We start from the raw sequence: 57,671 nt of genomic DNA on the forward strand, positions 1-57,671 counted from the left end.
TGAGATAATAATATCTTTGGCTTTTCTAATTTTAATCACATTGGTTTCGTCCACCAAAAACGGACATTGTTCTATATTTGCATCTTCACTTCTATTAAAATACAAACTCAGTAATTCGTATCCTTTTCCTTTAAAATAAAGCTTTTTAATAGAGTCGTTTAAATTGTAGTGCATAATTTGCGTAAGTACAATTGCCATTGAAGGTGATATTTTTCCATCTTTATAATATTTCTTATCCTTATTATCGTCGCTTAAAAATGTAATGTAATCGGCTTCTTGAGAAAACAAACCGTGAAATTCCTTTATCGATATTAAAATAGTAACTAACCACGAGTTTGGACTAACCTCTAAATGAATAGGCAAATCTTGTTGCGGATTGTAAAGCAGTAATGAGTTTTCTTCGTTTATATTTAAAGTATAACTGCCTTTATTAAATTTAAATGCTGAAGATCCTTTCAGGCAAAAGTGAAATTGTATAAAACTACTATCAATAGCTTTCTCCACAGTTTCAACTTCAAGACCTTCATTTTGATAGGTTAACACGGAAAACCCTTGCTCTATAATGGTTTCTTTAAATGTCCCTACAGCGATATTTTTACCTTTCATATCTTTAAATAATATTTCCATTTTATTTAGATTCACTCTAAACTAATCACAACAATAACGTTGTAACCCCTACAAAAGTATAACATTTATTAGATTAGATTAAAAAATAGAACTAAAAAACGCGAAACGATACTAAAAGTTCTTTGAGCGTTACTTTTTTACAATTAGGCGCTATACATTTGTTTTGAATTTCCAACCAATAAAATTAATGAATCAAATTCACGGATCTAGAGGCACCTATTTTTATGCTATTGGATTAAGTTATAAAAAGGCAGACGCAGAGATTAGAGGACATTTTAGTCTTGATGAAGCCTCGAAATTAAATTTACTAGACCAAGCTAAGGCAAATGGAATAGAAAGTTTAATTGTAACTTCTACCTGTAACAGAACTGAAATTTATGGTTTTGCAGAACATCCATTTCAACTCATTAAGTTATTATGCGACAACACCAAAGGAACCGTAGAAGAGTTTCAAGAAGTGGCATATGTATATAAAAGTAAAGAAGCCATTTCGCATATGTTTCGCGTAGGCTCAGGTTTGGATAGTCAGATTCTTGGTGATTTCGAAATTATTAGTCAGTTAAAGACAAGTGCTAGATTGTCTAAAAAATTAGGTTTGTTAAACACATTTTTAGAGCGTTTAATAAATATGGTTACTCAAGCAAGTAAACGTATTAAAAACGAAACCGAAATTTCTTCAGGTGCAACTTCTGTATCTTTCGCTTCTGTACATTATATTTTAAACAATGTTCAAGATGTTTCTAACAAAAATATTTTACTTTTTGGAACTGGAAAAATTGGAAGAAATACTTGTGAAAATTTAGTAAAACATACTAAAAATGAGCATATCACTTTAATAAACAGAACGAAAGACAAAGCCGAACGTGTTGCAGGAAAATTTAATCTTGTAGTTAAAGATTATGCTAATTTACAAGAAGAAATTAACGTATCGGATGTATTAGTGGTTGCTACTGGAGCACAAAATCCAACGATAGACAAGCATTTAATACAAACTAAAAAACCGCTTTTAATCTTAGACTTATCAATTCCAAAAAACGTACATGAAAATGTAACAGAATTGGAAGGCGTAACTTTAATTCATTTAGATTATTTATCTCAGATTACAGACGAAACTTTAGAAAAAAGAAAGACTCATATTCCTGTTGCAGAAACCATTATTGAAGATGTTAAAAAAGAATTTAACAGTTGGTTAGAAACTCGAAAATTTGCTCCAACAATAAAGGCCTTAAAGAATAAATTATTAGATTTTAAGTCGGCTGAATTAGATGTGCAACGTAAAAAAATAATAGATTTTAACGAAGCTCAAGCCGAGTTAATTAGCAATAATATTATTCAGAAAATAACAAATCATTTTGCACATCATTTAAAAGATGAAGATTTTTCAACAAACGAAAGTCTTGAACTTATTAAAAAAGTGTTTCACCTAGAAACATCAACAAATGCATAAAACAATACGCATTGGCACAAGAGACAGTAAGCTGGCTCTTTGGCAAGCAAAAACTGTTCAAAAACATCTCGAGGATTTAGGATATTCTACAGAAATTGTTGCCGTAAAATCTACAGGCGATCTAATTCTAGACAAACCTCTTTACGAATTAGGTATAACTGGAATTTTCACTAAGACATTAGATGTCGCTATGCTAAATGGTACGGTAGATATTGCTGTGCATTCCATGAAAGATGTCCCTACTTTATTACCACAAGGTATTGTGCAAACTGCAGTTTTAGAGCGCGCCAATGTACACGATATTTTAGTTTATAAAGGTTTAGAATTCTTAGAAAACAAAGGTACTATTGCGACAGGAAGTTTAAGGCGTAAAGCCCAATGGTTAAATAGATACCCAAGTCATAATGTTGAAGATTTAAGAGGAAATGTAATTACAAGACTTCAAAAATTAGAAGACAATTCTTGGAATGCAGCCATTTTTGCTAAAGCTGGTTTAGAGCGTATTAATGTACTCCCTGAACAGTATATAGAATTAGATTGGATGGTTCCCGCTCCTGCACAAGGCGCTATGGTTGTGGTGACTTTAGAGAAAGACAGGGATATCACAGAAGTTGTTTCGAAATTAAATCACACACCTACAGACATTTGTACTCATGTAGAACGTGAATTTTTACGTATATTAGAAGCAGGATGTACAGCACCAATTGGAGGGATTGCAACTATTACTAATGACACTATTGCTTTTACGGGGGTTTTACTAGCCTTAAACGGAAGTAAGAAACTAAATATAACCAAAACCGAGAAGCTTTCAAATTATAAAGGATTTGGAAAACGTTGTGCTTTAGAAATCATTGAAAATGATGGAAAAGAACTAATGGATTCAATTAAAAAAGAAATGAATTCATAAAAAAACTCAAAAAATAATGAAGCTTAAAACGTTGCAGAACCTATATCGTTTTACTGATATTCTCATTTTATTTTTTTTAATATTCGATTTTGGATTCACTTTAAATGAAGATTACAAACCTTTTAGAATCCCTATTTACTCTACTATTACGCTGCTTTTAATTACGTTTAATGTTATTAAATTTTTTCTGTATTCTAAAAACTCACACATTAGAAAAACAATTAAATTTAATATTGGTATTTTACTCACCACACTTATTGCTGCCTTTACCGTTTACTATCTAAATCGCCATTTACCACCTATAGAGCAGCTTATGCGGCCTAAAGTAATTTACGAATTGGGACTCTTCTTTTATCTTCTAATTCGCCTTACTTTTTTTATAAAACACATTTATAGAATCTATTTTAATCCTGCTATTTTATTTGTTGGTAGTTTTTTTATTTTAACTTTAGTTGGTGCACTTTTACTTATGCTACCTAATGTTACCGTTAATGGTATTTCGTTTATAGATGCTTTATTTACGTCTACAAGTGCTATTTGTGTTACCGGTCTTGCTGTACTAGATACTGGAACAGATTTTACGCAATTAGGGCAAACCGTTATTATATTTTTAATTCAAATTGGTGGATTAGGTATCTTAACTTTTACGTCCTTTTTCGCATACTTTTTTAAGGAAAACTCATCGTTTAGGGAAAGTATGTATATGAAGGATTATACGGCTACCGAAAATTTACAAGATGTGTTCAGAATTGCAGCTCAAATTGTTGGTTTTACTTTAGGCTTAGAATTATTAGGTGCTGTTTTAATATATTCATCTATCGATTCTATTACGTCTATAGATAATAAAATTTTCTTTTCAATATTTCATTCTATATCAGCCTTTTGTAATGCAGGCTTCTCGACCTCATCGACCAGTTTTTACGAACCGTCATTACGTTACGACTACTCGTTGCAATGGGTACTTATGCTTCTTATAATTATTGGAGGAATTGGGTATAGTTTTATATTTAATTCGTTTACATACCTAAAACGTAGTTTTTTAAATCTTTTCAGAAAGAAAGCCAAAGTAACTACAACGGTAAGAGTTTTTACCTTAAACTCTAAGATTACCATTGTTACTACTAGTATTTTATTAATCGTTGGATTTGTATTTTTCTATTTTGCTGAAGCTAATTTCAGTATGCAAGATCACGAAACGACTTTCGGAAAAATCACAACCGCTATGTTCTCTTCTGTTACACCAAGAACAGCAGGATTCAATACGGTAGATTACACACATGTGGCAACTCCTTCTTTATTATTTGTAATTTTGTTAATGTGGATTGGAGCATCACCAGGATCGACAGGAGGTGGTATAAAAACCAGTACCTTTGCTATTGCAACATTAAATATTTTAGCAACAGCTAGAGGAAAAAAAAGAATAGAAATTAATACAAGAGAAATCTCTAGCAGTACAGTAAACCGTGCATTTTCTATTATTTGTATTTCCTTAATAACCATAGGTACTGCCATATTATTGTTATTATTTTTTGAACCCGAAAAAGATTTATTAGCGATTGCTTTTGAGTGTTTTTCTGCTTATAGTACTGTGGGATTAAGTTTAAACCTCACTCCTACTTTAAGCAATCCTAGTAAGTACGTAATTATTGCCGTTATGTTTGTAGGACGAATAGGATTGTTAAACTTGCTTTTTGGAATGTTAGGGCAAGTAGAGCAAAAATTTTATCAATATCCACAAGAAAATATTTTAATAAACTAAGATATATTTAAGATGAAAATCATCATTTTTGGTCTCGGAAATTTCGGAATGTCTCTCGCTTTAAGCCTTACAGAAACAGGTAATGAGGTTGTTGGAATTGACAAGCAAATGGAAAAAGTAAATCTTGTTAAAGACAAAATAGCACACAGTATTTGTTTGGACTCTACTAACGAATTAGCTTATCAGGCACTTCCTATAAAACAAACCGACATTGCCGTTGTTGCCATTGGCGAAAACGAAGGTGCCGCAATTATCACTACGGCAATCCTTAAAAAACTAACAACTGCTAAAGTTATTAGTCGTTCCCTATCGCCTATTCACGATACCGTTTTACAAGCCATGGGAATTACATCTATCGTACACCCAGAGCAAGAAGCTGCGCTTAAATTAACTAATAAAATCAACCTTAAAAATATAATTGACAGTTTTAAAATTGATGAAAAATATTCGATTTCAGAAATAAAAACACCTCTTATATTTATTGGAAAAACAATTTCTAATTTAGATATTAGATCTAAACATAAATTAAATGTTATTACTATCCTTCGGAAAAAAGAAAAAGTGAACATTTTAGGAAACAAAACGTATATAAAAGAAGTTATAGGTATACCTAGTGCCGATACAATAATTCAAGAAAACGATATTTTAGTTGTCTTCGGATTAAATGATGATATTTCTAAAATTTGCCACAAAAATCAATAATGCCTCTAAAATCTATCCTATCTACCCGAACGCTTTATAAAGAACATAAGGCGTTACTTAATAAAGCAAATATTCAGGTTACGGAATACAACGCCATAACCATAGAGTCTGTTGTTTTCGATTCTGAAATAATAATTGAAAATGCTATTATTACAAGTCAGAATGCTGCGAAAGCGGTTATCGATAATAAAGTCGTAATAAGAAACTGCTTTTGTGTTGGTGAAAAAACTGTGGCTTTTTTAGAAGACAATGGGCAAAATGTCTCTAAGATGAAATTTTATGCTTCAGATTTAGCAAATTATATTGTTAAATATCATAAAAATGAAGCGTTCACTTTTTTCTGCGGAAATTTAAGACAAGATGCTTTGCCAGATGCTTTACGAAAGAACAATATCGGATTAAAAGAAATTATAGTTTATAACACACAACCGGCTCCTAAAAAAATTAATGGCGAATTTGATGCCCTTTTATTTTACAGTCCAAGTGGTGTTTCAAGCTATCTTGCCGAAAACAGTATTAATAACGAAATTATTTTCTGCATAGGCAAAACAACAGCTACTGCAGTACAAGAATACACTAAAAACATAGTTATACCATCAAGTCCTACTATAGAAAACTTACTACAATCTGTAGTTAAACACTCAAAAAAATCATGATTAAAAACGATTTATACTTAAGAGCTTTAAAAGGAGAAACTGTAGAACGTCCTCCTGTTTGGATGATGCGCCAAGCTGGACGTTATCTTCCAGAATTTATCGCAATCCGAGAAAAATACGATTTCTTTACACGTTGTCGCACTCCAGAATTAGCGAGTGAAATTACAGTACAACCTATCCGTCGTTTCGGTATGGATGCAGCTATTTTATTTAGCGATATTTTAGTTATTCCTCAAGCCATGAATATTGAGGTAGAAATGAAGCCTAATTTTGGCCCATATTTACCAAATCCAGTGCGCGACCAAAAAGGTGTAGACAATGTAATTGTTCCCGATGTTAATGTGGAATTAGATTACGTTATGCAAGCGATTAAAGCCACCAAAGAATTACTTAATAACGATATTCCTTTAATTGGTTTCGCGGGTTCTCCATGGACCATCTTATGTTACGTAGTACAAGGACAAGGCAGTAAGAATTTTGATAAAGCCAAAGAATTTTGTTTTACAAATCCTATTGCAGCACACCAATTACTTCAAAAAATCACAGATACTACAATAGCCTATTTAAAAGCTAAAGTAATTGCTGGTGTAGATGCCGTTCAAATTTTCGATTCTTGGGGAGGCATGTTAGCACCAACAGATTACAAAGAATTCTCTTGGCAATATATCGATCAAATTATTGAAGCCTTAAAAGATGATGCGCCTGTTATTGCTTTCGGAAAAGGGTGTTGGTTCGCTCTTGGAGATATGGCTAAAAGTAACGCAGCTGCATTAGGAATAGATTGGACATGTTCTCCACAGAACGCACGTTATTTATCTGGAGGAAAGATTACGCTTCAAGGAAATTTCGACCCTTCAAGATTGCTTTCACCTCCTTCAGAAATTAAAAAAATGGTACACCAAATGATTAACGAATTTGGTAAAGACAGATACATCGTAAATCTAGGTCATGGTATTTTACCTAACATCCCGTTAGATAATGCCAAAGCTTTTATAGATGCGGTTAAAGAATACAAGTAATGGATAACAAATCGTTTTACATTTCCAATCTAGAAGTATCTGACGCTACCCAGCTTCATAAGTTTATGATGGCGAATGTAAAACGATTTATCCCATATTTACCTTATACACTTGCGAAAAATTTAAAAGTTGAAGGCTCTGAAGAATACATACTGGCGCAGCAACAAAAACAAGAACATAAGCACGAATATACGTTTACTCTAAAGGACGTGACAACAAATGTTATCTTTGCACTTATTATACTAAAAGATATAGATTGGCAGAAAAGTACAGGTGAATTTGCGTATTGCATTGATGAACAAAAAGAAAACAAAGGTATCATGTCTTCGGCAATTACTAAATTTTCTCAATATGCATTTACGTCTTTACATTTAAAAACGCTTCATATTATATCTCATAAAACGAATATTGCAAGTATTAAAGTTGCTACAAATGCAGGATTTATTTGGACAAAAACGTTGAAAAACGAATACGCACCGCCAAATGCGCCAACCCAAGACATGGAACTCTATGAATTACAACATGAAGGATAAATTTTACAAGTACATTTTACAATTACAAGACACCATCACATCGGCTTTAGAAACGGTAGATGGGACTGCTAAATTTCAAGAAGATATTTGGGAACGTCCCGAAGGCGGTGGTGGTCGTACACGTGTTATTGAAAATGGAGACGTTTTCGAAAAAGGTGGGGTAAATATTTCTGGAGTACATGGAGAACTTCCTGAAAGTATGCAACAGTATTTTGGAGTTAAAGATGCTAATTTCTTTGCCTGCGGATTAAGCCTGGTATTACATCCTAAAAACCCGATGGTACCAACTGTTCATGCCAATTGGCGCTATTTTGAAATGTATAATCAAAAGGGCGAGATTGTAGATCAATGGTTTGGTGGCGGACAAGATTTAACGCCTTACTATTTATTTGAAGACGATGCCATTCATTTTCATACGATTTGCAAAACAGCTTGCGATAAACATAATGATGACTTTTATAAGACCTATAAAGAAAAATGTGATACCTACTTCTGGAATACACACAGAAATGAAGCCCGTGGTATAGGCGGTTTATTTTTTGATTACTGTAAAGCTAAAGAAGGCATGACCATGGAAAACTGGTACGATTTCACTACCGAAGTCGGCAATAGTTTCCTAGAAAGTTATGTTCCTATTGTTGAAAGAAGAAAAAACTTAAACTTTACCGAAGCACAAAAAAATTGGCAAGAAATCCGTCGTGGTCGTTATGTCGAATTTAACCTGGTTCACGATAAAGGCACGCTATTCGGATTGAAAACAAACGGACGAATAGAAAGCATTTTAATGAGTTTACCGCCACACGTGCAATGGGTTTACAACCATATTCCTGAAGCAGGGAGCGCTGAAGAAAAATTAATACACGTTTTAGAAAACCCCGTAGATTGGATTTAAAGCAAAGATTTTATAGATATTAAAATCATTTATCTATTACTTCCAAACAACAACGTCCTTTGTCATTTTTTTAAAGGCATTATACACATGGAACAATCGTGCTTTTAGGAGCAATTTTCGCCCCTCTACACTTCTTGTAAATATCAATTTTGATTTTCCTAAAGACGACTTCCAATGTTTTTGAAATATTAAGGCATGCTTCTTTTTATCTCCAAACAATTCAGGGACGGGATAAAAATTTTCTACATCAAAACGGCTTCTAAATAGGCTTGTTTTTATAATTAAATACCTTGGAGATTCAATAGGTTCTAAAAGGTCACTCAAGGCTTTAGCAAACATTGCGTTCTCATGTGCATTGCCACCAACCAAATAACAAACAACATCGCCTTTACCATGTAAAAACGAGTTTACACGTATGTCATTTCTATGTGATGTGATATACCCCAGCTCATCTAAGGTATCTAAAATGGCGATTCCCATTTTACCAATTTTTTTATATAAATAACCGTAGCGTATATACACTTTTAAAGCTTTGTAAAACTGATAAGCAAACCTAAAAACAAAGGCCCCTAAAAAAGCATAAACAAAAGCGTAAACGCCGCGTTGTAAAATAATATTGAAACTTTTTATTATAAATTCAACATAAAAAAGCAGGATGGCAAAAAACAGATCGGTTACAAAAAACCGTAACACATCCAAATAATAAATTTGTTTTTGTCTTTTAAAAGGGCGTTCTCCTGAATGTAGGACTTTAACTTCTTTAGTTAATTTAGTTCCTTTTCCAATAGCAGCATTCCATTTTTCGGTAATTAAAACACGATTTTTCGCATGTTTTAAAGTCGCTTCATTTAACGTATCAATAGCAACTGCAGAAATTTCATCGCGAATATTCAAGCGATCAAAACCATTAGAAATAAAAGGAATACTACTATTATTCACGCCCACAAAAGCTTCAAACCGTCGTTTTAAAGTATCGACTTCTTTTCCGCCATCTAATACCGTTGGATCTACACAAGCCAAATGCCAGATGTTTCCTGTTTTATTAGACGTATTCGCATCTTTACGAATTGCTCTTCCTCGCATTTGATTAGAAGACACAAACGAACCAATAAAAGATGCCAAAATTAAACTGTTAATGGAAGGCGCATCCCAACCTTCACCCAACAAGGATTTTGTACCCACCAAAACTTTAATATGTCCCGTTTCAAAAAGCTGTGTCATAATCCGGACAATAGACTGTTCTGATTTTCCTTTTGGGTTAATTAACAAAAATGATGCATCTATATCTAATGGCGAAAACGTAAAATGATCCAGAGATTCAATCGTTTCAAAAGCATTTAAAATAGATCTATGAATAATAACAATACTACCTGAAAGTACTGCTAATGCTTCTGGATATTCACAATAATATCTTACGTATTGAAAAATAGGTATAACACCAATTTTATTAATATCTGCAATAGTCTCGTTAGTACTATTTAAAAATTCTTTTCTAATATAATCCGTAAGAATTACACATCTTAAATCTGTATCTAAACTTTCGCGTTCTGCCCTAATAATACTGACAATACTTTTAAGTTTACTCGGACTATTCGTTAACGATTTATACAACAATTCTTCCCCTACAAAATCAACAGAATTACGTTCAAAAACATGAAGTCGTCTTAATTGTTTTTCTAGTTTTAACACGTAATCTTCATGAGCAACAAGGTGTTTTCTATCCGACACTAATAGATGCTGAAATAAAATACCCAACCACTTTAAATCGAGAGCAGGAAACTGAATTGTTTCACGCGTATGGAAGCCTAAAATTTCTAATTTCTTATGATCAATTTTAAATCCACAGGCATTTAAAAAAATTAGAATGGCCGAAAAATATGCTGTACTTGCATAAAGTTCATCCAAATGCGCTTTCGGACTTATGTAAAAACGATGTGCTTTTAAGAATGCAATAAATTGCTCATCCTGTACTATTTCATCTTTAAAATCGGCAATAGCTCTACGGTATTCAACTATAAAATTAATTTCTAAATCTTCTGGTTTAGAGAAATACACAAAATCTTGATGCGGACATAAATCTCTTTCACGCACCAAATCAGGCACAGCAATCTCGTCATCGATTTCGCCACAAAGCGCAAAATATTTAGAAACTTCTGTTCTACTGCTATCGTAAGGCGGTGTCGCTGTAAGCGCAACAATATAAAATTCTGAATTCTTTTTTAAATCCATTAAGCACGTCCACCATGCATTTTTTAAATGATGTGCCTCGTCTAAAACAACCGTTTCAATCTGGTGTTTTTTAAAGAATTTATAATAGTCTGCTTTATCTTCAAAAGTCTTATAAAATGCATGAAGCGATTGGTAAGTAGAAAATGTAATATCGCTAGGATTTTTCAAATCTAAAGAACACGCATTAAACGTTTGTTTTTCAGAAAAGAAAGTTTGTAACCTGTCTTCCCATTGATTTCTAATAGTAAGTGTTGGAGCAAGAACCAATGTTTTTTTCCCAAGTTTACGAACTATTTCTAAACCCAAAATAGTTTTTCCAGATCCTGGGGGTGCAATAACATGAAAATGACGGTCTGAAATATGACTATTAAAATGTTTTAAAAGTTCGGCCTGATAGCTCCGCCATGGGTAAATAAATTCTAAAAGTCTTAGGCTTTCTAGCAATATAAAATGGGTTATAATTGGTAACTTTGTACGCATTAAAAGTAATCAATATTAATCTTATTTTAGTCCATTATTATGTATCCTATAAAAAGAAACAGACGTTTAAGAACCAATGAGTCCATTCGTTCTTTAGTTCGCGAAACCATAATCTCACCTAACGATTTTTTAGTACCGCTTTTTGTGGTTGAAGGCAAAGGTGTTAAGGATGAAATTCCGTCTATGCCGAACTACTTTAGATTTAGTTTAGATTTACTTGAAAAAGAAGTTAAGGAACTTTGGGCATTAGGTTTGAAATCTGTTTTACTTTTTGTTAAAGTTGATGACAAGCTAAAAGACAATCAAGGTAAAGAAGCTACAAACCCAAAAGGACTTATGCAACGTGCCATTAAAACGGTTAAAAATGCATGCCCAGATATGTTGGTCATGACAGATGTTGCCCTAGACCCTTATTCGATTTATGGACATGATGGTGTAGTTGAAAACGGATTGATTTTAAATGATGAATCTTCTGAAATTTTAGCTGAAATGGCTTTAAGTCATGCACGAGCTGGCGCCGATTTTGTTGCTCCAAGCGATATGATGGACGGACGTATTATTGAAATGCGAGAATTATTAGAAGACGAAGGTTTTATTAATACTGGAATTATGGCTTACAGTGCCAAATATGCCTCTGCATTTTATGGCCCGTTTAGAGATGCTTTAGATTCTGCTCCTGTAGATCTAGTGGATATTCCAAAAGACAAAAAAACATATCAAATGGATTATGCTAATCGTTTTGAAGCCCTTCGTGAAACCGAAATGGATATTGAAGAAGGTGCAGATATTGTTATGGTAAAACCAGGTTTATGTTATTTAGATATTGTTCGCGACCTTAAAAACAAAGTCAATGTACCTATCGCTGTTTACCAAGTTTCAGGAGAATATGCGATGCTAAAAGCAGCATCAGAACGCGGCTGGTTAGACCATGATGCAGTGATGATGGAACAAGTTACAGCTATAAAAAGAGCAGGTGCAGATATTATTGCTAGCTATTTTGCTAAAGATGTTGTAAAATTGATTTCGTAACTTAGCTAAAAATCAAATAAATCTATATGGGCGCACTTTTATTATGGGCAACAGTTTCAATATTTTTTTCATTTTTATGTTCCATACTCGAAGCTGTGTTTTTGAGTGTAACACCCACGTTTATCAACGTTAAGAAAAATGAAGGTAAAGAGTATGCTACAACTCTAGAAACACTAAAAAAAGATGTTGATAAACCTTTAATTGCCATCTTAACATTAAACACCATTGCACATACTTTAGGTGCGATGATGGTTGGTATTCAAGCTGAAAGCTTACCTTATAAATTCGAAGTTTTCGGTGTTAATACTGTAGGAATAGTGTCTGCAATCATGACGCTTTTAATATTAGTGGTTTCAGAAATTATTCCTAAAACTATTGGTGCAAAATACTGGCAAGGACTTGCTAATTTCACATCTAAAGCGCTTCTCGTTTTAATATTTCCATTGAAATGGACCGGGATTTTATGGCTACTTCAGCTTACTACAAAGCTTATTGGCGGTAAAGGTCATGGTAGTGTTTTAAGTCGTGAAGATTTTCACGCCATGGCAGATATGGCAACCCAAGATGGAGTTTTTCTAGAATCGGAAAGTAAAATCCTTAAAAATTTACTAATCTTTAAAGACATTCTTGCTAAAGATATTATGACGCCTAGAACGGTGATAAACACGGCTAACGAAGCAGCTACAGTTCAAGATTTTTTTAAAGAAAATTCTAATATTCGTTTTTCTAGGATTCCTGTGTATACAGATAGCGCAGATAATATTACAGGCTTAGTTTTAAAAGATGAAATCTTTAAAGAAATGGCGCTTGGTAATGGCACAAAAACGCTAAAAGATTTAAAGCGTAATATTATAATTATTGAAAGAAACATTGCTATTCCTACCCTTTTTGAACAACTTGTAGAAAGCAAAAACCATATGGCTTTAGTGGTTGACGAATACGGTTCTGTAAGTGGAATTGTAACTATGGAAGATGTTATTGAAACCCTTTTAGGCCTTGAAATTATGGACGAAAGCGACCACGTGGCCAATCTACAAGCATTAGCAAGAAAAAGTTGGGAAGTTCGTGCTAAACGGTTGGGTTTAATTAACGAAAGCCCAGAAGAAAACTAATGGATTCCTGCATAATAAAATCACCTTTAGGCTTTACCCAAATTGAAGGTGACACCCATGGAATTTCTTCAATAAAAGTTTTAAATTCTGAAGAAACGCCTTCGGAAGATATTCCTGAATCACTTCAAAATTGTGTGATTCAATTACAAGAATATTTTGAAGGCACTCGCGAATCATTCAGCATTAATCAAAACCCAAAAGGCACTGAATTTCAAAAGAAAGTATGGCAGGCTTTAACAGAAATCCCTTCCGGAAAAACGGTTTCATATTTAGAGCTTTCCAAACAATTAGGCGATGTAAAAGCGATTCGAGCAGTGGCCAATGCCAATGGTAAAAATCCACTTTGGATTGTTGTACCGTGCCACCGAGTTATTGGAACCGATGGCAGTCTTACAGGATACGCTGGCGGTTTACACCGCAAACAATGGTTATTAAACCACGAAAGCCCTGTTACACAGCAAACCTTATTTTAAATTATTATATTTAGTCCATCTAAATTTTCATCATGAAATTCTTATCTAAACTTCTAAAGTTTATCGTTATGCTATGCGGTTTACTTATACTTCTACTATACATTTTCGATTACGATTATATATTAAAAGCTGTTCGTGTTACTTACGGCACCGGACATAAAACAGCATTTCTAGAAGATTATACAGAATTCGATAATCGTGTTATAGAAAAAAGCTCACCTCAGCCTTGGAACATTCACAAAGACTATAATAAAGCAACCATTACAGATAGTTTAGAACACACTAATATTGAGAACGGTACGATTGCGTATCTAATTATTAAAAACGATAGCATTTGGTTCGAGAAATATTACGACGGTTTCGGACAAACATCTAAAACCAATTCGTTTTCTATGTCCAAAAGCATAATTTCTGCCATGCTAGGAAAAGCGGTTATGGAAGGAAAGATTAGAAGTTTAGATCAAAAAGTAAGTGATTTTTATCCGGAGTTTAAAAAAGGATTATCAGCAAATTTAACGGTTGGAGATTTATCGTCTATGGCTTCAGGGTTAGATTGGGACGAATCGTATTATTCTCCATTTTCAGTAACAACTCGTGCCTATTTCGATGAAGATTTAGCGCCTGTTATTTTAAATATGAAAGGTATTGAAGCTCCTGGTAAAACTTATAAATACCTAAGCGGAAACACACAGCTACTGGGCATGGTAATTAAAAAAGCAACAGGACAAAATATGTCTGGCTATTTAAGTGAGGAATTTTGGAAACCTATGGGATTCGAAAGTGATGCGCTTTGGCAAATAGATAGCGAGCAGCATGGTTTAGAAAAAGCTTATTGCTGCATCGCCAGTAATGCACGTGATTTTGCACGCTTTGGAAAGCTATACAAAGACTATGGAAAATGGAATGGCGAACAACTTTTAGACTCTGCTTTTATACAAAAATCTATTACACCTCGTTTTGAAGACAGCCCTGAATATGGATACGGCTGGTGGTTAAAAACTATTGGAGATAAACACTTTTTTATGATGCGTGGACATTTGGGTCAATACGTTATTGTAGAACCAGAAGACAATGTTATTATCGTGCGTTTAGGTCATACAAAAGGACCTAAAGGAGAGGGAGAACTCTTTTCGAAAGACATTTTTTCGTATATTGAAGAAGGATATAATATGTTAGACCAAGACAAGTCAGAACAATAAAATGTAAACCATTTAATTTTAAATTCCTAAAATTTAAACCAGATGATAAGCAAACTCAATCTTGAAGATATTTTGTTTTTGGATATTGAAACGGTTCCAGAAACTCAGCATTTTTCAGAATTAACGGATATCAAAAAAGAGCTTTGGAGTTTGAAATCTAAATACCAAAGAAACGAACTCTCTGCAGAAGAGTTTTACGATCGCGCTGGTATTTGGGCTGAATTCGGTAAAATTGTTTGCATCTCGGTTGGGTATTTCAAGTTAACCGGTGAAAATCGTCAGTTTAGAACAACTTCCTTTTACGGCGATGAGATTACTATTTTAAAAGACTTTAAAAACCTTTTAGAATCACATTACAGCCATCCTAGACAATTACTATGTGCCCATAATGGTAAGGAATTTGACTTTCCATACATTGCACGCCGTATGATTATTCATAACATAGTATTACCTTCAAAACTTAATTTATTCGGTAAAAAACCCTGGGAAGTACCACATTTAGACACTTTAGAATTATGGAAATTCGGTGATTATAAAACCTATACGTCTTTAAAATTACTGACTAATGTTTTAGGCATTCCATCACCAAAAGACGATATTGATGGCAGTGAAGTCTATCGTGTATATTACGAAGAAAACGAAGTAGATCGCATTATTGTATATTGTGAAAAAGACACGATTGCAGTTGCTCAGATTTTCTTACGTCTTCGAGGTGAAACTATTTTAACCGACGACGAAATTATTCATATTTAAAATAGAATAGGTCTCGACTCCGCTCGACCTTACAATGAAAATAAATAGAAGATAATTAATTCATCCGTTTTAAACCATCTTAAGGAAAAGTCAGTTCGACCCGAATCGAGAATACATATCATTCACCATGAAATACGCACCTATTTTAACCTTAAATAACCTCGCGATTTCCTTTAACGGGAACGAAGTTATACACAATATTTCTTATCATTTAAATCCGAATGAAATATTAGGAATTGTAGGGGAATCTGGTTCCGGAAAATCAGTCTCTTCATTAGCCATTTTAGGATTATTACCCAAAGGTATTTCAAAAACGACAGGAAGCATTCTTTTTGAAAATTCCGATTTAACTCAAATCAATCAAAAAGCATTTCAAAATATTCGAGGCAACAAAATTGCGATGATTTTCCAAGAACCCATGAGTTCTTTAAATCCGTCTATGCGCTGTGGCACACAAGTGGAAGAAATATTAATTCAGCATACAAATCTATCAAAATCTGAAGTTAAACAACGTGTTCTAGAACTGTTAGAGCAAGTGAAATTACCAGAACCTGAACGTGTATTTAAATCCTATCCGCATGAAATTTCTGGCGGACAAAAACAGCGGGTAATGATTGCTATGGCGATTGCATGCGAACCCGATATATTAATTGCAGACGAACCCACAACAGCTTTAGATGTTACGGTTCAGAAAGAAATTATTGTGTTATTAAAAGAATTGCAAGCCAAAACACAGATGAGTATTATTTTTATTACTCACGATTTGGCTTTGATTTCTGAAATCGCACATCGTGTTTTAGTGATGTACAAAGGTGATATTGTAGAACAAGGGTCTGCTGAATCTATTTTTAACAATCCACAACATATTTACACGAAAGCTTTAATCAATTCTAGACCATCTTTAGAAGTACGATTAAAAACATTACCTACAATTCAAGATTATTTAGACAGTACATTTAGCGAAACTATAATTACTAGTGAAGACCGAAAAAAATCACATGAAAAATTATATGATCAAATGCCGTTATTAGAAGTTATAAATCTTGAAAAAGAGTATGTTTCTAGGTCAGGTTGGTTTGGAAAACCACAAAAATTTAAAGCGGTAAATCGTGTGAGTTTTAAAATTTACGAAGGTGAAACTTTAGGTTTGGTAGGTGAGTCGGGTTGTGGAAAATCGACTTTAGGAAATGCCATACTTCAACTAGATAAAGCGACAGCAGGAACAATTTTATATAAGGGGACAGATATTACAAACCTCTCTACAAAAGCGATGAGAGTGCTTAGAAAAGATATTCAAATTATCTTTCAAGATCCATATGCCTCTTTAAATCCGAGGTTAACCATTGGACAATCTATTTTAGAACCAATGACGGTGCATAAATTATACAAAACCAAGGCAGAACGTAAAGCTAAAGTTTTAGATATTTTAAATCGTGTTGGACTTTCTGAAGATTATTTTAATCGCTATCCACATGAATTTTCTGGCGGACAGCGTCAGCGTATCGGAATTGCCAGAACCATTGCTTTACAACCTAAACTAATTGTGTGTGATGAATCTGTTTCGGCTTTAGATATTTCTGTTCAGGCTCAAGTTTTAAACCTTTTAAACGAATTGAAAGAAAAATTTGGATTTACCTACATTTTTATATCTCACGATTTAGCGGTAGTAAAATATATGTCGGATCAATTAATTGTGATGAATAAAGGGGAGATTGTAGAAAAAAACGATGCAGACATTGTCTATAACGACCCAAACCACAGCTATACAAAAAAACTAATTCAAGCCATTCCTAAAGGCTTATAGCATAAATACTTTTTTAATTAAATACAACAAATTTCTAACGAATAACCGTGTGTTATTAAACACTACGTAAATTTTACTTTCAGAGTAGTTAGGTTCGTCAGGTAGATTTGAGGCTATATTCATATTAGTTAGTTTTTGGTAGATTTGGGAATCTATATTTAATGGTTGTATTGGGTTTTGTAAAGATGTCATTTATTTTCAATAATTCGTTTAAACGTAACATATAATCGATTAAATACATATAAATTTAACATTTAGACACAGGTAAGGCTTTTAATTTCAATATTTTAGATACTCATTTCTGGTATTTCACCTTCAAAAGTTAATTTTCCGGCTGTAGCTTTTATAATGTCGTCTACAGTAATACCAGGAGCGCGTTCTAAAAGTTTAAATCCATCTTTAGTCACTTCCAAAACGGCCAAATTTGTAACAATTTTTTTCACACAACCTACTCCTGTAAGCGGCAAACTGCAACGTTTCAAAAGTTTAGATTCTCCTGCTTTATTTGTGTGCATCATTGCGACGATAATATTTTCGGCACTAGCAACTAAATCCATAGCACCTCCCATACCTTTCACCATTTTTCCTGGGATTTTCCAATTTGCAATGTCACCGTTTTCTGAAACTTCCATGGCGCCAAGAATAGTTAAATCGACATGTTTCCCCCTAATCATTGCAAAACTCGTGGCAGAATCGAAGAAACTGGCCCCCGGTAATGTGGTTATGGTTTGTTTTCCAGCATTAATAACATCGGCATCTTCATCGCCTTCAAAAGGAAAAGGTCCCATGCCTAATACACCATTTTCACTCTGAAACTCTACCTCTATGTCGTTCCGAACATAATTTGCAACTAAAGTAGGAATACCTATGCCTAAGTTCACATAATATCCATCTTTAATCTCTTTTGCAATACGTTTTGCTATTCCTATTTTGTCTAACATTTCTTATATATAACTATTAATAAATGTAAAAATGCATCAATTATTTTACGTGTTTATAGAGTTCTTATATACATTCCAAACTCCAGTTTCAGAACTATTACTTTTACCCTATCTTAGGTTTGTATAAGGTAAAGAATTTTAAATCGTAATTTTAGATAAATTTTATTTTTTAGGTATAACTCATTCAGAATACCTTTCAGTATCTACAAGAAGTAGAATTAATCTTCATTTTCATGTTCCTCTAAATCTTTTCTTAAATCTAGTTTTCTAAATGTTGGAGAAAAAATTCCGGTAGTTAACACAATCAATAACGTCATGCTTCCACCAAATACAACAGCAGTAACGGTTCCCATAAATTTTGCTGTTAAGCCACTTTCGAAAGCGCCTAATTCGTTAGAAGACCCCACAAACATAGAATTTACAGAAGCGACACGTCCACGCATATGATCTGGTGTTTTAAGTTGTAAAATGGTCTGGCGAATAACCATAGAAATACCATCGAAAACACCACTAAAAAATAAGGCTCCAACAGATACCCAAAACCAAGTAGATATACCAAAGACGATTATAGAAACTCCAAACCCGAATATGGCTATGAGTAATTTCATCCCTGCATTTTTATTTAGGGGGACATAAGCAGAAATTAGCATAGTAATAAAGGCACCTACAGCTGGAGCTGCTCTTAATACACCAAAACCTTGTGGTCCTACTTTTAATATATCTTGGGCAAATATTGGTAAAAGAGCAACTGCTCCACCAAATAAAACGGCTACCATATCTAAGGTTATGGCTCCTAGAATAGCTTTAGTACTAAACACAAATTTAATTCCCTCTTTTAAACTCTCCATTATAGGCTCTCCAATTTTCGGGTTTAAAATCGGTTTGGTAGAAATTTGAGTCAGCGCGATTAAAGCGGTTATTGAGAAGCCTACTATAAGGCACATAGACCAATGCACACCAATTAAATGAATGGAGAACCCAGCTAGCGCCGGACCCAAAACAGCTCCCATTTGCCAAACGGAACTGCTCCACGTTGCCGCGTTTGGATATAGTTTTTTTGGAACTACTAAAGACAGTAATGAAAATATGGTTGGGCCTAAAAACGCACGGACGAATCCGCCAAGAAACACTAAGAAGTAAATAGAATACAGTACAACGTTTTGAGAAAGATCTCCTACGACCTTTGGCCACGTTAATAGAAATAACCCGAAACTAATGACTGAAAATCCTAAAATACATTTTATAAGTAGACTCTTTTTCTCCTTTTGGTCTACAATATGCCCTGCAAATAAAGCCATAGATACTGCAGGAATCACTTCCATAAGTCCGATAATCCCAAGAGACAACGGGTTTTTAGTAATGCTATATACTTCCCATTCTATTACAATAAATTGCATAGACCATGCAAAAACCATAGCGAAGCGTACTAGTAAAAATATATTGAATTCTTTGTATCGTAAGGCAGCGTAAGGGTCTTTTTGTTTCATAAATAATTTAAAAAATGAAACAAATGTACAAAAGTGACCGTTTTAAAAAATTCTGATGCTCATTTAATTTTTACAAATTTCATTCACATAATCATCCAATTCTAAATGAAACAAGGTTCCGTTAATTAAATCGTCTATATCTCTTAATTCTAGAGCATTTATAGCTAAATCAACTTGATTACAAGGTGTTTTTAATAACATAAACCGATTACGTTCTTTGTCTTTACAGCATGTACAAGGATTTATAGACTTAACATAACTAATTTGTTTCTGAAACTGAATGATTTCGTGGTACGTGAGATAGAACCCCATATCACGAAAAATAATTTGAATTTTAGGAGACTGTTTTCTAGTAGTTTCTTGCTTCCAAATAAAAGAAACACCGAATGTATTATGGTAGATTTTATTGATGTCTTGGTCCATAGTAATACCTTTTGAACCACGAAAATAGTTATTATTTATATTTAATCTAAATAAAAATAATGTTTATTTTAAATCTCTAAGCTTCAACTGTAAACTTGTTACTCCATTCCAACGGTTTTCGTCTATAGAATATACAATACTAAATGGGACTTTAGAAGATACTGAATCAATCTTTTTTCCTAATCCAAAACCAATACATACAATAGGATTCACATTAGCTTGTTTCACGGTAATCCGTAAATGATCTTGGTCTTTCCCAACACATTTTCCATATCCAGTATCTACCACATCTTCCGTCATAAAAACGGGCATCATATTTCCTGGGCCAAAAGGCGCAAATTGTTTAAGAATACGATAGAATTTAGGCGTAATATTTTCTAATAAAATATTGGATTCAATTTTAATTTCTGGAGATAATAATTTCGGATCGATAGTATTAGACACGACATCTTCAAAAGCCTGTTTAAAGGCCTCATAATTTTCAGGAAGTAAAGTTAATCCTGCTGCATATTTATGTCCACCAAATTGTTCGATATACTCACTACATGCTTCCAAAGCATTATACACATCAAACCCCACAACAGAGCGTGCCGAAGCTGCTAATTTATCGCCACTCTTAGTAAACACTAAGGTTGGTCTGTAATAGGTTTCAATCAATCTAGATGCCACAATACCAATCACACCTTTATGCCAGTCTTCTTGAAACACTACAGACGTTAAACGGTCTTGCTCATTATATTTTTCAATTTGAGCCAAAGCCTGAATTGTAATTTCTTTATCGGTTTCTCTACGGTCTAAATTAAAACTCTCAATTTCGGCAGCATACGTTTCCGCTTGCTTTTCGTCCATTTCGATAAGCAATTGCACGGCGTATGTTCCGTGTTTCATACGTCCTGCAGCATTAATTCTAGGCGCAACAATAAACACCACATCGGTAATGGTAAACTCCGTTTTATCAACCTGATTTAAAATGGCTTTAATTCCTGGTCGCGGTTGTGTGTTTATAATTTGAAGTCCATGATAGGCTAGGATCCTATTTTCGCCAGTAATGGGTACAATATCTGCACCAATGGCTGTAGCTACCAAATCTAGATATTCACCTAAATCGTCGATAGTAAAACCTTGTTTGGATGCTAATGCCTGAATTAATTTAAACCCAACTCCACACCCACATAATTCTTTATACGGATAGTTACAATCGTCTCGTTTAGGATCTAAAACGGCAGCTGCATCAGGTATTTCTAAACCCGGTCTGTGATGATCGCAAATAATAAAATCGATGCCTTTTTCTTTAGCATAGGCCACCTTATCTATTGCTTTTATACCACAGTCTAATGCGACAATAAGCGTAAAATCGTTATCGTGAGCAAAGTCGATACCTTTAAAAGACACACCATAACCTTCGTCGTAACGATCTGGAATATATGTGACCACATTCTCTTGGCGTGTTCTTAAATAGGAACTCATTAAAGCTACTGAAGTAGTACCGTCGACATCGTAATCGCCATACACCATAATATTTTCGCCAGTTTCAAAAGCCCGTTCGATGCGTGCGACTGCACGATCCATATCTTTCATTAAAAAAGGATCGTGTAACTCACTAAGATCTGGCCTGAAAAAAGATTTAGCTTCCTCGAACGTTTCAATACCACGTTGTAATAATAATGATGCCGTTAATTCATCAATTTGAAGAGCTTCTTTTAACGCTTTAACTTTTTGAGATTCTGGTTTTGGTTTTATGGTCCAACGCATTATTTATAGGTCTACTATTTTTTATTTATTATGATAATGAGAGCGTACTTTTACATCTGCAAAACGACGAAACATTTCCATAACACCACAATATTTATCTACAGATAAATCTACAGCTCTTTTAATTTTTGTTTCATTTAAATCTGTACCGTAAAAATGATAGTCTACAGTTACAAGATTATAATATTTAGGATGTTCCTCTGTTAAATGACCTTCGATTACAATTTTTAAATCGTCGATATCTACTTTCATTTTTTCTAACATTGGCGTAATATCTACACCTGAACAACCTGCTAAAGCAGTTAACATTAAAGCCTTCGGACGTAAACCATCGCCTTTTCCGCCATTCTCTTCTCCAAGATCTATCAATACGGTTTTACCGCTAGGATTATCGGATTCGAATTGCACATTTTTTTTCCACTGTGTTGTTACAAGATGTGTCATAACTGAATATTTTATTGATTAAGAATGACTTCAAAAATACTGTTTAAAAATGTAAAACTTGAAAGAAGATATATCAATATGAAGTATTCATAGTGTATAAAAAAATTAACCCAATTTTATTCTTGAAGAATTTCTTGTACACATTTTTGTAATTCGGGAACTACTGACGTTTCAAACCATTGGTTTTTAGACAGCCAAAAACGATTTCTAGGCGATGGGTGAGGCATAGGAAAGTACGTTGGCAAATAGCTTTCGAAATCTGAAACGGTGTCTGTTAAATTCTTTCCAACTTTATCTTTTAAATAATATTTCTGAGCATAATTCCCTATTAATATAATAAGCTTTACATCTGTTATTTTATTAAGTATTGCATCGTGCCACTGTGGTGCACATTCAGGACGTGGAGGCAAGTCGCCACTTTTTCCTTTCCCCGGATAACAAAACCCCATTGGGATAATGGCAAAATTTTTAGTATCGTAAAATTGAGTTTCATTAACGTTTAGCCAAGTCCGTAAACGTTTACCGCTTGCATCATTCCAAGCAATTCCAGAGTTGTGAACTTTAATTCCTGGTGCCTGACCAATAATTACAATTTTAGATTCGGGATGTGCAGAAACTATAGGATGTGGCCCTAAAGGCAAATAGTCGGCGCATATAGTGCACTGTCTTACTTGACTTAGTAACGCATCCATTTAATATTATTTTAATTGTAATGGTTCGCCTTCAAACTGCAAACCTTCAAAACCGGTTTTTATAAAATTTCGGATGTTTTGATGTCCTGCTCCTTCTGGATCTTCTAGAACATCTATATAATAAAACTGACCGAAACACGATAATGTTTCATCTTTTGTAAACCCTTGAAGTTTGGCGAATGAAAATAATTTGCAAGAGCCAGAATTTTCACCTGATTTATTATTCAAGTCACCATTTGTGAATGCTGTTTTTGTGAATTCGAAATTAGACTCTATAACATCCATAGTATCAGAAAACACAATAGATTTAGGTGTACTTTGTAACTTTTGTTTAAAGGCTTCTAATGTCATTTTATAAAGAGTATTTTATTTATTTTTTCCACCAACTACAATAACAATTTCACCTTTTGGTGGTTTATTAGTATAATGCTCTAAAACTTCTTTTGCTGTTCCACGAATCGTTTCCTCGTATAATTTCGTTAATTCACGTGATACTGAAACAGGGCGATCTTCACCAAAAAATTCACAAAAATGAGTTAGTGTTTTTATCAACTTGTGTGGAGATTCGTAAAAAATAATAGTTCTAGTTTCTTCTGCTAAAATTAAAAATCGAGTTTGTCTTCCTTTTTTTACGGGTAAAAAACCTTCGAAAACAAACTTATCGTTTGGCAATCCAGAATTTACTAAAGCTGGCACAAAAGCTGTAGCTCCCGGCAAACAATCTACTTCTATACCATGTTCTACACATGCTCGGGTAAGTAAAAATCCAGGATCGGAAATAGCTGGAGTTCCGGCATCGCTAATTAATGCAATTACGGTTCCTCCTTTTAATTTATTTATTAAGCCTTCAACCGTTTTATGCTCGTTATGCATATGGTGTGATTGCGAATGTGTACTAATTTCGAAATGTTTTAGTAGTTTTCCAGACGTTCGCGTGTCTTCCGCTAGTATTAAATCTGCTTCTTTTAAAACTCTTATGGCTCTAAAAGTCATATCTTCTAAGTTACCAATAGGCGTAGGAACGATGTAAAGTTTGCTCATGTGTTTAAATTAACGGCATGTTCTAAAGCTTCTTTTAAAGCTAAATACAAGTAAAATTATTAAGATTTGAAAGTGTAAATTTTAAAAAAATTAATTGAATTTACCTTCTATTATTTGCATAAAACGTTCTTCGAAGACTTCTTTACCCTTCCAATTGTTATAATCTGTTTTTACAACATTTTGAATTAAATTTCTAGCTTCTTCAAAATCACCACTTGTATTTACCTGAGAAATAACACGTTCGTAATCTTCGCTACTGCCACCAAATAATTGTTTTATAAAAGCAATTTTATCATTTAAACCAATATTTAAACCTCCACCTTTCAACTTATCATTTAAAGATCTTTTAGGATTGGTTATAGTAGAATTCACTACAGGCTCGAAGATTGGTGTTTCTTTAAAATCGGCAGTAATTTCTTCAAAGTCGTTTTTTTGATAGTGCTGCTCTGGCGTAATCGCTTCAAGTAAATCGTCTACAGCATTGGCTTCGTGAGGCATTTGCGCGACAAGATCTTTAATTTTTTCCATTACAGGTTCTGCAATATTTTCAGAATCCTCATCGGGTTGCTGCTGGTCTTCACGAATGAATACGTCGTTATCCACTTCTAAACTATCAGATATTTTATTGTTAAATGCATTATCTAACATATCGAAAAAAGAGGAATCGTTAGCGATTGTAAATTTTTCGCCTTGAGGTGATTCTTGCAGAAATTTTAAGACCGAAAGTTTTTCAAAAAGAATAGCTGTCTCTGCATGTAATGCATCTAAATCATCTTTGCCTTCAAGTCTAATAATTCTTAATGCAATATTAATTAATTCTGATTCCAACTTCTTTTTCATAACTTTTATATTTAAACTATTTTCGCCTTTTAATTTTTAATAAATTTACACCGCTTATAAACAAACGAAAGTTTGAATAATTTTAGTGTTAAAATTACAAAATGTTTCTCGAAAATACAGTAAATCATAAAGAACAATTTGGTTGGATTGAAGTAATCTGCGGTTCCATGTTCTCTGGTAAGACCGAAGAATTAATCAGAAGACTTAAACGCGCCCAGTTTGCCAAACAGAAAGTTGAAATTTTTAAACCTTCGGTAGACATCCGTTATAACGAAGATATGGTGGTGTCTCATGATGCAAACGAAATCCGTTCTACACCAGTTCCTGCTGCTGCAAATATTCCTATTTTAGCAGATGGCTGCGACGTGGTTGGTATTGACGAAGCCCAATTTTTCGACGATGAAATTGTTCGTGTGTGTAACGATTTAGCAAACAAAGGCATTCGTGTAATAGTGGCTGGGTTAGACATGGATTTTAAAGGCAATCCATTTGGACCAATGCCTAATTTAATGGCTACTGCAGATTATGTAACCAAAGTCCATGCTATATGTACCAGAACTGGAAATTTGGCGCAATTTAGTTACAGAAAAGCGCAAAGTGACGCTTTAGTTTTACTTGGTGAAACCGAAAATTACGAACCCCTAAGTCGCGCTGCTTATTATAAAGCTATGCGAAGTGACAAAGCGAATAAAACGAGCGTTAACGGAACAGAACATACCGATTTAAATCCTAAAAACACCGATGCTTAAAGCACAGGAAACTCTTTTAGAAATAGATTTAAAAGCTTTAGAACATAATGTTACTTACCTTAAATCTAGAATACATCCATCTACCAAATTTATGGCTGTTGTAAAGTCGTATGCTTACGGAAATGCTGCAGTAGATATTGCTAAACATTTAGAAACATTAAACATCCACTATTTTGCTGTTGCCTATACTTACGAAGGCGAACAACTAAGAACGTCAGGAATTTCTACACCTATTTTGGTGCTTCACCCACAAGCTGTAAGTTTTAACACACTTATTGAAAACTGCCTAGAACCCAACTTGTATAGTTTAAAAGTGTTAAAGGAATTTGTGGCTACGGCCGAAGAATTTAATCAAAATCAATATCCTGTGCATTTAAAGTTTAATACGGGATTAAATCGTTTAGGTTTTTCTAAAAACGATATTCCAGAAATACTTTCTATTTTAGATCGTACTGAAGCTATAAAAGTGACGTCACTATTTTCGCATATGGGAGCCAGTGAAGATTTAAACGAGAAGGATTTCACGACAAATCAGATTGAAACTTTTAAAAACATTTCGGATTCATTTCTAAAACAATTACCCTATAAACCCATGCTTCACATGTGTAATACCTCTGGGATTTTAAATTATCCTGAAGCGCATTTCGACATGGTAAGAAGTGGAATTGGCATGTATGGTTTTGGAAATTCGGAAAAAGAAAACACTCATTTTAAACCTATTACAACATTAAAAACAGTAATCTCACAGATTCATCATATCCCTAAAGGGGAAAGTGTAGGCTACAATCGTGGGCACATTTGCGATGCACCTTTAACAACAGCAACCTTACCACTTGGTCATGCCGATGGTATTGGAAGGGAATACGGAAACGGCAAAGGTTTTGTTGCTATAAACGGACAAAAAGCACCTATAGTTGGGAACACCTGCATGGATATGATTATGGTTGATATTACACATATTGACTGCCAGGAGGGTGACGAAGTTATTGTTTTTGGTGACTATCCTACTGCCGAAGAATTTGCCGCCACAGCAAATACTATTTCTTACGAGTTACTTACAGGACTTTCCCAGCGCATTAAACGTATCATTATAAGATAACGACCTCTTATTGTGCTGTTTTTTATTTACCTTAGTAATTCATTTATTAATCAATCCTAAACTATATGGCATTTTTTAAAGACTTCAAGTCCTTTCTCTTAAAAGGAGATATTATAAACCTTGCAACGGCAGTAATTGTTGGTGGTGCATTTGGTAAAATAGTAACATCGTTTACAAAAGATATTTTAATGCCACCAATAGGTATGCTGCTAGGTGACGTTAATTTCACAGAATTAAAGTATGTACTTAAAGGCGCTACAACCAATGCTGCCGGCGTTGAAGTTCCGGCAGTAGCTATTAATTACGGAAACTTTATCCAGATGATTATAGATTTCGTGATTATTGGTTTCTGTATTTTCATGGTATTAAAAGCCTATGAAAACACTAAAAAGAAAGAAGAAGCTGCTGCTCCTGCTCCACCAGCAGGACCAACACAAGAAGAACTTTTAGCAGAAATAAGAGATTTACTTAAGAAGTAATATTTGTTAATTATTTAACATTTTGTTATTTGTTGTTAAATAGCCTTGGTTTAAGCTAACTAAGGCTATTTTTTTAATTTATAATACTTAGTTTTGTTGAAAATAATTAAGACACACTTAAACTAATATTTATATAATGAAAGTAGCTCTAGTTGGCGCCACGGGTATGGTTGGCGAAGTAATGCTTAAAGTTCTTACAGAACGTAATTTTCCGTTAACGGAATTAATTCCTGTTGCTTCAGAGCGCTCGGTAGGTAAAATTATTTCTTATAAAGGTAAGGACTATAAAGTGGTAGGTTTAGCAGATGCAGTGGCCATGAAGCCAGATGTAGCTTTATTTTCTGCAGGTGGAGACACATCTTTAGAATGGGCTCCTAAATTTGCAGAAGCAGGCACAACAGTAGTCGATAATTCTTCAGCTTGGAGAATGGATCCTACTAAAAAATTAATCGTTCCAGAAATTAATGCAAACGAATTAACAAAAGACGATAAAATTATTGCAAACCCAAACTGTTCAACTATTCAGTTAGTTATGGCTTTGGCTCCGCTTCATAAAAAATACAAAATGAAACGTGTAGTGGTTTCTACTTACCAATCGGTTTCTGGTACAGGTGTAAAAGCTGTAAAACAACTAGAAAACGAAATTGCAGGTATAGAAGGAGAAATGGCTTATCCTTATCCTATTGGAAGAAATGCATTACCTCATTGTGATGTGTTTTTAGAAAACGGTTACACCAAAGAAGAAATGAAATTAGCTAAAGAGCCTCAAAAAATCTTAAGCGATACATCTTTTTCAGTATCTGCAACTGCAGTAAGAATTCCTACTGCTGGTGGACATTCTGAATCTGTAAACGTAGAATTTGAAAATGATTTCGAATTGGCCGATGTTCGTAAACTATTAAGCGAAACTCCAGGGGTTGTTGTTCAAGACAATACAGACACAAATACCTATCCAATGCCAATTTATGCACATGGAAAAGATGATGTTTTTGTAGGACGAATTAGAAGAGACGACACACAAAAAAACACTTTAAATATGTGGATTGTTGCCGATAACTTACGTAAAGGTGCAGCAACAAATACGATTCAAATTGCAGAGTATTTAATAGCAAATAAAATTATCTAAAGGAAACCCTTTAAATATATCTTAAAAAAAGCTCCTAAGCCTAACCGCTTAGGAGCTTTTTCGTTATTTTTGAACCCCTACAAATACCTGACTTATGAAAAGATTAATGGCCTCCGTAATTGTTTTAACCCTTATTATTTCCTGTAAAAACGAGCAGGAACTAAAGAAAAATAATAATCAAATAGTGAATTATCCAATTACAAAAACAACAGATACTATAGATACCTATTTTGGTACAGAAGTTAAAGATCCCTACCGCTGGCTAGAGGACGATAGAAGTCCAGAAACTGAGGCTTGGGTTAAGGACGAAAACGAAATAACGTTCAAATATTTAGAAAAAATTCCATATCGTAATGAAATTAAAGACCGTTTAACCACACTTTGGAACTACGAAAAAATTGGAGCACCATTCAAAGAAGGCGATTACAATTACTTTTACAAAAACAATGGACTACAAAATCAGAATGTTGTTTACAGAACTAAAGGTGAAAATAAAGCAGAAGAGGTTTTTCTTGACCCAAATACATTTAGCGGAGATGGCACAACCTCTCTAGATGGTTTATCCTTTTCGAAAGACGGGAGCATAGCGGCCTATTCTATTTCTGAAGGTGGTAGCGATTGGAGAAAAATAATGGTTATTAATTCTGAAACTAAATCCGTTATTGAAGACACTTTAATCGATGTTAAATTTAGCGGTATGTCTTGGAAAGGTAATGAAGGCTTCTACTATTCAAGTTACGACAAACCTGAAGGTAGCGAGCTATCTGCTAAAACAGATCAACATAAAGTGTACTACCATAAGCTTGGAACGAAACAGAGCCAAGACCAACTTATTTTTGGTGGAAATATTAAAGAGAAACACCGTTATATCTCTGCAAATGTTACCGAAGACGATCATTATTTAATTATTTACCCCCGCACATCAACATCCGGAAACAAATTATACATTAAAGATTTAACGAAACCAAACAGCAAATTTGTTACTATTTTAGATAACACAGATAGTGACACATATTTACTAGACAATATTGGTAGTAAATTATTTTTCGTTACTAATTTAAACGCACCTAATAAAAAAATTGTAACTGTAGATGCTTCTAGTCCAACTATAGAACATTGGGTTGATTTTATTTCTGAAACAAAAAACGTATTATCACCTTCAACGGGAAGCAATTTTATCTTTGCTAATTATATGGTTGATGCCGTTTCTCTGGTAAAACAATACGATTACAACGGTGAGTTTATTAGAGATATTGAGCTTCCAGGTATTGGAACCGTTAGCGGATTTTCAGGCAAGAAAGAAAATGAAATGTTATATTATTCATTCTCTAATTATACAACACCTTCAACAAGTTTTGCATTTACCCCAAGTACAGGAGAATCTAAAGTTTATGTCAAACCAAAAGTAGATTTCGATCCAGACCAATACGAAAGTAAACAAGTATTTTTCGATTCTAAAGATGGGACAAAAGTGCCTATGATTATTTCTTATAAAAAAGGAACAGAATTAAACGGTAAAAATCCTACCATTTTATACGCTTATGGCGGATTCAATATTAGCTTAACACCTGCTTTTAGTATTGCAAATGCAGTTTGGATGGAAGAAGGTGGTATTTATGCAGTACCGAATTTACGTGGTGGTGGCGAATATGGAAGATCATGGCACGATGCTGGAACTAAAATGCAAAAACAAAACGTATTTGATGATTTTATAGCTGCAGCCGAATATTTAATAGAAAACAAATATACATCGTCTAAATATTTAGCAATTAGAGGAGGCTCTAATGGCGGATTATTAGTTGGAACAACCATGACGCAGCGACCAGACTTAATGCAAGTAGCATTGCCTGCAGTTGGCGTTTTAGACATGTTGCGTTACCATACCTTTACAGCCGGTGCCGGTTGGGCTTACGATTACGGAACAGCCGAAGACAGCAAAGAAATGTTCGAATATTTAAAAGGCTATTCCCCAGTGCACAATGTAAAAGCTGGCGTTAATTATCCGGCAACGTTAATCACAACAGGAGATCATGACGACCGTGTAGTTCCTGCACATAGTTTTAAATTTGCAGCTGAATTACAACACAATCAAAAAAACGGAAACCCTATTTTAATTCGAATTGAAACAGATGCTGGCCATGGCGCTGGAACTCCTGTCAGTAAAACCATAGAGCAATATGCAGACATATTCGGGTTTACATTATACAATATGGGATTTAATGTATTGCCAAAAACGTCTCAGGAGAAAGAAAAAGGGTGATCACATTTAATAAATATTTGGAGTCATTTAAATGCTTTATTTGCAATTAAATGACTCTTTGTTTTTTTATACTATTTTTACAAAATAAAATTAACCTATGCTTCAAGTCCAGAATATTTCATTTGGTTACGATAAAAAAACCATCCTTCACAACATTTCATTTTCTGTTGAACAAGGTCAGCATTTATCTATTATTGGAGAAAGTGGCTCAGGAAAAAGTACGCTTTTAAAACTGCTTTATGGCACTTACGATTTACCAAAAGGTGAAATTTTTTGGAAAGACCAACCTCTTCTAGGTCCAAAATTCAACTTGGTGATTGGTTACGATTTTATGAAATATGTTGCCCAAGAATTCGATTTGATGCCTTTTATTACAGTGGAAGAAAACATTGGGAAATTTTTATCTAACTTCTTTCCTGAAGAGAAAAAACAACGCACTGCCGAATTGATTGCATTAGTCGATTTAGTTGAATTTACAGATGTAAAAGTGAAGTTATTAAGTGGCGGACAAAAACAACGTGTCGCTTTAGCTAGAGCGATTGCAAGACAACCAGAAATTATTTTATTAGACGAACCGTTTAGCCATATAGATAATTTCCAGAAACAAACATTACGCCGTAATCTGTTTAAATATTTAAAAGAGAAAAATATTACCTGTGTGGTAGCCACTCACGATCGCGAAGATGTTTTACCATATTCCGACCACATGATTGTTTTAAATAATGGAAAAATTATAGCTAGCGAGACTCCAAAAGAATTATACAAGAATCCTGAAAAGCCATTAATCGCATCTTTTTTTGACGAATTTAATACGTTTGAAGCTTCAGAATTAAAATTAAAAACGACTTCTAAGAAGACCGTTTTTGTATATGCTCATGAATTAGAAGTTTCTAAAACATCAGATTTAAAAGTGACTATAAAACACAATTACTTTAGAGCAAATATTTATCTTATTGAAGCTGATTTCAACTTTAAATCTATATTTTTCTATAATAATTCATCATTAAACATAAACGAAGACGTGAATTTGAAACTTACTGAAACGGCTAAAAAACGTTTAGAATTGTAATAATTTAGATTTGAATTATTTTTAGAATTAAAAACAAATCTGAATACACTAATAAGCAAACCCCGAAAATCGTCCGCAATGTGTTAAGGAAAAAGGAATTGATAGTTGTTTAGAAGCATAAAAAATGTGTGGAATTCCTATTGCTGTTTTTTCAACTTTTAACGCTTGAAATGTTAAGCCTTTACGTTTAGAGATTGATTTTAAAAATCGCTGTTTCAACTTATCACTCTGAATTTTGTATCCTTCTTTTTTAGTTTTATAAACAGATGTATACACCTCTTGAATAGTATTTTGTTTAGCAATTGTATAGACATAATCTTCTGTTAGTGTAGACTCTGTAAAATACTCAATATCGTCTATTTTCACTATTCCTTTATTTTCATGAATAAGCTCACACGCTAACCGTTTAGGATTAAAAAAACACTTTTTAAATTCCTGAACATAAATTTTGTAAGCAGCCTCTTTCATACTCCAAAGTAACCAAACTGTTTGATGTCGATTTTCTGAAGAAAAAATAAGTGCTTCCTCTTTTTCCGTAAAGACTTTCTCTAAAAAACGCGGACATTCCCAATTACGACCAACAGCAGTATGTTTTAAATCGACAATATCATTACCTATCATTTGGCTGCTAGTTTTTCTACAACAATGTCCATGGCTGCTTTTACGGATGTCATTTTTTCCATGTCGTCGTTCTCTATTCTAATATCAAACTCATCTTCAACATCTAAAATAACATCTACTAAATTTGCTGAATTTATCTTCAAATCATTTATAAAATTTGTATGCTCAGATAATTTATTAAACGCATCTTCGTCTTGTATATAAGGCTGAACAATGGTTTTTAGTTTGGCAATTAACTCTTCTTTTGTCATAATATTTCCCATACAAGTGGGAGCCTTTTTTAATTAAACCTTAGTCTTAAAAATATTACTATATAATTATTTTAAAACCTTACATATTTTAAAAATCAGTAATATTTCCTGATTAGTACTTCTTAAAGATAACACAACCGTTCACATCACCAAAACCAAAACTAGCTTTTGCAGCAATGTTTAATTCGGTTCTTAATAATTTCTTTACAATCTTTTTTTCTGAGATGAGTTTCAAAATTTCAGGATGTACATCCTCACAATTAGTATTTGGAAATACAAATTGGTCTTTTAATTGCAATACAGTTGCCACAGATTCAATACTTCCTGCTGCAGCTAAACAATGACCAACCATAGATTTTAATGAGTTGATATATGGAAAATCATCTCCATTCCTATTCAAGGCTTTTGTCCAGTTTTCAATCTCTAAACCATCTTTTGAAGTTGCTGTTAGATGCCCATTAATTATATCAATATCTTCTACAGAAATATTAGCATTTATAACTGCATCTTTAATACAACGTTGCACGGCTTCTGGATTTGGAGCAGTCATTGTGCCGCCATTACGTTGTCCTCCGGAGTTGACATTACCTCCTAAAACCTCTGCATAAATTGTAGCATTTCTTTCTAAAGCACTATCTAAAGACTCTAAAACCAGAGCTCCTGCTCCTGCTCCAGGCACAAAACCTGAAGCACTTTCACTCATTGGTCTTGATCCTTGTTTTGGCGTATCATTATGTTTATAAGTCATGACTCGCATAGCGTCGAACCCTCCCCAAATGTATGGGCCGGAATCACTACAACTTCCTACCAGCATCCGTTTGGCTAAACCGTTTTTTATACGTTCGTAGCCCATTAAAACACCTTCAGTTCCAGTTGTACACGCCGACGAATTTGTTGTTACCTGATTACCAAGTCCTAAAATACCTCCTAAAAAAGCACTAATTCCGCTAGCCATAGTTTGAACCACAACTGTACTCCCTAAACGCTTTACTTCACCTACATCTAATTTATAAATGGCTTCTCTAAATTTCTCCACACCAGAAGTTCCTGTGCCAAAAATGGTTCCGCTATCAAAATCTAAATTACTATTTTCTTCTACTTTAAACCCTGCGTCTTTCCATGCATCTATTCCAGCCATACAGCCATATAAAATCCCAGAACTATTAAAACCTCTTAATTGTAAAGGTGTGAGATACTCTAATTTCTTTTCTTCAGAAATTTGCGGAATACCTCCAATACAACACGAGAAATTTAAATCTGCTAATTGTTGATGGAACGTAATTCCGGATTCACCATTTTTAATGGCTTTTAAAAACGCATCGCGTCCTACACCATTTGGTGCAACGACTCCTAACCCTGTAATGACGACTCTATTCATCCTTTATTCCTTCCCAGATAGGAATTTTTTTAATTAAACGTTCTATTCATCTTTAAGTCACTTACAAAACAAGTGCTTTATATTTATAGGCCAATTATTCTTGGGTTACAAGATTCCTACATGTGTAGGAATATGTAGCATTCCTGAAATTTTACCACGACAAACTAATTCGCCTTTTGAATTTAATAACTTCACATGACACTTTAATTTATTAAAACGAAATACTTCTTTTTCTGAAACCACTGTTACTTTCTCACCAGGTAAAACAGGTAGAAAAAAATCAACTTGACATGAGGTCAATGCTATTTGCGGTAAATTATTTTCTGACAGTTGATCTTTCAACATATAAATCCCCAAACAAACAAGTCCTATTTGTGCCATACATTCTGTAAGAATTACACCTGGCGTAATTGGATTATTTTTAAAATGTCCTCTATAGAAATACGCTTCACTCTTGAACGTATAATGTCCCGTTATTCCTTCCGAAGACATTAAAGTTAATTCATCAACGAATAGAAAGGGCTCTTGATAGGGCAATAATGATATGATTTGTTTTGATGTCATTGCTTAATTTTAAAAACTTTTAAAAACGCTATAACTAACTTATATGTTCGCCTCCATCCACTGGAATCACACAACCATTTATCCAACTCGCTTCATCTTTTGATAGAAGATAAACCGCATTTGCAACATCCTCAGGTTGTGTTAAACGATTGAATGGATTCCTTTTTAAACTATGAGCTTTTATTTGATCACTCCCAGGAATCATTCTTAATGACGCTGTGTCTGTCACTCCTGCTTGGATACAATTGGCTCTAATACCAAAAGGTGCAAATTCTAGAGCGATATTTCTTGTTATTGCTTCTAGCGTAACTTTTGCTGCAGAAACTGCTGCGTAATTTCGCCATGCTTTAGTATTTCCTTCACTTGTAAAACTAATAATTCGTGTATCTCTAGCAAATAATTGGGCTTCAAAAAGCGCTTTAGTCCAATCGTACAAACTAATAGCCATAGCGTTAATTGTTAAATTAAAATCGTCAGTTTTAAGTGTTGGTTTTTCTTCGGAAATCATTGGTTTTAAGTTTCCTTTAGCCACACTATGCACAAGAGTTCTTATTTTACCAGATGCTCCTAAAACTTCTTTTAATTCTGAAATAGTTTGTACTCGTTTTTCAAGCTTGAAAGCATCAACATTATAAGATTTAAACTGAACCGCTTCCGCTTTTATACTGTTAAAATCACTAGTAATTTCTTCTTCTTGCGCTCTAGAGTTTCTATGAATAATGCAAATATTCATACCATGCTTAGCTAGCTTTTTTGCTGTTGCTAAACCTAATCCGCTAGACCCCCCTAAGATGAGTGCCCAATAGTTTTTGTTTTCAAATTCTTTTACCATTCTAACAATATACGTTGAGCAGAAAAACCAGGTCCAAAACTCAACATTAAACCTCTATCGCCTTTGGGCAATTGTTTATCCATAAAGCGTTCTAAAACGTAAAGGACAGTTGCGCTACTCATATTTCCATAACGTTTAAGGACGTCTTTAGTATCATCGATATTCTTACCAAGGGCACCAAACAGCTCTTCAACTGTTTGTACAATTTTCTTTCCTCCAGGATGAAAAATTAAATGATCTATATCTTCAATCGACAAATTATTTCGTTCTAAAAACGGATGTACTATCTTAGGAAAATGCTCTGAAATAGTCTCTGGAACCGCTTTATCTAAAATCATTTGCAACCCTGTATTTACCAATTTAAATCCCATCATCGTTTCGGCATCATAAAAATGATACATGGCTTCGTCTATAATCTTTGGGCCTTCTTCATTTTCATATGATGACAAAATCACACTTGAAGCACCATCTCCAAAAATAGCAGCACTAACAATATTCACCATAGAAAAATCATCTAATTGAAATGTTGCTGTTGGCGATTCTACCGCAATTACCACAGCTCGTTTATTTGGATTAGCTTTTAAAAAATTTTTTGCGTAAATAATTCCTGAAACACCAGCAGCACAACCCATTTCTGTTACTGGAAGTCTTACGATATCCTGTTTCATCTTCAAGTTATTAATTAAATAAGCATCTACAGACGGAATCATGATCCCAGTACAACTTACCGTTATAATATAATCGATATCTGTGGGTTTTAATTTTGCTTTATCAAGAGCTTTAATTAGTGATTGCTCTGCTAATTTGATGACTTCACGAGAATATATCTCATTTTTTTCTTCAAAGGTGGTTTTTAAAAACACGTCTTCTGCGTCCATAATTGAATAACGTCTATCCACTCCCGCATTTTCAAAAAGTTTGATAACTTTCCGTTTAAAACGCTCTTCTTGCCCTTCTAACCAAATATTTAGGAACGGAATAATATCTTTAGTCTCTCTAGTAAATTTAGGCAACTGTTTTGCTACTGCTGTTATTTTTACGCTCATACTACTTCCTACCAAAAACAGGTATCTCTTTAGTTAAAATTATTTTGCTACTAAATACTTATCGCCAAGACGACATTAATCTATGCTATTTTTTACAATTTGCTATAATTCAAAAACTGCCTCTAAACTTTAAAAGCGGAACTTTTAAGTATCCATTGAAAACGAAAAGCCCATTTCCATTTTAGGTAATAATTAGCATTTAATTGCTGCGATATACCTTGTAATTCTGCTCTTGTAAACCCTCTTAATACAGACGTTAAACCATCTTCAACAATTGTTTTATTCTTAATTGTTATACTCAATAACTTGAACAAATAGTAGGCCAGTTTATGTCTATGTAAATCATTAACCACTATTCCTAATTTTGCTTTTTCTAAAACAGGTTTTAAAAATTTAATAAGTACTTCGTCTTTAAAATGATGAAGAAACAGAGTGGTTAAAACTAAATCGTATTGTAATAGCCTAAAATCTTCAGAAAAGATATCTATGGTTTTAAATTGAATATTATTGAATTCTTTTGATAATGACTGGGCATATTTTACTGTGTTAGGATTTGCATCAATTCCTATTAATTGAAAATTATATCCATTTAGTTTTCCAAAACGAGATACGTCTCTCAAAATATCTCCACCACCGCAACCTAAATCTATTATTGTAATAGTTTTACCCTTATCGAAATTAATCAGTGCTTTTTTGAGTCCATTTATAGTAACAGCATTTCCTCCTAACCATTGATTAATTTTAGCTAATTTATCTAATGCATCATGTAGTATTGGACCACTATAATCCAAATCGTCCATGATTTCTTCCGCTTCGCTTCTATATTTTGTGTCAACTAAAAAACTCATTTTACTTTCATCAATTTTCCGTGAGTCCGCTTTATTATATGAGGTAAAAGACTAGGGAACCACTTAATTATTTGCATCAAAACTTCGGATATTTTAGGTTTGTTAAACAAATTAGCAACAATTCGCCCTGTTTTTAAACGTGATTTAAAGGCTGCATTCCATTCTCTAAGATATTGCTTTTCTAAAGCATTCCTATGAGATATTTCAGAATTAAAAAATTTAATAATTAGTAATGATGCTATTTGGGCACTTCTAATTGCCATACTCATCCCATTACCAGATAAAGGATGAATCAATGCTGCTGTATCACCACACATCAGGATGTGATTTTCGATAGGTTTCTTAACCTCAAATGAAATTTGGCTAATAGTTAGCGGTTCTTCAAAAACTGGAATCGTTTCATTGAAAATGGTTTTTAAAAAACTATTATTAAAGACTACTTTCTCTTGAAAATCTTCTATATTTTTAAATTTTTTAAACGAATTAAAATTGGTGATATAACATAAGTTAATGTTGTCATTCTCTACTTTAGAAACTCCACAATAACCACCTTCAAAATTATGAAGTGCCACCAAATCGTCTGGAAAAATACCTTTTACATGAGTTTTCACTGCTAAATATGGGGACTTGGTTTTAATGAATTTTCGATTAAGTTTTATATCTAGATTTGCACGTTTACCATATGCACCAATAACTATTTTAGCTTTATATACTTTCCCGCCTTTTGTTTCTACAGAAAATTCTTCCTTATGAAACTGAATATCCTCGACAACTTCCTGAAGTATTTTAACACCATTGTCTAGTGCTTTATTTGCTAAAGCAGCATCTAAACAAAATCGGCTAATTCCAAACCCTCCTAATGGTAAATTAACTGAAATGAGTTGACCTCGAGTTGTAGATAATTGAAATTGATCAATTTTTTTAGCACCTAATTTAAACACATCAATGTCTAAAAAATCTAGGTAGGGTAAAACTTCATTAGAAATATATTCTCCGCAAACTTTGTGTTTAGGGTAGCTGTTTTTTTCTAGAACTAAAACGCTTAGGTTCGCTTTGGACAAGTGAATTGCGCTAGATAAACCCGCCAATCCACCACCAACTATAATAATATCAAAAAATGTGATCGTGCTATTCAATATCTTTTTATTAAAGATAAGTCGAAATTGATTTAGATTACTTTAATAATTTCAAAATCTTGATTCCTAAAAACAATCTTATCACCTACTTTTTTAGACAATAAAAGCTGACCAATAGGAGTATTTGGTGCAATAGCGAAATATTTTATATTATTAAATTCGATCTCTCCAGCACTTATAGCAATAAAATAATTTGATTTATCTGTAATAATAGCACTTCCTAAACAAATGGTTTCAGACTGTTTTAATACATTTATTTTAGACAAAGCTTGTTTTACCTGATTAACTTCAGACAATTGTGTACCGAATTTTTCACGTTCTAGTTGCAACATCGCACGTCCGGTTTCGTGTTTATCTCCTGCCGAACTTTTAGTTTCAGATGTTAACGCCTCCTGAACTTCAGCGATATTATGCTTTACATTCGCCAACCTTTTATCAATAAAGGCTTCGCAAAGTTTTAAAAGTTGCTGTTTAATCTCAGAATTATTCTTCATTAGTTTTAAATCGTAAGGGTCCAAAAAATTTCATTTGTTTAACAATCCATGTTTTTCGTTTCTGAATATATGCAGAAGCTGGATTTGCTTTATAATGTCTTGGATTTGGTAAAATTGAAGCGATTGCAGCCGCTTCGTAAGCTGATAAATTAGATGCAGATTTTTTAAACCAAAACTGAGCTGCAGCTTCACAGCCATAAATACCATTACCCATTTCTATACTGTTTAAATATACTTCTAAAATGCGCTCTTTACTCCAACACAATTCAATTAAAACTGTAAAATAAGTTTCGAATCCTTTGCGCAACCAACTTCTCCCCGGCCATAAAAACACATTCTTAGCTGTTTGTTGACTAATCGTACTTCCTCCTCGAACACGTTTCCCTTTCTGGTTGTATTCGATCGCTTTTTCAACAGCTTTAAAATCGACACCGTTATGTTTTAAAAAGTTTTGGTCTTCACTACAAATTACTGCTTTTTGCATTGAATTAGAAATCTTATCTATAGACTTCCAATCGTGTTTCCAACCTTTTGGCATACTATTTTCAGTCGTTTCGAAACTACGAATAACCATTAAAGGTGTAATAAAAACTGGAATAAATTTGTAAAGCACAACCATAAAGATTGAACTTAAAGCGAACCAAAACAGAATTTTTAATAAAAATTTAAATATTTTTTTCATCTATTTTCTAAGAATCATACGAATCTATTAATGGGTAATTTCCTTTTCTTCAAAGTCGTTTTCAGTGTTGAAAATATCTAAAATTAAAACCTTAAGCTGTTCTTCAAATAATTGAATAGTTTCTTTATCGATAGAGGTAATTTTAGTCGCTCCAGACCCAGATTTATCCTTTTTAGTAAATTTTAAAAAGCCAGCATTTAAATTTTTGAATGAAATAATACCCGCTTCCAGTGGGAATTTTAAATTTCCGTCGGAATGCATCATAAAGGCGTAACATAGAATTTGGAAGGGTTTACTATATTTATTATAATCTGTGGTGAGCTCATCCCAATCTACAATTTCCACTTGAGACTGATCAACTTTCCCTGTTTTATAATCAATAATTCTAGTGGTGCCATCATACTCATCTACACGATCTACTTTTCCACCAATAGTAACTGGAAAAGGCAATTCTGGAATAGAGATTTTCACCTGCTTAGAACTAGCTTCTATAGCCAAAATTTTAATAATTCTTCCGGCTTTAATTTCTTTCAGTTCCAAATTTATAAAATTAGATACATAACGTTTAGCAATTTCAAAACTGATAAGATTCTTACCTGTACTTATATCGCCTTTGTTGTACGTCTCTTCAAAATGATGTAAAACTGTACTCGAAATTTTAGATTTCATATTAGTAATATGCTCAACTGTTAATTGCTCACCAACTAATGGTTCGTAGAAATCTTCGAGTGTATTATGTACAACAGTTCCTAAAGTATTCGCGGCTACTATTTCTTCTACCTCGTCGTATTCTTGAATTTTCAATACCTTTTGAAAATAGAAATCCATAGGATTTCTCATATAATTGGTTAACGAAGAAGGTGAAAATCCATGTTTAGCAATCTCCCTCAAACGCTCTAGAACTAAAGGCGATTTTGAAATTGTTTTAAGTTTCTGTTCAACTAAATCTACCGTTGGTGTGGCAATTATGTGATTTAGAGTATGTATTTTTTCTAACTCTAATTGCGTTATAAATCTACTTTTCTCTCCACCTGTTAATATATCTGCCTCTGTATTATAAATAATATACACATTTTTAGCACGTTGTAATAAACGATAAAAGTGATAGGTGTAAACTGCATCTTTTTCTTTAAATGTTGGTAAATTATTCTCCAATTTCACATCTAATGGAATAAACGAATTATTACTTTTCCCTGCAGGCAATACACCTTCATTCACAGAAGAAATAATAACAGTTTCAAAATCTAAAACACGAGATTCTAGCATTCCCATAATTTGTAAACCTTGAAGAGGTTCGCCCTGAAAATCTAGTGTTTCACTGCTTAATAGCTCCTTATAAACTTGATGCAATGCACTTATGGATTGAAAAAAACTATACGTTTTATTTAAGCGTTCTAATTCATTAAAAAGTTCATGAAACCTATACGTGTATTCCAAACTTAAAATGTGTTCATCCTTCTTTTTGTTTAAATAATCTTTTAAAGCAAAAATGAGTATTTTAGATTGATTTAAAGCTTTGGTTGCATTGTTATTCCAAGAACTAAACAACAACTCTAAAACATCTTTAAAAGGCTCGCAAAGTTCAACTAAATGCTGATACGTTAGAAAAACAATGTTATTAGTCTGAATGGTTTCTATTAAGATGGTCGCATAATCTTTATTCTCTGAAATAAATAAAGGGCGAATAAATTGATGAGACAAAATTGAAACTATATCCTTATAATAAAATGATTTGGGGTTGTTTTTATGTAAATTAAAAAGACTCTCGAATAACGAAGCTAAAGGAATAGATTTTAAAGGAAACCCCATCGTAACATTTAAAGTCTTTACGTCTTCTGGAATTGAGTTTAAAACGGGAAGTAAAAGCTCTTCATTTCCTAAAACTATCGCTGTCTTTTCTAGTTTACCTTGTGTTTTACCTAAATCTTTTAAAATGTTACCAATATATTTTGCCTGCCCGATATTCTTAGGAACACCAATAATATGAACGACTTTCTGATCTTTATAATTTTCAGTAATCCAATTAAAAGGCTGCGTTTTAAAATACTTCCAATTTTTAGCATGTTGCCTAGTAAACAATCCAGCATCGTGAATAGGGTTTTCATAAAATATTTTATCTATATCCCAATAAACTAAAGCATTTGTATGCTCCAAAATATGTTGAATAATAGATTCTTCTGCTGTGTTTAAAGCATTAAACCCCAAAAAAACGTGTTGTGTTTTATTTTGTTCTACATAACTTCCAACATGCGCATTTGCTTGTCTGTAAACCAACCCTTGATAGCCCAAATAATTTTCCAATAAGTGTTCTGTAAAATGGGTATAGTAAAGATGTAGTTTATTCCAAAAGGCCAAATAATTTTTAACAAAATCGGTTTGTTCGGCTTGTAAGGACCAATGCTTTAGTTCTTGAATTGCCCCTAGATAATTAAATATTTTATCCTGTGGTATTAGATACCTATCGATTTCATTAAAATCCTGAAGTAGAATTTGCGCCCATTTAGAAAACACTTCAAACGAATCTGGAATAGTCTCTTTAGTAAGAGCAAGGTAAGTACTATAAAATTGAAAAAGCAACTCTGTATTCGAAACTGTTTTTAAACCAGAAATGGATTCAACAAAATCTTCAATACTTAATATTTCTGGAGCAAACATGGTTTGTTTAGTAGATCTTGAAAGTTGATGCTTTAAGAATGTACCTGCACGTTTACTAGGAAGAATAAATTTTAATTCGGAAAGGTCGAGACCTTTCTCTTGTAGGTTATTAATAACCTCTTCTATAAAAGTTGTCATTGTATAAAAATAAAAAACGCCCCGAATAAACGGGGCGTTTTATATAATTATATTTAAATAAATTTAGTCTTAATTCTTAACTAAATTAATTTCTACACGTCTGTTGTTAGCTCTACCAGCTCTAGTTTTGTTAGTATCGATAGGGTTAGCTTCTCCAAATCCTTTAGGGAATAATCTAGAAGCATCTACACCATGTTTTACTAAGAAAGCTTTAACTGCTGCAGCTCTAGCGTCAGATAATTTCATGTTTAATTCATCAGAACCTACACTATCTGTAAAACCTTCTACATTAAATTTAGCGTTAGAATATTCTTTCATAATTCCAAGAATATTTTCTAATACTTCAGCAGAATATGTTTTGATAGTAGATTTACCAGTATCAAATAAGATTGTTTTAGCATAAGCATTTAATGATTTTTGAACAGCTTCAGGAAGTTCAGGACAACCATTGTTAGCTACAGTACCAGGAATTTCTGGACATTCATCAATATTATCAGGGATACCATCTCCGTCAGCATCAGGCCAAGGACATCCGTTGTTTTCAATAGGACCAGGAATTTCTGGACAACCATCTAATACATCTGGAATACCATCACCATCAGTATCAGGACAACCATCAAATTCTATTGGACCAGCGATTAAAGGACAAGCATCGATTGGATCTGGAATACCATCACCGTCAGTATCAGGACAACCATCAAATTCAGCTGGACCAGCTTCGTTAGGACAAGCATCTTGACTATCTTGAATACCATCACCGTCAGTATCAGGACAACCGTTAAAGATTGCTAAACCAAATACATCTGGACAAGCATCGTCATTGTCGTAAATTCCATCTTTATCAGTATCTTTTCCACCAAATTTGATAGTAAGACCAGCAGAATGTTGGAAGTGAGAAGTTAAGTAATCTTCGAAAGCTTGTTTGTAAGTAGATTGTACTGTAAGACCAATGTTTTCACTAAACCAAACGTTGAAACCTAAAGTACCATTACCTGTTGCAGCACCAATTTCGTTTACCCAAGTGTAACCTGCACCTATTCCAATGAATGGGTTAAAGGTACTGTAGTTTAAGAAACCGTACTTGAAATTACCATCTATTCCATAGTAAGACCAATCTGGTACAGATTCATCACCGTATTGGTCAATTTTATTAATTGATCCTGTTACTCCAAAAGACAAGCCACCTGTAATGTGACGCGCTGCTGTAATTGTTGATAGAGAAGGCAAAATGTTCCAGTGATCACCAACGTTCCAGTATTCGTCTCCGAATCCTTCACTAAGTGGTGCTCCCTCTCCGTTTGGAAAGAAGTCTACTGCGTTTACTCCAAAGCTAATAGCCCATGGGTTGTTTTCATCTTGCGCATAAGTGTTGCTAAAACCAAATACCAGCAACATTGCGAACAATAATCTGCTAAGATTTTTCATATTCAAAAGTTTAATTTTTAAGTGTTAATTGTAAACAAAAGTAAGTTGTTAAATATTATTAACAAAGACAAATATAAAAAAATATTAACAACTTTAACGAAAGTTCAAGAGTTTAGAAAGGTTTTATATAACACCTACCGTTTTTCCAACCTTTTTAAAAACCTTAAACGCTTAGACTAAGTGCTGCTGCTTATGGGCTACTGAAAGCTGTACGCTAATTCTTGCTTTATTTTTTAGGACTACAGAAAAACAAAATCGAGGACTTAAACACCTTTCTTTTAATTCAAAATTTAACATATTTTGGTGCTAATTCACATAGTAAAGTGCAATGTAAACAATCTCATAATCTACTTTTTACCTATATTTTATCCTCATTTGTTAGCACCAAATATGTTAAAAATGTGTTCCTGTTTATATATAAGGACTTTGTGTTTTACAAATAGAATGATTTAGATTTCAAAATTTCTTAAAATCCGTTAATTTAACAAGTGAAATGTTAAAATTGACATTACCTCATTACGAATACCTTTTAACATATTTGGCTACTTGAATACATCTAATAATGGACGGAAATCTCTAATTAATTTTTGTGAAATATGACTTTAGTATTACCTATAATTATAGTGATTTCGCCATCGTCTCCGTATATGAAACATAGCGTGTTAAAAGACGTTATCGTTTCGGATTATACACGAGCCGAATTTAAAAACTTAGCGGTCTTCGCAAATACACAAAAAACTTTAGTAAAACCTGTAATAGCTATGTTTTATAACCATTGTGTGTGCAACGTTTTTCTGCGTTTAGATTTTCACTATTTTGTTTCCGCATATTTCTTGAAATTATCTAAAATAGCTTGCCAGCCATTCTTTTGTTGTTCGTCCGAATTCGTTCCTTCCGCATCAAATATTTGTTTTAGATGTACTTCATTTTTACGTTCTGAAAATTCAACGTCAACATTTCGTCCATCCATAATTTTGTAAGTAATTAATTCATTCTGAACTACGTTTTCATATTTACCTGTAAAATCAAAACCCATACTTCCGTCTTTTGCCTCCATTCGAAAATTGAATTCTCTACCTTTTTTCAAATCATTTTTTGCGTTTGGGCAACACCATTCGTCATTTGCAAAATTCCAATTTATTATATGATTTGGTTGTGTGTATAATTCCCAAACTTTACTTATTGGTGCTTTAATTTTTGTTTGAACTGTAATTCTTTCTTTGCTCATTTTTTCAAATATAATTTTTCATCAAATTGCTTCTATTTTGAACTCTCTAATTCTTTGTGAGAACCATCACAATTCGGCTTTCGTTTTGAAAGTCCACAAGTACAATCGTTTAGACCAAATCCGTCAAAAATTCGTTCTGTATTTTTTTCAATTCGGGATATTTTAGTTTTCGATTGTTTTGGTTTAAAAAAATGAAGAAGATAACCTCTTTGTCTTCCAGCAGTTAAATCCTTAAATGCTTTTTCAAAATTTGGGTTTTCTTTAAATTTTTGTTCCAACTCTTCTGGTATTTTAAAGTCTGTCGTTTTTTTCTTTTGGATTTTCAGACCAGATTTTTCTATTTCGATTGCTTCTCTAATATATTGTTTAATAATCGGTTCTAGTTCTGAAATTTCTGGTAAGTCCGTAAAACGTATTTGTCTTGCTGACTGTATGTTTTCTGTTTGTTGAATTAGGATATTTTCTACGTCTTTTAATAAAACGCCTTTATGGAACAGAATGGCACAATAATCTTTAAATTCGTGGATTAAAATAATATTTTTCCCGTTTTCTGTATAGCAAGGATGCATCCATTTAAATTCCTCATTGAGTCCTAAATCGAGGATGATTTCTCGAAGTTTTGTCAATTCCTCTTTCCATTTTTTGAGGTTACTCAAATAATTATTTACTTCTTGGTTCATCGTATTTCCTCGGTTTCTTTAAATGTTTCACAACTTGATTATATAATATAGAACTTCGACTTCCTCACATAACTTTAGATATTTTCGAATTAAAAATCATGTGCTTTATTTAATTCAAAACACACTCAACCTAATATAACAAAGAACTTTCCAAATAATGTTTTATTACGAATTATGTAAAAAACTAAACATAAGTAATTTGAATATCTTCATTTATATAGACTAGTATTTTTGTTATCACCTCAAAATTCATGGTTTCAATACTATCTTGATAATACTGTAATTGCTGTTTATGCTTCTCTAACTCTGTACCTGTTTTATAATCAATAATTATAACCTTATTATTAGGTGTTATTACTAGTCGGTCGGGTCTCAAAATAGTGCCGTCCTTTTTAATAATATCCCGTTCGGCATAGATGGTATTCTCTGACGAAAAATAAGATTGAAGTTCTGGATGGTCTATAATTTGTAGAATACTGTCCTGAAGTCCATCAAACTGATCGGACGATATCAACCCAGATTGTTCTGCATCTTTTAAAACCAAATCTACATCGGATTCAGTCTTTATTTTAGCCATTAAATTATGGACTAAATTCCCTTTTTCTATTGCATCTTGTTGTTTAGTATCCCATAAATAACCGCTACTTGCCACAATTTTTATATTATGATCTTTTTTTGCAGTAGAGATAAATTCTAATGTCACCTGTTTCGCTTGATCACTCTGTTCTGTAAGCTTCTTTACAATTGGAATTCGTTTCGGACTTCCAAAATTATAATTGAATTTATCAGACTCCCAAAGTTTATTTTGAATTAAGAAATCGATAAACAAACCACTGTATTTTTTTGTATTTACATTCTGTTTTGCATCCAAGGCCAAACTACTAATAATATAAAGTTGCTCTACGGGCCTCGTTAATGCCACATATAAAAGATTAAGATTATCTAATTCCAGTTCCGATTGATGCCTTGCACTAATATCTACACCTTCTTTTCCAAATTCTTCAAAATTAGTTTTATTATAATCTAATAATGTGAATGGAAAATCGCTAAACTCTTCTTTAACTAAAGGAAACCATTCTTTGGGTTCAATTTCTTTATAAATATCGAGATCGGCAAACGGAAAAATAACAACTGGAAACTCTAATCCTTTCGATTTATGAATCGTCATGATCTGAACCGCATCTTGACCTTCCGGAGATACAATGCTTAGCTTGTCTATTTTAGCCTCAAAATAATCTAAAAATCCAAAAATATCTGATCCTTTTTTTTGTGTGTATTCTAGAACAACATCTAAATAATATTGAATATAGGCATTGGAATGTTTTACTAAATTGAATTCGCGAACCAATGTTTCAAACATATCAAACAATGGCAATTGTATTAAAGCGCTAGCGTTTGTATATATTCCGAATTGCTCGAAACTTGCAAACAAATCAGTATTATCTAACTGAATATATTGTGCTAAAAACTTATGTTTATCTTCAATTTTAAATCTATCGGCTAAAAAGTATAAGATTTCAGCTTTAATTTCAGCATTCTTCGGTTGAAACAATAAGCTTGAAACATGCGTTACAAACAAAACTTCTGGTGCTTGTTTAATGAGTAACAATTCTGAAGAAATAATAGGAATCCCTTTCTGACTTAAATAATTTGCGGTCGACACAGCATTTTTAGTTTTGCGCACTAAAATGCAAATGTCCTTTAACTGAAAACCGTTATTCTTACAATCTTCTATGGTTTTATAAACCTGCTCAGGGTAAAGTACATCTCGATCTTCATCTTTTAAATCTAAAAATGAAATATCTACATAACCTTCATTAGCATTCTTTTGCTTTTGAATGGCCCGTTGATATAGTTTCCCATACGTTTCGTTGCTAAAAGTAGAACCCGACACATATTCAAAAAATGTATTATTAAAATTAATAACCGCTTTAAAACTTCTATAATTAGTATCTAACGACTTTATTATTTTAGGGGTATTAAACGGATTATGTTTAAAATCCGGATCTGACAATTCTATAAATTGTTCCGCTCTTCCGCCACGCCATCTGTAAATAGCTTGTTTCGCATCCCCCACAAGCATTAAAGACCCAGGATCTTTTTCAATGTCATGCATATCGATAGCTTCAGAAATCAACGGAATTAAATTATTCCATTGCATGGTTGACGTATCTTGAAATTCATCAATAAAATAATGATTGAATTTTTCTCCCAAGCGTTCATATATAAAAGGTGTGGGTTGTGCCGCAATTTGATCACTGATTAAAGAATTAAATTCTGAAATTAGCATTTTGTTTTCTTCGTGTTTAAGCGCTATCAACTCATGGTTTATGGCATTTAAAACCGAAAGCTGCGTCAGATTTTTATATATTGTTTTTCTGAATTTAAGAGCAAAATAGATCTGTTTTGTTTGGTTAAACAGAGCAGATATTTGCGGCTGAAGGCGATCTATTGTAGCAGCTAAATCGGCTTCTTTTTTTACACGAGCGGGATACAACGGATGGCTATCTATTTTAGTTTGCCAAGCTGTATTATAACTAACATTTAAATCGCCTTGACTTAGTTTTTCGAAATACTTTGGTGCGTATTTACCAGAAAAATCAGCAAACTCAATACCATTGTTCTTAATGAGCTCCAGAAACTCTAAAGCGATTTCGACAATTGCAATTTCAGAAGATTTAATATCTTTCTTTAGCTGCGTTTTAAGTGTGTTGAAATCGGATAACGATTTATCTTTTAATTGCTCCAGATAAGGAATATCATTTTCGTAAATAAGCAGTTTCGCAATTTTATAAAGGTCTAGAGCAATATTCCAACTTTTATCATCATCTGCCTTTTCTATGGCAAATTGAACTAACACGTCTGTAATTTCTTTATCTGTTCCTGCTTTTGCAATTAATCGATCTACAGCTTTATTAAGTAAAGTTTCGGAATCTAAATCGACTTCAAAATTTAATGGCAGTTTTAAATCGTGCGCAAAAGTCCTAATTATTCTATGTGTAAACCCATCGATTGTAGAAATTTCGAATGCAGCATAATTATGAATAATGGTATGAAGCAGCATTTTCGACTTACTATGCAAAGCCTCTGGTTCCATTTTTAATTCTTCGCACAATACATTAAACATATCGTTACCATCTACAAGAACTTTTTCGTCCGAAAATTCTTTAAGCATTTTTATAATACGTTCTTTCATTTCGAAAACCGCCTTATTGGTAAAGGTTATGGCCAAAATGTTTTTAAACTGAAAATGACTCTTAGATTTAAATAAGATTGTTAAATAGGCTTTTACAAGCGTAAATGTTTTTCCACTTCCTGCAGAGGCATCATAAATAGAAAAAGTAGTACTAGGCTCCATACTTTATAAAAAATTTAAGACAAGATAAAAACTATCGATGATTCGATAACTATTTATTATTTTTAATTGCCATGTATTATACTTAAATTTGAAAAAGGAATTTTTATTAATCATAAAAACTATAATATTATGGCTTTCGAATTACCGAAATTACAATATGCTTACGATGCATTAGAACCAAATATCGATGCTCGTACAATGGAAATACACCACACTAAACATCACCAAGGATATACTAACAATTTAAATAACGCTATAGCTGGAACAGACTTAGAAGGAAAATCTATTGAAGATATTCTTACAGGTTTAGACATGAGTAATAGTGCTGTTAGAAATAATGGTGGTGGTTTTTACAATCATTCATTATTTTGGGAAGTAATGAATCCAGAAGGTAAAGGTGCTTTATCTGGAGAATTAAAAGCAGCTATCGAAGATGCTTTTGAATCTGTAGATGCTTTTAAAGATGCATTTAGTAAAGCTGCTGCAACACAATTTGGTTCAGGATGGGCTTGGTTATGTGTAAATAAAGGCGGAAAAGTATCTGTATGTTCTACACCAAACCAAGACAATCCATTAATGTCTGGTGTTTCTTGCGACGGAACTCCTATTTTAGGGTTAGACGTTTGGGAACATGCTTACTACTTAAATTACCAAAACAGAAGACCTGATTATATTAATGCATTTTTTAATGTAATTAACTGGAATGAAGTAGAACGTCGTTATGCTGAAGCAAAATAAGACGTATTAAAATTTATATTGAAGTCGGGCTATATTTTATATAGTCCGATTTTTTTTTGGAAATTATTTTAAATGTAAAAGGTGAACTGTTAAGTTCACCTTTTGCCCCAAATCTACCATGAACTTAACCTACTTATGTTATGGTGACACAAATATAAGTGGCATTAAGATGTACTAAAAAAAAAATAGTTAAACGGAATAAAACGAGGCTGAACTACTTTATTTACATTTTAAAACCCTATAAACCACAAGAGTTTCTGTATTTAAATGAAGTTAAGAATTAACTTGACCTCCAATTATTAAGGTTAAAAGATTATTTAAATACTAAAAATAGAAATGTTAAACTAGAGTTGTGTTAAGGATAGAAGCGGCATCCTTTTCTTTTTTTTAAAATAAAAGATATAGCGGATAGCCTGACTTTTGCTTTTTCAGCAAAAGAAACACCATAAAAAAACTCCGAAATAGATTCCGGAGTTTTTTTGATTTATTCTTCTACTGGAGGTTTTTCCATTACGAAATCTTCCATGAATTTTGTAGTATAATTTCCAGCGACATAATCTGGATGATCCATTAATTGTCTATGGAACGGAATTGTTGTCTTGATACCTTCTATTACGAATTCGTCTAAAGCACGTTTCATTTTACTGATGGCTTCTTGTCGAGTTTGCGCCGTTGTAATTAACTTTGCAATCATAGAGTCGTAGTTTGGCGGTATACTGTAACCTGCATAAACGTGGGTATCTAAACGTACTCCGTGACCTCCTGGCGCGTGTAATGTTGTAATACGACCTGGCGACGGACGGAATCCATTATAAGGATCTTCTGCGTTAATACGACATTCAATAGAATGTAGGTTTGGCGTGTAATTCTTACCTGAAATTGGCACTCCTGATGCTACAAGTATTTGCTCACGAATTAAATCGAAATCTATTACTTGTTCTGTAATTGGATGCTCGACCTGGATACGTGTATTCATTTCCATAAAGTAGAAATTGCGGTGTTTATCGACTAAAAACTCGATAGTTCCAGCACCTTCGTACTTAATGTATTCTGCTGCACTTACAGCAGATTTACCCATGGCATCGCGCAATTTCTTAGTCATAAAAGGGGAAGGAACTTCTTCGGTTAACTTTTGATGACGACGTTGAATTGAGCAATCGCGTTCTGATAAATGACAAGCCTTTCCTGTTGAATCTCCTACAATTTGAATTTCAATATGTCTAGGTTCTTCAATAAGTTTCTCCATATACATACCGTCGTTTCCGAAAGCAGCTTTAGCTTCTTGACGGGCAGAATCCCAACCATCTCGAAGGTCTTCTTCTTTCCAAATGGCACGCATACCTTTTCCACCACCACCTGCGGTTGCTTTAAGCATAACAGGATAACCTGTTTCTAAGGCAACTTTCTGGCACATTTCAAAATCTGCTATAATACCATCGCTTCCAGGAACACATGGTACTCCGGCAGCTTTCATAGTTTCTTTTGCAGTAGCCTTATCTCCCATTTTTGCGATCATATCGGCAGAAGCTCCTATGAACTTGATATCGTGTTCCTCGCATATTTTAGAAAACTTAGCATTTTCTGAAAGAAACCCATATCCTGGATGAATGGCGTCTGCATTTGTAATTTCTGCAGCTGCAATTATATTAGACATTTTTAAATAAGATTCACTACTTGGTGGAGGGCCTATACATACGGCCTCGTCTGCAAACTTTACGTGCAAACTTTCTGCATCGGCTGTAGAATATACTGCAACCGTTTTAATCCCCATTTCTTTACAGGTTCTAATAACACGCAGTGCTATTTCCCCTCTATTGGCTATTAGTATTTTTTTAAACATAACGTATAAAATTAAAAATCTCAAATTCCAAATTCCAAGCGTATTGGGATTTGTTTTGGAATTTTAAAATTGGTTATGATGGATCTACCAAAAATAAAGGTTGATCGAATTCTACTGGAGACGCATCGTCTACAAGTATTTTAACAACTTTACCAGATACTTCTGATTCAATTTCGTTAAAGAGCTTCATAGCTTCAATAATACAAAGCACATCTCCCTCACTTATAGTTTGACCAACTTCTACAAACAGAGGTTTGTCCGGTGAAGGTTTTCTATATAAAGTTCCAATAATTGGAGATTTTATAGTTATGTATTTTGAATCTGCTTCTGTTTCTACAGGAGCTACTGTTGCTGCAGGAGCTTGAGCTACAGGATGTGCAACAGGAGCCTGAGTTACAGGTATTTGTTGTACATAAGTTGTAGTTTCTCCTTTATCGTCACCACCTGTTTTGATGGTAATCTTTACATCATCGGTTTCTAATTTAACTTCGCTTGCTCCAGATTTGGCAACGAATTTAATTAAATTTTGAATGTCTTTTAAATCCATAATAAATTAGATTTTAAAATAAGTTATTATTAGTCAATTAGGAATTGTATGCCCAAGTTAAGTATATAGATCCCCAAGTAAAACCACCTCCAAAGGCTGCAAAAACCAATTTATCGCCTTTTTTAAGTTGTTTTTCATAATCGTTAAGTAACAATGGTAATGTAGCAGAAGTCGTATTACCGTACTTTTCTATATTAATCATTACTTTTTCAGGATCTAAATCCATTCTATTTGCTGTTGCATCTATAATACGTTTGTTCGCTTGATGGGCTACTAACCAAGAAATTTCGTCTTTAGATAAATTATTTCGTTCTAATATTTTTACAGCAACATCTGCCATATTAGACACAGCATTTTTAAATACTGTTTTTCCATCCTGAAACACATAGTGTTTTCCTTCGGCTACTGCTTCTGGGGTAAGAGGAAAAGATGATCCGCCATACGTAGCTTGTAGAAAATCTCTACCACTACCATCGCTTCTTAAATACTCGTCATGCAATCCAAAACCTTCTGTATTAGGTTCGAATAACACAGCACCGGCACCATCACCAAATATAATACATGTTGCACGGTCTTTATAATTAATCATTGAAGAGTTTTTGTCTGCTCCAATAAGTAATATTTTTTTATAGCGTCCACATTCAATATAACTAGCTGCTGTAGACATTCCGAATAAAAAGCTAGAACATGCTGCTTCTAAATCGTAAGAAAAAGCATTCACAGCGCCTATTGCAGTTGCAGTAAACGCAGCTGTTGCTGCCGCTTTCATATCTGGTGTAGCTGTTGCTACAATTACTAGATCTATTTCCTTTGGATCTACTCCTGACTTATTAATAAGGTCTTGAGCTGCGTTTATAGCCAAAAAAGATGTTCCTTTCCCGTCTTCTTTTAAAATACGACGTTCTTTGATTCCTGTTCTAGACAGAATCCATTCATCGTTAGTGTCAACCATAGACTCTAACATCTTATTAGTTAAAACGTACTCTGGGACATATGCTCCTACAGCCGTAATAGCCGCTGTTATTTTACTCATAACGTATAAATTATTGAACCAAAACTTAGATAATTAGACCTGAAACCTCAATTTAATGGCCAAATTACTTAATTTTTAGTTTAATTAGATGCAAATTAAGTTGTTTTTGACTTATAGAAAACTATATGACAAAAAAAACGCTCACAATGGAGCGTTTTTTTGTATGCGTGCATAATACTTATGCTAGATTCTCTTCTACTTCAGAGTTGTCAATTAATACTTGACCTCTGTAGTATAATTTTCCTTCGTGCCAATGTGCTCTGTGATATAGGTGAGCTTCTCCTGTTGTTGGACACGTAGCAATTTGTGGCGCAGTTGCTTTATAGTGTGTTCTTCTTTTATCTCTTCTTGTTTTCGAGATTTTTCTTTTAGGATGTGCCATTTTCTATTTATTTATTATCCGTTAATAGTTTCTTTAATGTATTCCAACGAGGGTCTGATTCCTCTTCGTCTTTTTTTTCTTCCTTAATTTTAGGACTTAATTCTTCTAACTTATCAAGTATTTCTGATTGCAATGTTCCATCTTCAACTCCAGGATGGACATGCTTCGTAGGTACTGCCAATACTACTAATTCGTAAATATACTGCTGTATATTTAATTCGTATTCTCCATGAGGAATTACTAGCATATCAATTTCTTCGTCGTTGTACTCGTCACCAAAATTCACTACCAAATCAAATTCATTTTGAATTGGTTGGTCGTAAGGTTCGTTTGTGACATCACAATAGACGTTTACTATTCCCTCGATTTCGAAGTGCAACTCTAGTAAAGTGTTCTTTTTTTCTAAAAGAACATCAACATGAATGTCTGCACTATTAAAATCTTCATACTCAAAATGTTTAAAGAACTCTTGTCCAATTTGATATTCGAATTGATGTTTTCCTAATTTTAATCCAATAAATTGAATTGTAAATTCTTTCAACGGCTTCATTTCCATATCTATTTTGGGTCTGCAAATATATAAAATTTTATTATAGGCAAGCTTACTTATAAACATTTTTTTGTTTATATCTTTTTTAATCTATATTTTATACTCTTCTAACAAGCTCGTCGTATTCTAATCGATGTTTAAAAATCTGGATCCCAGCAAATAACGCCTCTTTAAAAGACGTTTCGTTTGCAATACCTTTCCCTGCTATTTCAAAAGCCGTACCATGATCTGGAGATGTTCGTACTTTATTTAAACCTGCCGTATAGTTTACACCTTCTCCAAAAGACAATGTTTTAAACGGAATTAAACCTTGATCGTGATATGATGCAACTATGGCGTCGAAATTCTTGTAATTATTAGAACCAAAAAAACTATCTGCAGCATATGGTCCAAAAACCAATTTACCACTATCCTTAATTTTTTTTAATGTCGGACGCAATACCTCATCGTCTTCATTTCCTATTACTCCATTATCGCCAGTATGCGGATTTATCCCTAGTACTGCAATTTTAGGTTTAGAAATTTGAAAATCTTGTTGAAGTGATTTATAAACAGTATTAATTTTCGTTTCTATTAATTCAGGGGTGATATGATTTGAAACTTCACTTACAGGAACATGATCTGTTAACAAACCTACTTTTAAGAAGTCAGTTATCATAAACATTAAACTTTCGCCTTCTAACTCTTGCGCTAAATAATCTGTATGTCCTGGAAATTTAAATTTTTCAGACTGAATATTGTGCTTATTAATAGGAGCAGTTACCAACAAGTCGATAGTGCCTTCCTTTAAGGCCAATGTAGCTGCCTCTAAAGATTTAATTGCGTACTCACCTATTTTAAAATCTTCTTTTCCAAAGTTAATAGACACATTCTCTTTCCAAACATTAAGTACATTAACCTTACCAAGAATAATTTGGTTAATATGGTTTATGCCATTAAAGTTGATATCCATTTTAAAATGATTCTTAAAAAAAGACATCACTTTAACTGAAGCGAAAATCACTGGTGTACAAAATTCTAGAATTCTAGGATCTTCAAAAGTCTTCAATACGATTTCGCCACCAATACCGTTCAAGTCTCCAATTGAAATGCCAACTATAATATTTTCTTCTTTCTTCATTAAACTTGATAACTATTTTGTTCGTAATTTTACAATTACAAATTTAATCAAATAAATGAATTAATATGTTTACAGGAATAATAGAAAATTTAGGTCGTGTTGCCAATCTTAAATCAGATCAAGATAATCTACATGTAACCATAGAAAGTAGTTTGGCTTCAGAATTAAAAATTGACCAAAGTGTGGCACATAATGGTGTCTGTTTAACGGTTGTAGGCATAAAAGAGAATACATATACGGTGACAGCCATACAAGAAACCCTAAACAAAACAAATACAGGAACGCTACAGGTTAATGATTTAGTTAATTTAGAACGCGCCATGCTGCTTGGAGATAGACTAGACGGACATATTGTTCAGGGTCATGTAGACCAAACTGCAACCTGCATTGAGATTAAAGAAACTTCAGGAAGTTGGCTATTCACTTTTGAATACAATAAAGACCTTAATAATATTACTATTGAAAAAGGATCGATAACAGTAAACGGGACTAGTTTAACGGTGGTAGACTCTAAACGGAATCAATTTAGTGTGGCTATTATACCATACACCTTTGAACACACAAATTTTAAATACTTTAAAATAGGAGATGCTGTAAATTTAGAATTTGATGTTTTAGGGAAATATGTGAAACGCCTATTGGAATTTGATATTAAATAATCTTATTTTTTTAAAGATTTCTTGATACCGTAGTAAGCACCTGCTGCAATCAAAACAGTTAAACCTCCATCTATCGGTAAACCTGGGGCAGTTGGAGTTCTACCTTCAGGGGTTCCTGGCTCAGGCAGCGTTTGCGCAATACACAAACACCCTGTAAACAAGAGCATAAATAAAATAAGTTTTGTTTTGTTTTGCATCACATTGTTCGTTGGCTAATTAACTTAACCAAAATAAGTTCAATAAAAATTTAAATTTGTAATCGGATATTAATTTAATCTTTATACGAGCGGTAAATTTAACATAAAATAATTTACTTAAACAACTATTGACACGACAATTTATTTAGTCATAGTGCATTTACTCTTTAAGTTACAAAACTTGATAGATTGAAAATAATAATTCAGAATAACAAAATTGAAAAGTAATATTTTTTTTGAGTGTAAATTAACCTCCTACAAAAAAATATAAAGACATTTTAAATAGTCTGCTACATCTATTTAAGTTTAAATTACGTTCCCTAAGGCGTTAACTGGATAATTTCTACTTTAATAAACCTTTTTTACGATTTAACTTTATATTTGAGAAAACAACTCCATGCCTTTTAATACTAATTATAAAACACTTTTAACTCTAAGTTTTTGTATGTTCACGTACTTCGGAATTTACAGTCAGGATGAAACTATTCCACTCTGGGAACACGATATTCCTAACGCAATCTCTGATTCCACTTACATAGAGAAACCTCTTTTTGAAGGTAACGAATTTACGAGTACATCTCAAGTTTCTATTCCAACATTAAGCATTTTTAAACCTAAAAATCCGAACGTAACAGCCATTGTTATTTTTCCAGGCGGAAGCTACACCCATTTAGCGATATTAAAAGAGGGTTTTAAAGTTGCTAGATGGTTAAATACTTTAGGCATTACAGCTTACGTTGTAAAATACCGCTTACCGAACACTCGTATTATGGAAGATAAAAGCATTGCTCCGTTGCAAGATGCTCAAGAATCGATGCGTTATGTAAGACGTCATGCGAAGGATTCTAATATAAACACGGTTGGTGTCATAGGATTTTCGGCTGGCGGACATTTAGCATCTACTTTATCGACACGTTATAACGATGTGATTTATGCATCAGATAAAAATAGCGCTAAGCCAGATTTTTCATTGTTAATCTATCCTGTAATTTCTATGAAAGATGGCATTACGCATCAGGGTTCTAAAACAAGTTTACTAGGAGCTTTACCCTCGGAAGCAGACATTGAAAAGTTTTCGAACGCATTACATATCAATAAAAACAGCCCTCCAACATTTTTAGTTCATGCTACAGACGATAATGCTGTTCCTGCAGAAATAGTATCAACTACTATTTGGCACTAAAAAATAACAAAGTGCCTGTAGAAATGCATCTTTTTGAAAAAGGTGGACATGGTTTTGGTTTAA

General features: G+C 33.3%; 57 protein-coding genes (2 of these 57 cut by a window edge). 24 read left to right on the top strand and 33 right to left on the bottom strand.

The window, feature by feature from the left end; translation table 11 throughout:
* Window positions 1-627, bottom strand: partial view of a helix-turn-helix transcriptional regulator gene (locus tag R6X41_RS11790; RefSeq protein WP_318500499.1) — the 5' portion only. 279 nt of this gene lie to the left of the window's left edge; 627 of the gene's 906 nt are visible here — the first part of the coding sequence; it begins with the start codon at window positions 625-627; its stop codon lies off the left edge, out of view.
* Window positions 628-814: 187 nt separating this feature from the next.
* Here R6X41_RS11790 and hemA point away from each other — a divergent pair, with 187 nt between their 5' ends.
* The 8 genes from hemA to hemF are packed head-to-tail and all read left to right on the top strand — an operon-like array spanning window position 815 to window position 8,542.
* Window positions 815-2,074 carry a glutamyl-tRNA reductase gene (gene hemA / locus R6X41_RS11795; protein ID WP_318500501.1) on the top strand — a complete coding sequence of 420 codons (1,260 nt, stop codon included), beginning with the start codon at window positions 815-817 and terminating at the stop codon, window positions 2,072-2,074.
* Window positions 2,067-2,981, top strand: a complete 915-nt coding sequence (gene hemC, locus R6X41_RS11800; protein WP_318500502.1) for a hydroxymethylbilane synthase — start codon at window positions 2,067-2,069, stop codon at window positions 2,979-2,981. The genes hemA and hemC overlap by 8 nt, the downstream gene beginning before the upstream one ends.
* Window positions 2,982-2,997: 16 nt before the next feature.
* On the top strand, window positions 2,998-4,740 hold the full coding sequence (locus tag R6X41_RS11805) for a TrkH family potassium uptake protein (protein WP_318500504.1): 1,743 nt from the start codon (window positions 2,998-3,000) through the stop codon (window positions 4,738-4,740).
* 12 nt (window positions 4,741-4,752) lie between these two features.
* The gene (locus R6X41_RS11810) at window positions 4,753-5,442 is read left to right on the top strand and encodes a potassium channel family protein (RefSeq protein ID WP_318500506.1); all 690 of its coding nucleotides are present in this window, start codon (window positions 4,753-4,755) and stop codon (window positions 5,440-5,442) included.
* Complete coding sequence (locus R6X41_RS11815) at window positions 5,442-6,098, top strand: uroporphyrinogen-III synthase (protein ID WP_318500507.1); 657 nt, start codon at window positions 5,442-5,444, stop codon at window positions 6,096-6,098. The genes R6X41_RS11810 and R6X41_RS11815 overlap by 1 nt, the downstream gene beginning before the upstream one ends.
* Window positions 6,095-7,117: a uroporphyrinogen decarboxylase gene (hemE, locus tag R6X41_RS11820; protein ID WP_318500509.1), complete on the top strand. Its 1,023-nt coding sequence runs from the start codon at window positions 6,095-6,097 to the stop codon at window positions 7,115-7,117. Before R6X41_RS11815 ends, hemE begins: the two co-directional genes overlap by 4 nt.
* The gene (locus R6X41_RS11825) at window positions 7,117-7,650 is read left to right on the top strand and encodes a GNAT family N-acetyltransferase (RefSeq protein WP_318500510.1); all 534 of its coding nucleotides are present in this window, start codon (window positions 7,117-7,119) and stop codon (window positions 7,648-7,650) included. Before hemE ends, R6X41_RS11825 begins: the two co-directional genes overlap by 1 nt.
* A complete protein-coding gene (gene hemF, locus R6X41_RS11830) occupies window positions 7,640-8,542 on the top strand; it encodes an oxygen-dependent coproporphyrinogen oxidase (protein WP_318500512.1) in 903 nt (300 codons plus the stop codon). The genes R6X41_RS11825 and hemF overlap by 11 nt, the downstream gene beginning before the upstream one ends.
* Window positions 8,543-8,578: 36 nt before the next feature.
* Here hemF and R6X41_RS11835 read toward each other — a convergent pair whose 3' ends face one another.
* Entirely contained in the window at window positions 8,579-11,251 is a 2,673-nt protein-coding gene (locus R6X41_RS11835; RefSeq protein ID WP_318500514.1) for a DEAD/DEAH box helicase family protein, read from the bottom strand.
* Between the two features lie 39 nt (window positions 11,252-11,290).
* Here R6X41_RS11835 and hemB point away from each other — a divergent pair, with 39 nt between their 5' ends.
* The 6 genes from hemB to R6X41_RS11865 all read left to right on the top strand — a co-directional run bounded on the left by hemB (window position 11,291) and on the right by R6X41_RS11865 (window position 17,621).
* Window positions 11,291-12,280 carry a porphobilinogen synthase gene (hemB, locus tag R6X41_RS11840; RefSeq protein WP_318500516.1) on the top strand — a complete coding sequence of 330 codons (990 nt, stop codon included), beginning with the start codon at window positions 11,291-11,293 and terminating at the stop codon, window positions 12,278-12,280.
* Window positions 12,281-12,306: 26 nt separating this feature from the next.
* Entirely contained in the window at window positions 12,307-13,392 is a 1,086-nt protein-coding gene (locus R6X41_RS11845) for a CNNM domain-containing protein (protein WP_318500518.1), read from the top strand.
* The gene (locus R6X41_RS11850) at window positions 13,392-13,865 is read left to right on the top strand and encodes a methylated-DNA--[protein]-cysteine S-methyltransferase (RefSeq protein ID WP_318500520.1); all 474 of its coding nucleotides are present in this window, start codon (window positions 13,392-13,394) and stop codon (window positions 13,863-13,865) included. Before R6X41_RS11845 ends, R6X41_RS11850 begins: the two co-directional genes overlap by 1 nt.
* Window positions 13,866-13,897: 32 nt before the next feature.
* A complete protein-coding gene (locus R6X41_RS11855) occupies window positions 13,898-15,064 on the top strand; it encodes a serine hydrolase domain-containing protein (RefSeq protein ID WP_318500522.1) in 1,167 nt (388 codons plus the stop codon).
* A gap of 42 nt (window positions 15,065-15,106) precedes the next feature.
* Complete coding sequence (locus tag R6X41_RS11860) at window positions 15,107-15,817, top strand: 3'-5' exonuclease (RefSeq protein ID WP_318500523.1); 711 nt, start codon at window positions 15,107-15,109, stop codon at window positions 15,815-15,817.
* Between the two features lie 127 nt (window positions 15,818-15,944).
* The gene (locus R6X41_RS11865) at window positions 15,945-17,621 is read left to right on the top strand and encodes an ABC transporter ATP-binding protein (protein WP_318500525.1); all 1,677 of its coding nucleotides are present in this window, start codon (window positions 15,945-15,947) and stop codon (window positions 17,619-17,621) included.
* A 287-nt stretch (window positions 17,622-17,908) separates the two neighbouring features.
* On the opposite strand, the gene R6X41_RS11870 is transcribed toward R6X41_RS11865, so the two are convergent.
* From R6X41_RS11870 to R6X41_RS11910, 9 genes are all read right to left on the bottom strand, one after another.
* Window positions 17,909-18,562, bottom strand: a complete 654-nt coding sequence (locus R6X41_RS11870) for a 3-oxoacid CoA-transferase subunit B (protein WP_318500527.1) — start codon at window positions 18,560-18,562, stop codon at window positions 17,909-17,911.
* A gap of 218 nt (window positions 18,563-18,780) precedes the next feature.
* Window positions 18,781-20,049, bottom strand: coding sequence for an MFS transporter (locus R6X41_RS11875; protein ID WP_318500529.1), 1,269 nt, complete (start codon window positions 20,047-20,049; stop codon window positions 18,781-18,783).
* Between the two features lie 63 nt (window positions 20,050-20,112).
* Entirely contained in the window at window positions 20,113-20,472 is a 360-nt protein-coding gene (locus R6X41_RS11880) for a hypothetical protein (protein WP_318500530.1), read from the bottom strand.
* 63 nt (window positions 20,473-20,535) lie between these two features.
* Window positions 20,536-22,224: a single-stranded-DNA-specific exonuclease RecJ gene (gene recJ / locus R6X41_RS11885; protein WP_318500532.1), complete on the bottom strand. Its 1,689-nt coding sequence runs from the start codon at window positions 22,222-22,224 to the stop codon at window positions 20,536-20,538.
* A gap of 21 nt (window positions 22,225-22,245) precedes the next feature.
* Window positions 22,246-22,668 carry an OsmC family protein gene (locus R6X41_RS11890; protein ID WP_318500533.1) on the bottom strand — a complete coding sequence of 141 codons (423 nt, stop codon included), beginning with the start codon at window positions 22,666-22,668 and terminating at the stop codon, window positions 22,246-22,248.
* A 116-nt stretch (window positions 22,669-22,784) separates the two neighbouring features.
* Entirely contained in the window at window positions 22,785-23,360 is a 576-nt protein-coding gene (locus tag R6X41_RS11895) for a uracil-DNA glycosylase family protein (protein ID WP_318500535.1), read from the bottom strand.
* 6 nt (window positions 23,361-23,366) lie between these two features.
* Window positions 23,367-23,711, bottom strand: coding sequence for a HopJ type III effector protein (locus R6X41_RS11900; protein WP_318500537.1), 345 nt, complete (start codon window positions 23,709-23,711; stop codon window positions 23,367-23,369).
* A gap of 15 nt (window positions 23,712-23,726) precedes the next feature.
* Window positions 23,727-24,401, bottom strand: a complete 675-nt coding sequence (gene rsmI / locus R6X41_RS11905; RefSeq protein ID WP_318500539.1) for a 16S rRNA (cytidine(1402)-2'-O)-methyltransferase — start codon at window positions 24,399-24,401, stop codon at window positions 23,727-23,729.
* 90 nt (window positions 24,402-24,491) lie between these two features.
* Window positions 24,492-25,241 carry a DUF8457 domain-containing protein gene (locus R6X41_RS11910; protein WP_318500541.1) on the bottom strand — a complete coding sequence of 250 codons (750 nt, stop codon included), beginning with the start codon at window positions 25,239-25,241 and terminating at the stop codon, window positions 24,492-24,494.
* Window positions 25,242-25,342: 101 nt separating this feature from the next.
* Between R6X41_RS11910 and R6X41_RS11915 the strand changes: the two genes are divergently transcribed.
* The 6 genes from R6X41_RS11915 to R6X41_RS11940 all read left to right on the top strand — a co-directional run bounded on the left by R6X41_RS11915 (window position 25,343) and on the right by R6X41_RS11940 (window position 32,023).
* Window positions 25,343-25,990 carry a thymidine kinase gene (locus R6X41_RS11915; protein WP_318500543.1) on the top strand — a complete coding sequence of 216 codons (648 nt, stop codon included), beginning with the start codon at window positions 25,343-25,345 and terminating at the stop codon, window positions 25,988-25,990.
* Window positions 25,983-27,089: an alanine racemase gene (alr, locus tag R6X41_RS11920; RefSeq protein ID WP_318500545.1), complete on the top strand. Its 1,107-nt coding sequence runs from the start codon at window positions 25,983-25,985 to the stop codon at window positions 27,087-27,089. Before R6X41_RS11915 ends, alr begins: the two co-directional genes overlap by 8 nt.
* A 65-nt stretch (window positions 27,090-27,154) precedes the next feature.
* Window positions 27,155-27,568, top strand: a complete 414-nt coding sequence (mscL, locus tag R6X41_RS11925; protein ID WP_318500546.1) for a large-conductance mechanosensitive channel protein MscL — start codon at window positions 27,155-27,157, stop codon at window positions 27,566-27,568.
* Window positions 27,569-27,704: 136 nt separating this feature from the next.
* Window positions 27,705-28,694, top strand: coding sequence for an aspartate-semialdehyde dehydrogenase (locus R6X41_RS11930; RefSeq protein ID WP_318500548.1), 990 nt, complete (start codon window positions 27,705-27,707; stop codon window positions 28,692-28,694).
* Window positions 28,695-28,788: 94 nt separating this feature from the next.
* Window positions 28,789-30,954, top strand: coding sequence for a prolyl oligopeptidase family serine peptidase (locus R6X41_RS11935; RefSeq protein WP_318500550.1), 2,166 nt, complete (start codon window positions 28,789-28,791; stop codon window positions 30,952-30,954).
* A 97-nt stretch (window positions 30,955-31,051) separates the two neighbouring features.
* Entirely contained in the window at window positions 31,052-32,023 is a 972-nt protein-coding gene (locus R6X41_RS11940) for an ABC transporter ATP-binding protein (protein WP_318500552.1), read from the top strand.
* 48 nt (window positions 32,024-32,071) lie between these two features.
* On the opposite strand, the gene R6X41_RS11945 is transcribed toward R6X41_RS11940, so the two are convergent.
* The 15 genes from R6X41_RS11945 to R6X41_RS12015 all read right to left on the bottom strand — a co-directional run bounded on the left by R6X41_RS11945 (window position 32,072) and on the right by R6X41_RS12015 (window position 49,359).
* The gene (locus tag R6X41_RS11945) at window positions 32,072-32,644 is read right to left on the bottom strand and encodes a 4'-phosphopantetheinyl transferase family protein (RefSeq protein WP_318500554.1); all 573 of its coding nucleotides are present in this window, start codon (window positions 32,642-32,644) and stop codon (window positions 32,072-32,074) included.
* Window positions 32,641-32,895 carry an acyl carrier protein gene (locus R6X41_RS11950; protein WP_318500607.1) on the bottom strand — a complete coding sequence of 85 codons (255 nt, stop codon included), beginning with the start codon at window positions 32,893-32,895 and terminating at the stop codon, window positions 32,641-32,643. The genes R6X41_RS11945 and R6X41_RS11950 overlap by 4 nt, the downstream gene beginning before the upstream one ends.
* 112 nt (window positions 32,896-33,007) lie before the next feature.
* Window positions 33,008-34,273 carry a beta-ketoacyl-[acyl-carrier-protein] synthase family protein gene (locus R6X41_RS11955; RefSeq protein ID WP_318500556.1) on the bottom strand — a complete coding sequence of 422 codons (1,266 nt, stop codon included), beginning with the start codon at window positions 34,271-34,273 and terminating at the stop codon, window positions 33,008-33,010.
* Between the two features lie 105 nt (window positions 34,274-34,378).
* Window positions 34,379-34,837 (bottom strand): 3-hydroxyacyl-ACP dehydratase FabZ family protein, encoded by a 459-nt coding sequence (locus R6X41_RS11960; protein ID WP_318500558.1) that lies wholly within the window; start codon window positions 34,835-34,837, stop codon window positions 34,379-34,381.
* A gap of 34 nt (window positions 34,838-34,871) precedes the next feature.
* Window positions 34,872-35,669 (bottom strand): SDR family oxidoreductase, encoded by a 798-nt coding sequence (locus R6X41_RS11965; RefSeq protein WP_318500560.1) that lies wholly within the window; start codon window positions 35,667-35,669, stop codon window positions 34,872-34,874.
* A complete protein-coding gene (locus R6X41_RS11970; RefSeq protein WP_318500562.1) occupies window positions 35,663-36,715 on the bottom strand; it encodes a type III polyketide synthase in 1,053 nt (350 codons plus the stop codon). The genes R6X41_RS11965 and R6X41_RS11970 overlap by 7 nt, the downstream gene beginning before the upstream one ends.
* A gap of 122 nt (window positions 36,716-36,837) precedes the next feature.
* Entirely contained in the window at window positions 36,838-37,563 is a 726-nt protein-coding gene (locus R6X41_RS11975; RefSeq protein WP_318500563.1) for a methyltransferase domain-containing protein, read from the bottom strand.
* The gene (locus R6X41_RS11980; RefSeq protein ID WP_318500565.1) at window positions 37,560-38,699 is read right to left on the bottom strand and encodes an NAD(P)/FAD-dependent oxidoreductase; all 1,140 of its coding nucleotides are present in this window, start codon (window positions 38,697-38,699) and stop codon (window positions 37,560-37,562) included. The genes R6X41_RS11975 and R6X41_RS11980 overlap by 4 nt, the downstream gene beginning before the upstream one ends.
* A 32-nt stretch (window positions 38,700-38,731) precedes the next feature.
* Window positions 38,732-39,193, bottom strand: coding sequence for a GreA/GreB family elongation factor (locus tag R6X41_RS11985; protein ID WP_318500567.1), 462 nt, complete (start codon window positions 39,191-39,193; stop codon window positions 38,732-38,734).
* Window positions 39,183-39,875, bottom strand: a complete 693-nt coding sequence (mtgA, locus tag R6X41_RS11990) for a monofunctional biosynthetic peptidoglycan transglycosylase (protein WP_318500569.1) — start codon at window positions 39,873-39,875, stop codon at window positions 39,183-39,185. Before mtgA ends, R6X41_RS11985 begins: the two co-directional genes overlap by 11 nt.
* A gap of 27 nt (window positions 39,876-39,902) precedes the next feature.
* A complete protein-coding gene (locus tag R6X41_RS11995; RefSeq protein WP_318500571.1) occupies window positions 39,903-42,668 on the bottom strand; it encodes a PD-(D/E)XK nuclease family protein in 2,766 nt (921 codons plus the stop codon).
* Between the two features lie 69 nt (window positions 42,669-42,737).
* Window positions 42,738-44,093, bottom strand: coding sequence for an OmpA family protein (locus tag R6X41_RS12000; protein ID WP_318500573.1), 1,356 nt, complete (start codon window positions 44,091-44,093; stop codon window positions 42,738-42,740).
* A gap of 811 nt (window positions 44,094-44,904) precedes the next feature.
* Window positions 44,905-45,321: an SRPBCC domain-containing protein gene (locus tag R6X41_RS12005; protein WP_318500575.1), complete on the bottom strand. Its 417-nt coding sequence runs from the start codon at window positions 45,319-45,321 to the stop codon at window positions 44,905-44,907.
* Window positions 45,322-45,353: 32 nt separating this feature from the next.
* On the bottom strand, window positions 45,354-46,001 hold the full coding sequence (locus R6X41_RS12010; RefSeq protein WP_318500577.1) for a DUF1801 domain-containing protein: 648 nt from the start codon (window positions 45,999-46,001) through the stop codon (window positions 45,354-45,356).
* A 184-nt stretch (window positions 46,002-46,185) separates the two neighbouring features.
* The gene (locus tag R6X41_RS12015; RefSeq protein WP_318500579.1) at window positions 46,186-49,359 is read right to left on the bottom strand and encodes a UvrD-helicase domain-containing protein; all 3,174 of its coding nucleotides are present in this window, start codon (window positions 49,357-49,359) and stop codon (window positions 46,186-46,188) included.
* Between the two features lie 129 nt (window positions 49,360-49,488).
* Between R6X41_RS12015 and R6X41_RS12020 the strand changes: the two genes are divergently transcribed.
* Window positions 49,489-50,097 carry a superoxide dismutase gene (locus R6X41_RS12020; protein ID WP_318500581.1) on the top strand — a complete coding sequence of 203 codons (609 nt, stop codon included), beginning with the start codon at window positions 49,489-49,491 and terminating at the stop codon, window positions 50,095-50,097.
* 484 nt (window positions 50,098-50,581) lie between these two features.
* Here R6X41_RS12020 and accC read toward each other — a convergent pair whose 3' ends face one another.
* The 6 genes from accC to pdxA form a co-directional block, all read right to left on the bottom strand.
* A complete protein-coding gene (accC, locus tag R6X41_RS12025; protein ID WP_318500582.1) occupies window positions 50,582-51,937 on the bottom strand; it encodes an acetyl-CoA carboxylase biotin carboxylase subunit in 1,356 nt (451 codons plus the stop codon).
* A 73-nt stretch (window positions 51,938-52,010) separates the two neighbouring features.
* Window positions 52,011-52,484, bottom strand: coding sequence for an acetyl-CoA carboxylase biotin carboxyl carrier protein (gene accB / locus R6X41_RS12030; RefSeq protein WP_318500584.1), 474 nt, complete (start codon window positions 52,482-52,484; stop codon window positions 52,011-52,013).
* A 37-nt stretch (window positions 52,485-52,521) separates the two neighbouring features.
* Window positions 52,522-53,517 (bottom strand): beta-ketoacyl-ACP synthase III, encoded by a 996-nt coding sequence (locus tag R6X41_RS12035; RefSeq protein WP_318500585.1) that lies wholly within the window; start codon window positions 53,515-53,517, stop codon window positions 52,522-52,524.
* Between the two features lie 178 nt (window positions 53,518-53,695).
* Window positions 53,696-53,899 carry a 50S ribosomal protein L32 gene (gene rpmF / locus R6X41_RS12040; RefSeq protein WP_007647175.1) on the bottom strand — a complete coding sequence of 68 codons (204 nt, stop codon included), beginning with the start codon at window positions 53,897-53,899 and terminating at the stop codon, window positions 53,696-53,698.
* 7 nt (window positions 53,900-53,906) lie between these two features.
* Window positions 53,907-54,449 carry a YceD family protein gene (locus R6X41_RS12045; RefSeq protein ID WP_318500586.1) on the bottom strand — a complete coding sequence of 181 codons (543 nt, stop codon included), beginning with the start codon at window positions 54,447-54,449 and terminating at the stop codon, window positions 53,907-53,909.
* 97 nt (window positions 54,450-54,546) lie between these two features.
* Window positions 54,547-55,569, bottom strand: a complete 1,023-nt coding sequence (pdxA, locus tag R6X41_RS12050; RefSeq protein WP_318500587.1) for a 4-hydroxythreonine-4-phosphate dehydrogenase PdxA — start codon at window positions 55,567-55,569, stop codon at window positions 54,547-54,549.
* Between the two features lie 65 nt (window positions 55,570-55,634).
* On the opposite strand from pdxA, the gene R6X41_RS12055 reads away from it, so the two are divergent.
* Entirely contained in the window at window positions 55,635-56,228 is a 594-nt protein-coding gene (locus R6X41_RS12055; RefSeq protein ID WP_318500588.1) for a riboflavin synthase, read from the top strand.
* A 2-nt stretch (window positions 56,229-56,230) separates the two neighbouring features.
* Here R6X41_RS12055 and R6X41_RS12060 read toward each other — a convergent pair whose 3' ends face one another.
* A complete protein-coding gene (locus tag R6X41_RS12060) occupies window positions 56,231-56,425 on the bottom strand; it encodes a PID-CTERM protein-sorting domain-containing protein (RefSeq protein WP_318500589.1) in 195 nt (64 codons plus the stop codon).
* 445 nt (window positions 56,426-56,870) lie between these two features.
* Between R6X41_RS12060 and R6X41_RS12065 the strand changes: the two genes are divergently transcribed.
* Window positions 56,871-57,608 carry an alpha/beta hydrolase gene (locus tag R6X41_RS12065; protein ID WP_318500590.1) on the top strand — a complete coding sequence of 246 codons (738 nt, stop codon included), beginning with the start codon at window positions 56,871-56,873 and terminating at the stop codon, window positions 57,606-57,608.
* On the top strand, window positions 57,599-57,671 hold the beginning of the coding sequence (locus R6X41_RS12070) for a hypothetical protein (RefSeq protein WP_318500591.1). 74 nt of this gene lie beyond the right edge of the window; 73 of the gene's 147 nt are visible here — the first part of the coding sequence; its start codon is at window positions 57,599-57,601; the stop codon falls past the right edge of the window. The genes R6X41_RS12065 and R6X41_RS12070 overlap by 10 nt, the downstream gene beginning before the upstream one ends.

Source organism: Formosa sejongensis (assembly GCF_033447105.1).
Lineage (GTDB): Bacteria > Bacteroidota > Bacteroidia > Flavobacteriales > Flavobacteriaceae > Formosa.

Bases quoted from the DNA above. Each gene is read 5' to 3' on its own strand.
- R6X41_RS11815 (WP_318500507.1), top strand. From the start codon at position 5,442: ATGCCTCTAAAATCTATCCTATCTACCCGAACGCTTTATAAAGAACAT.
- R6X41_RS12055 (WP_318500588.1), top strand. From the start codon at position 55,635: ATGTTTACAGGAATAATAGAAAATTTAGGTCGTGTTGCCAATCTTAAA.
- R6X41_RS12060 (WP_318500589.1), bottom strand. From the start codon at position 56,425: ATGCAAAACAAAACAAAACTTATTTTATTTATGCTCTTGTTTACAGGG.
- R6X41_RS12000 (WP_318500573.1), bottom strand. From the start codon at position 44,093: ATGAAAAATCTTAGCAGATTATTGTTCGCAATGTTGCTGGTATTTGGT.
- R6X41_RS11915 (WP_318500543.1), top strand. From the start codon at position 25,343: ATGTTTCTCGAAAATACAGTAAATCATAAAGAACAATTTGGTTGGATT.
- R6X41_RS11860 (WP_318500523.1), top strand. From the start codon at position 15,107: ATGATAAGCAAACTCAATCTTGAAGATATTTTGTTTTTGGATATTGAA.
- R6X41_RS12010 (WP_318500577.1), bottom strand. From the start codon at position 46,001: ATGAACCAAGAAGTAAATAATTATTTGAGTAACCTCAAAAAATGGAAA.
- accC (WP_318500582.1), bottom strand. From the start codon at position 51,937: ATGTTTAAAAAAATACTAATAGCCAATAGAGGGGAAATAGCACTGCGT.
- R6X41_RS12045 (WP_318500586.1), bottom strand. From the start codon at position 54,449: ATGAAGCCGTTGAAAGAATTTACAATTCAATTTATTGGATTAAAATTA.
- R6X41_RS11970 (WP_318500562.1), bottom strand. From the start codon at position 36,715: ATGAGCGTAAAAATAACAGCAGTAGCAAAACAGTTGCCTAAATTTACT.
- R6X41_RS11930 (WP_318500548.1), top strand. From the start codon at position 27,705: ATGAAAGTAGCTCTAGTTGGCGCCACGGGTATGGTTGGCGAAGTAATG.
- R6X41_RS11960 (WP_318500558.1), bottom strand. From the start codon at position 34,837: ATGACATCAAAACAAATCATATCATTATTGCCCTATCAAGAGCCCTTT.
- R6X41_RS11810 (WP_318500506.1), top strand. From the start codon at position 4,753: ATGAAAATCATCATTTTTGGTCTCGGAAATTTCGGAATGTCTCTCGCT.
- R6X41_RS11965 (WP_318500560.1), bottom strand. From the start codon at position 35,669: ATGGTAAAAGAATTTGAAAACAAAAACTATTGGGCACTCATCTTAGGG.
- mscL (WP_318500546.1), top strand. From the start codon at position 27,155: ATGGCATTTTTTAAAGACTTCAAGTCCTTTCTCTTAAAAGGAGATATT.
- R6X41_RS11945 (WP_318500554.1), bottom strand. From the start codon at position 32,644: ATGATAGGTAATGATATTGTCGATTTAAAACATACTGCTGTTGGTCGT.
- hemE (WP_318500509.1), top strand. From the start codon at position 6,095: ATGATTAAAAACGATTTATACTTAAGAGCTTTAAAAGGAGAAACTGTA.
- R6X41_RS11955 (WP_318500556.1), bottom strand. From the start codon at position 34,273: ATGAATAGAGTCGTCATTACAGGGTTAGGAGTCGTTGCACCAAATGGT.
- alr (WP_318500545.1), top strand. From the start codon at position 25,983: ATGCTTAAAGCACAGGAAACTCTTTTAGAAATAGATTTAAAAGCTTTA.
- R6X41_RS11870 (WP_318500527.1), bottom strand. From the start codon at position 18,562: ATGTTAGACAAAATAGGAATAGCAAAACGTATTGCAAAAGAGATTAAA.
- R6X41_RS11845 (WP_318500518.1), top strand. From the start codon at position 12,307: ATGGGCGCACTTTTATTATGGGCAACAGTTTCAATATTTTTTTCATTT.
- R6X41_RS11890 (WP_318500533.1), bottom strand. From the start codon at position 22,668: ATGACACATCTTGTAACAACACAGTGGAAAAAAAATGTGCAATTCGAA.
- R6X41_RS11910 (WP_318500541.1), bottom strand. From the start codon at position 25,241: ATGAAAAAGAAGTTGGAATCAGAATTAATTAATATTGCATTAAGAATT.
- R6X41_RS11805 (WP_318500504.1), top strand. From the start codon at position 2,998: ATGAAGCTTAAAACGTTGCAGAACCTATATCGTTTTACTGATATTCTC.
- R6X41_RS12020 (WP_318500581.1), top strand. From the start codon at position 49,489: ATGGCTTTCGAATTACCGAAATTACAATATGCTTACGATGCATTAGAA.
- rpmF (WP_007647175.1), bottom strand. From the start codon at position 53,899: ATGGCACATCCTAAAAGAAAAATCTCGAAAACAAGAAGAGATAAAAGA.
- rsmI (WP_318500539.1), bottom strand. From the start codon at position 24,401: ATGAGCAAACTTTACATCGTTCCTACGCCTATTGGTAACTTAGAAGAT.
- R6X41_RS12035 (WP_318500585.1), bottom strand. From the start codon at position 53,517: ATGAGTAAAATAACAGCGGCTATTACGGCTGTAGGAGCATATGTCCCA.
- R6X41_RS12005 (WP_318500575.1), bottom strand. From the start codon at position 45,321: ATGAGCAAAGAAAGAATTACAGTTCAAACAAAAATTAAAGCACCAATA.
- R6X41_RS12015 (WP_318500579.1), bottom strand. From the start codon at position 49,359: ATGGAGCCTAGTACTACTTTTTCTATTTATGATGCCTCTGCAGGAAGT.
- hemF (WP_318500512.1), top strand. From the start codon at position 7,640: ATGAAGGATAAATTTTACAAGTACATTTTACAATTACAAGACACCATC.
- R6X41_RS12065 (WP_318500590.1), top strand. From the start codon at position 56,871: ATGTTCACGTACTTCGGAATTTACAGTCAGGATGAAACTATTCCACTC.
- R6X41_RS11855 (WP_318500522.1), top strand. From the start codon at position 13,898: ATGAAATTCTTATCTAAACTTCTAAAGTTTATCGTTATGCTATGCGGT.
- R6X41_RS11850 (WP_318500520.1), top strand. From the start codon at position 13,392: ATGGATTCCTGCATAATAAAATCACCTTTAGGCTTTACCCAAATTGAA.
- R6X41_RS11940 (WP_318500552.1), top strand. From the start codon at position 31,052: ATGCTTCAAGTCCAGAATATTTCATTTGGTTACGATAAAAAAACCATC.
- hemA (WP_318500501.1), top strand. From the start codon at position 815: ATGAATCAAATTCACGGATCTAGAGGCACCTATTTTTATGCTATTGGA.
- R6X41_RS11935 (WP_318500550.1), top strand. From the start codon at position 28,789: ATGAAAAGATTAATGGCCTCCGTAATTGTTTTAACCCTTATTATTTCC.
- hemC (WP_318500502.1), top strand. From the start codon at position 2,067: ATGCATAAAACAATACGCATTGGCACAAGAGACAGTAAGCTGGCTCTT.
- R6X41_RS11875 (WP_318500529.1), bottom strand. From the start codon at position 20,049: ATGAAACAAAAAGACCCTTACGCTGCCTTACGATACAAAGAATTCAAT.
- R6X41_RS11900 (WP_318500537.1), bottom strand. From the start codon at position 23,711: ATGACATTAGAAGCCTTTAAACAAAAGTTACAAAGTACACCTAAATCT.
- R6X41_RS11825 (WP_318500510.1), top strand. From the start codon at position 7,117: ATGGATAACAAATCGTTTTACATTTCCAATCTAGAAGTATCTGACGCT.
- R6X41_RS11995 (WP_318500571.1), bottom strand. From the start codon at position 42,668: ATGACAACTTTTATAGAAGAGGTTATTAATAACCTACAAGAGAAAGGT.
- R6X41_RS11835 (WP_318500514.1), bottom strand. From the start codon at position 11,251: ATGCGTACAAAGTTACCAATTATAACCCATTTTATATTGCTAGAAAGC.
- R6X41_RS11975 (WP_318500563.1), bottom strand. From the start codon at position 37,563: ATGAGTTTTTTAGTTGACACAAAATATAGAAGCGAAGCGGAAGAAATC.
- mtgA (WP_318500569.1), bottom strand. From the start codon at position 39,875: ATGAAAAAAATATTTAAATTTTTATTAAAAATTCTGTTTTGGTTCGCT.
- R6X41_RS11880 (WP_318500530.1), bottom strand. From the start codon at position 20,472: ATGGACCAAGACATCAATAAAATCTACCATAATACATTCGGTGTTTCT.
- recJ (WP_318500532.1), bottom strand. From the start codon at position 22,224: ATGCGTTGGACCATAAAACCAAAACCAGAATCTCAAAAAGTTAAAGCG.
- R6X41_RS11865 (WP_318500525.1), top strand. From the start codon at position 15,945: ATGAAATACGCACCTATTTTAACCTTAAATAACCTCGCGATTTCCTTT.
- R6X41_RS11895 (WP_318500535.1), bottom strand. From the start codon at position 23,360: ATGGATGCGTTACTAAGTCAAGTAAGACAGTGCACTATATGCGCCGAC.
- pdxA (WP_318500587.1), bottom strand. From the start codon at position 55,569: ATGAAGAAAGAAGAAAATATTATAGTTGGCATTTCAATTGGAGACTTG.
- R6X41_RS11950 (WP_318500607.1), bottom strand. From the start codon at position 32,895: ATGACAAAAGAAGAGTTAATTGCCAAACTAAAAACCATTGTTCAGCCT.
- hemB (WP_318500516.1), top strand. From the start codon at position 11,291: ATGTATCCTATAAAAAGAAACAGACGTTTAAGAACCAATGAGTCCATT.
- accB (WP_318500584.1), bottom strand. From the start codon at position 52,484: ATGGATTTAAAAGACATTCAAAATTTAATTAAATTCGTTGCCAAATCT.
- R6X41_RS11985 (WP_318500567.1), bottom strand. From the start codon at position 39,193: ATGAAGAATAATTCTGAGATTAAACAGCAACTTTTAAAACTTTGCGAA.